This window comes from Mycobacterium sp. 852002-30065_SCH5024008 (genome assembly GCF_001665645.1).
GTDB classification, from domain to species: domain Bacteria; phylum Actinomycetota; class Actinomycetes; order Mycobacteriales; family Mycobacteriaceae; genus Mycobacterium; species Mycobacterium paraffinicum.
On the sequence record NZ_LZSZ01000148.1, the window covers coordinates 1 to 57,671 of the forward strand.

Consider the following 57,671-nt stretch of genomic DNA (forward strand, 5'->3'; position numbering starts at 1 on the left):
CCCCCTGGAACCTGGATGGCCGCCCCGCCCGCCGCGCCGTGGGCGCCGCCCACACCACCCAAGCGCAGGCTGGGGCTGGTCATCGGCGCTCTCGCGCTCGTCGTCGCGGTCATCGCCGGCACCGGGGTGTGGCTGGCGGTCGATAAGTCTGGGGCCACGCAGCCCGACGCCTCCCCAACGACGACCACCGCCGCTCCCTCCACCACTAGCACAGTGACCAGCAGCGCCGCCCCGACAATGGCTCCCGCACAACTGGATTCGCTCCTGCTCCCGGTCGACCAGATCAACACGCTGGTCGGCACCACCGGGATCATCGTCGACCACAACACGACCGAGATGACCGACCCCGGCCCGGGCAACACGCTGTCGGACGACAAGTGCCTGGGAGCGCTGATCGGTTTCCAAACCCGGACGTACAAAAGCAGCGGCTACACCGCGATGCTCGCCCAGCTGATGAAGAAGCCGCAAAGCAATCCGGCCTACGTCGTGGCCCAGGGTGCGGTGATCTTCGCGTCCGCCGATCAGGCCCGGGGATTCGTGAACAACCAATGGGCGCACTGGCGGGACTGCGGCGGGAAAACCGTGACCCAGCCCAGCGACAAGGCCCCGTTTGAATGGACCTTCGGGCAGATCAGCGGAAATCCGCCGAATATCGCCCTACAGCACACGTTGGCCAACAGCCCGGTGGTGTGCCAGCACGTCCTGGAGGCGGTGTCCAATGTGGTCCTCGACGTCAACCTCTGCGCACCCGGAACCATCAACGAAGCCAGGCTGATCGCCAACCAGATGGCGACCAAGATCCCCGGCTGACGGCCGCTCAGGCGGTGGCTTTGCGCCGCCGGTTCGACCGCCGCGGCGGGGCCGCGCGGCCGATGACCTCGGCGAGGAACTTGCCGGTGTAGCTTTCGGGCACCGCGGCGATGTCCTCCGGAGTGCCTTCCGCGACAACGGTTCCGCCCTCGGCGCCACCCTCGGGCCCCATGTCGACGATCCAGTCCGACGTCTTGATGACGTCCAGGTTGTGCTCGATGACAATGACGGTGTTGCCCTTGTCCACCAGCCCGTTGATGACGGTGAGCAGCTTGCGGATGTCGTCGAAATGCAGCCCGGTGGTGGGCTCGTCGAGGATGTAGACGGTCCGCCCCGTCGAGCGCTTCTGCAGTTCGGCGGCCAGCTTGACGCGCTGAGCCTCGCCACCGGACAACGTCGGGGCGGGCTGGCCCAGCCGGACGTAGCCCAGGCCGACGTCGACGAGCGTGCGCAGGTAGCGGTGGATGCCGGTGATCGGCTCGAAGAACTCCGCCGCCTCCTCGATCGACATGTCCAGCACCTCGGAGATGGTCTTGCCCTTGTAGTGCACTTCCAGGGTTTCGCGGTTGTAGCGCGCACCGTGGCAGACCTCGCAGGGGACGTACACGTCGGGCAGGAAGTTCATCTCGATCTTGATGGTGCCGTCGCCGGTGCACGCCTCGCAGCGGCCGCCCTTGACGTTGAACGAGAACCGGCCCGGTTGGTAGCCACGAACTTTGGCCTCCGTGGTGGCCGCGAACAGGGTCCGGATCTTGTCGAACACGCCGGTGTAGGTGGCCGGGTTGGACCGCGGCGTGCGACCGATCGGCGACTGGTCGACCCGCACCAGCTTGTCCAGGTGGTCCAGGCCCGTCACCCGGGTGTGCCGGCCCGGGACCAGCCGGGCACCGTTGAGCCGGTTGGCCAGCACCGTGGCCAGGATGTCGTTGACCAGCGTCGACTTCCCGGAGCCGGACACGCCGGTCACCGAGGTGAGCACGCCGAGCGGGAACGAGACGTCGATGCCGCGCAGGTTGTGCTCGCGCGCGCCCACGACGGTGAGCTGACGCTTGCGCTCGACGGGACGCCGGATCGCCGGCATCTCGATGGCTTCCTTGCCCGACAGGAAGGCGCCGGTGATCGAGTCCTTGTTCGCCAGCAGCTCGGCGTATGTCCCGCTGTGCACGATCTCGCCGCCGTGCTCACCGGCCCGGGGACCGATGTCGACGATCCAGTCGGCGTGCGCGATGGTGTCCTCGTCGTGCTCGACGACGATCAGCGTGTTGCCCAAATCCCTTAGCCGCGTGAGGGTTTCGATGAGGCGACGATTGTCACGCTGATGCAGCCCGATCGACGGCTCGTCGAGCACGTAGAGCACGCCCACCAGGCCGGACCCGATCTGGGTGGCCAGCCGGATGCGTTGCGCCTCACCGCCGGACAGCGTGGCCGCCGCGCGCGACAGCGACAGGTAGTCCAGTCCCACGTCGAGCAGAAAGCCGAGCCGCGACTGGATTTCCTTGAGCACCTGCCCGGCGATCGCCTGCTCGCGGTGACCCAGGGTGAGCGCGTTGAGGAAGTCCGCGCAGTCCGAGATCGACAGCTCGGAGACCTCGGCGATGGACTTGGCGCCCCGGTCTCCCGCGGCGGCCAGCGTGACCGCCAGGATCTCCGGCTTGAGCCGGGTGCCCTCGCACTCCGGGCAGGGCACGTCACGCATGAAGCCCTCGTAGCGTTCCTTCATTTGCTCGGATTCGGTCTGGGCCATCTTGCGCTGCAGGAACGCCAGCACACCCTCGAAATCGGCGTAGTACGAACGGGTTCGGCCGTACCGGTTGCGGTAGCGCACGTGCACCTGATGGTCGGAGCCCTCGAGAATGGCCTTGCGCGCCTTGGCCGGCAGCTTGCGCCACGGCGTGTCGACGTCGAAGCCCATCTCGTCGCCGAGGCCGGCCATCATCCGGGTGAAGTACTCCGCGGTGTGGCCCGTCGACCACGGGGCGACCGCACCCTCGGCCAGCGTGCGTTCGGGATCGGGCACCACCAGGTCGGGGTCGACCTCCTTGCGGATCCCCAGGCCGGTGCACTCGGGGCAGGCGCCGTAGGGCGAGTTGAACGAGAACGATCGCGGCTCCAGATCGTCGACCGCCAGCGCGTGCCCGTTGGGACACGCCAGCTTCTCGGAGAAGCGCTGCTCGCGGTTGTGGGCGTCGTGTTCGTGGTCGACGAACTCCAGCACCACGATGCCGTCGGCCAGGTTCAGCGCGGTCTCCACGGAATCGGTTAGCCGCTGCTTGGCGCTGGCCTTGACGGTGAGGCGGTCCACCACCACCTCGATGTCGTGCTTTTCCTGCTTCTTCAGCTTGGGCGGATCGGTCAGCGAGTGCACCACACCGTCGACCCGGACCCGGCTGTAACCCTGGGCGTTCAGCTTCTCGAACAGGTCGGCGAACTCGCCCTTGCGCGTGCGCACCACCGGGGCCAGCACCAGGAAGCGGGTGCCTTCCGGCATCACCAGCACCTGGTCGACGATTTGCTGGGGCGTCTGGCGGGCGATCCGCGCGCCGCAGACCGGGCAGTGCGGCGTGCCGGCGCGCGCGTAGAGCAGCCGCAGGTAGTCGTAGACCTCGGTGATCGTCCCGACGGTCGATCTCGGGTTGCGGTTGGTCGACTTCTGGTCGATGGACACCGCCGGGGACAGGCCCTCGATGAAGTCGACGTCCGGTTTGTCCATCTGGCCCAGGAACTGGCGGGCATAGGCGGACAGCGACTCGACGTACCGGCGCTGGCCCTCGGCGAAAATCGTGTCGAACGCGAGCGACGATTTGCCGGAGCCCGACAGCCCGGTGAAGACGATCAGCGCGTCGCGCGGTAGGTCGAGGTCGACGCCCCGCAGGTTGTGTTCGCGGGCGCCCTTGACGATCAGGCGGTCAGCCACGCTGTCCTCTCTCAGTGGATCTTTTACGTACTGCAGCCGGTAATGCGCACGGCGCATTCCATGCTATGTGCCCGTACCGACAAGAAACGTTTGACCAGTAACGTGGCCGCTATGACTGCCCCCGACGAGGTGAGCGACAACTACATCGGACACGTCGACCCTGGTACTGCGGCCCGCCGGACCCTACCCGGCGCCACGATCCTAAAGGCGTCGGTGGGTCCTATGGACAACAATGCGTATCTGGTGACGTGTTCCGCGACCGGGGAGACGTTGCTGATCGACGCCGCCAACGACGCGGACGTCCTGATCGGTCTGATCCGGCAGAACGCACCGAAGGTGTCGCTGATCGTGACCAGCCATCAGCACTTCGACCACTGGCAGGCGCTGGAGGCCGTAGCCGCCGCCACCGGGGCGCCGACCGCCGCCAACGAGATCGACGCCGAGGCGTTGCCGGTCAAACCGGACCGTTTGCTGGCAGGCGGCGACACCGTGCAGATCGGCGAGCTGCAATTCAAGGTCATCCACCTGCGCGGGCACACGCCCGGCTCGATCGCGCTCGCCCTCGACGGGCCCGCCACGGGCGGGGTCACCCAGCTGTTCACCGGCGACTGCCTGTTCCCGGGCGGCGTCGGCAAGACATGGCAGCCGGGCGATTTCGCGCAGCTACTGGACGACGTCACCACCCGGGTGTTCGACGTGTACGACGACGCCACCGTCATCTACCCCGGCCACGGCGACGACACGGTGCTCGGCGCCGAACGCCCTCACCTGGGCGAATGGCGCGAACGAGGCTGGTGAGGCCCTGCGCTAGGACGTGGTGTGGACGATCAGCACGTCCACCTTGGCGCGTCGCGACACGTTGGCCGGCACGGATCCGAGCAGCCGGCCCGCGATCGTGCTCAGGCCGACGTTTCCGACGACCAGCAGGTCGGCCTTCTCGTCCTCGGCCAGCTTGACCAGCGCGTCGACCGGGGCGCCTTCGATCGGACGCTCCTCGACGTTCTTGGCCCCGGCCTTGTGCGCCCGCTCCTTGGCGTCCTGCAGGATCGCGTAGATCGGCGCGGTGCCGGACACCTTGTAGCTCTCGTTGCGCAGCGCGTCGGCGGCCCGGCTGTCCTCATGCTGGGGCAGGTACGCCGAAGCGACGATCAGCCTGGCGTCCGGCCCGGCGATCTGCGCCGCCTTGTCCACCGCACGCATTGACGAGTCCGAGCCGTCGGTTCCCACCACCACAGTCTGATAGGCGCCCATTAACCCTCCCAGTTTCGGTTGGTCAGCCAACCCAAGACACTATCGCGTTTGCCCGTTGCAGAGGGAACAGATTAGCGACACCGCGTGGCGCGGCGTGTCGACAATTTGCGGGGCTACGCTGCGCCAGCGGACAATATCGCCGATGGCAAAACAATCAAATGCACGGGCCCGAGGCGGAAAGTGTTGCATAACGCAGCTTTTCGCCGAATGAGAGCGCCCGGGGCGAATGGGCGGGACGCGATTTGTGAGCCGGTCCCGCGATTGCGCTTTACAGTGACAAGCATCATGTCCATGCCCACCGTCGAGCAGCGCGTCGCGGACGGAGTCGAGGAGCCCGCGCCCGCACGTTCGCCCGGGCGGTTGCTCGATCCGTGGGCGATCGCCGTGTTCGCGGCCGTGGTCAGCGGCGCGTGGGCCTGCAGGCCCTCCCTGTGGTTCGACGAAGGGGCGACCATCTCGGCCGCCGGGAGCCGGACGCTGGCGGAGCTGTGGCGGCTGCTGGGCCACATCGACGCCGTGCACGGGCTGTATTACCTGCTGATGCATGGTTGGTTCGCGCTGTTCCCGCCGACGGAGTTCTGGTCGCGAGCGCCCAGCGCCCTGGCGGTGGGCGCCGCCGCCGCGGGCGTCACGGTATTCACCAGGCAGTTCTCGACACGGCCGGCCGCTGTCTGCGCGGGTGTCATGTTCGCCATCCTGCCGCGCACCACCTGGGCGGGCATGGAAGCACGGCCCTACGCCTTCGCGGCCGCCGCGGCGGCCTGGCTGACCGTATTGCTCGTCGTCGCCGCCCGGCGGAACAGACCGCGATTGTGGGTTTGCTACGCGCTGGCCTTGATGCTCTCGATTCTGCTCAATCTGAACATGGTGCTGTTGGTGCCGGTTTACGCCGTAATGGTGTCGCTGTTGGCGCCCGAGAAGGCGCGCAAATCCGCGGTTATCCGGTGGGCCATCAGCTCGGCCGTCGCGGTCGCGGCCATGACGCCGTTCATCGTGTTCGCCCACGCGCAGGTATGGCAGGTCAACTGGATTTACCCGGTCAGCTGGCATTACGCGTTCGACATCATTCTGCGCCAGTATTTCGACCACAGCGTCCCGTTCGCCATCCTGTCCGCCGTTCTCATCGTGGCGGCGGTCGCGGCCCGGCTGGCCGGCGTCCGGCCCCCGGCCGGCGACACGCGTCGGCTCTTGATCGTCTGCTCGGCGTGGCTGGTCATCCCCACCGCGCTCGTGGTCATCTATTCGGCCGTCAGCGAGCCGATCTACTACCCGCGCTACCTGATCTTCACCGCGCCCGCGATGGCCGTCGTCCTGGCCGTTTGCATCGTGACGATCGCCCGCAAACCCTGGCCCATCGCCGGAGTGGTGCTGGCCTGCGCGGTCGCCGCGGTGCCGAACTACCTGTTCGTCCAGCGCTGGCCGTACGCCAAAGAGGGCTGGGACTACAGCCAGGTGGCCGATCTGATCAGCTCCCATGCCGCCCCGGGTGACTGCCTGCTGGTGGACAACACCGTGCCGTGGCGGCCCGGGCCGATCCGCGCCCTGCTGGCCACCCGGCCCGCGGCGTTCCGGTCACTCATCGATGTCGAACGCGGCGCCTACGGGCCGAAGGTGGGGTCGCTGTGGGACGGCCACGTCGCCGTGTGGCTCACGACGGCCAAAATCAACAAATGTCCCGCAATCTGGACAATTACCAATAAAGAACCATCGCTGCCCGACCATCAATCCGGACCGTCATTGCCGCCGGGACCCGCATTCGGGCGCGCCCCGGCTTATCGGTTTCCGAGTTATCTCGGCTTCCGCATTGTCGAACGTTGGCAGTTCCATTACTCGCAGGTGGTGAAGTCCACGCGGTGATTGCCGCTTTGCCGACGGCGTGAACCGCCAATTGTTGGGTGGGTATGCGGAGCTGGCTGGCCGCGCCGCTCCTGGGCGGCAACGTCCAAGGTGTCCGGCACCTCGTCGAACTGGTCGTCGCGGACTAGACCGGCAGCGCCTCGCGCACGCCGCGGGTCGCGCGGTAGGAAACCGCCACACCGGCGGCGCTCAGCGCGGTGAACACCGTGAACAGCCAGTGCGCCGCCATCCCGTCGCCGCCCTTGGCGGTGTTGACCACCACCCCCGCCAAACCGGCGGCGATCGCCGCGGAGATCAGCTGGACGGTGTTGATGGCCGCCGAGGCGGCGCTGCCCTCGGCGGGGTCGTCCACCGAGGCCATCGCGCGCGCCGACAAGTGCGGCCAGGCCATGCCGATCCCGGTCCCGGCCACCAGCAGCGCCACCGCCCACAGCGCGGCCGTCCAGGGGGTCGTGTCGCCGCGTCGTGCGACCGCGGCCAGCGCCAGGCCGGAAGCGGCGACGATAGGCGCCGCCACAATCACCCGCCCGATCATTCGCGGGCTCTCCAACGACGCGCTGACGATCTCGCTGACCGTCCAACCTAGCGCCAGCGCGGCTCCCAGGAAGCCGGCCGCGATCGGGGTCAGATGCGCCAACCGCTGGCCGAACAGCGGTACGTAGGTGTTCACCATCGCGGCGCCCATCAACGCGCCCATGGTCAGGTAGATCCACTTCAACGGCCCGGGACCGAACACGCTGGGCGGCAATATCGCCGCGTGCGTCCGCCAGTCGACGACCACGAACACCCCCACCAGCGCGATGCCGACGGCGAGCAACGCGAACGTCGCCAGCGTGTTGCGCGGAATCTGGGCGACGCTGACCGCCAGCGCGGCAGCACCGATCAGCAGCAGCGACCGCACCGGCACCTTCTTCGACGGCATGGCGGTGCTGGGCTCGACACGGGCCAGCGCGACCGGCACCAACATGGCCATCAGGCCGGTCAGCACCGCCATCGCCACGAAGGCCCAGCGCCACAAGCCGAGCTGCGCGAACAAACCACCCGTCGTGGGGCCGACCACCGTCGCCACACCCCACATCGCCGACACCAGTGCCGAACCACGCGTCCATAGCGCGCGCGGCAGGGCGGAATTGATCACGGCGTATCCGAGGCCGGCCAGCAGCCCACCGGCCACGCCCTGCAGCGCGCGCCCAGCTATCAAAACCTGCATGTTCGGCGCCGCCGCGCAAACCAGGCTGGAGAGACCGAACACGGCGAGTCCGGTCAGGTAGGACGAGCGCGCCCCTGCGCGCAGCAGCATCGGATTGACCATCGCCGCCGCGACCACCGAGCCGACCAGGTACAAGGTCGTCACCCAGGCGTAGAGCCGGCTGCCGCCGATTTCGGCGATGGTGTTGGGCAACAAGCTGGTGGTCAGGAACTCGTTGGTGGCGTAAAGGGCCACTCCGCCGGCCAGCAGGATGGAAGTCCTCAGATACCTGGCTCCCAGCAGCTGATCCCAGCCGCCGGTGACGGTCGCGGTGTCGGTCACCCTTCTACCGTATGGGGTGTCGCGAGAGGGACGATCTGAGATCCACTGCCAGCAAACTCATTTCAGGCCGGCGGCGTCCATCCCCCGCAGTTCCTTCTTCAGGTCGGCGATCTCGTCGCGGAAGCGCGCGGCCAGCTCGAACTGCAAGTCACGCGCGGCGGCCATCATCTGCGCGGTGAGGTCCTTGATCAGGTCGGCCAGTTCGGCACGCGGCATGCTGGTCGTGTCGCGGCCCTCGAACACGCCGGCGCTGACGGCGCGGCCCGGCTCGCCCTGTGCGCGCCGGCCGCGGGAGGAGTTGCGTCCGGAGCCGCCGATCCCCACCGTTTCGGTGTCGTCGGCCTCGCGATAGACCTGGTCGAGGATGTCGGCGATCTTCTTGCGCAGCGGCTGCGGGTCGATGCCATGAGCCTCGTTGTAGGCGACCTGCTTGGCCCGACGGCGTTCGGTCTCGTCGATCGCCTCCTTCATCGAATCCGTGATGGAGTCCGCGTACATGTGCACTTCGCCGGAGACGTTGCGGGCGGCGCGGCCGATCGTCTGGATCAGGCTGCGCGATGACCGCAGGAAGCCCTCCTTGTCGGCGTCCAGGATCGCCACCAACGACACCTCGGGAAGGTCCAGACCCTCCCGGAGCAGGTTGATGCCGACGAGCACGTCGTAGTCGCCCAGCCGCAGCTGGCGCAGCAGTTCCACCCGGCGCAGGGTGTCGACCTCGGAGTGCAGATAGCGCACCCGGATGCCCATTTCCAGGAGGTAATCGGTCAGGTCTTCCGCCATCTTCTTGGTCAGCGTCGTGACCAGCACCCGCTCGTCGGCCTCGGTGCGCTTGCGGATCTCCGCGATCAGGTCGTCGATCTGCCCCTTGGTCGGCTTGACCACCACCTTCGGGTCCACCAGTCCGGTCGGCCGGATCACCTGCTCGACGAACTCGCCGCCTGCCTGGCTGAGTTCGTACGGGCCGGGGGTGGCCGACAGGTACACCGTCTGCCCGATCCGGTCGGCGAACTCCTCCCACGTCAGCGGGCGGTTATCGCACGCCGACGGCAGCCGGAAGCCGTATTCGACCAGGTTGCGCTTGCGGGACATGTCGCCCTCGTACATGCCGCCGATCTGCGGCACCGTGACGTGCGACTCGTCGATGACGAGCAGAAAGTCGTCCGGGAAGTAGTCGAGCAGGGTCGCCGGCGGCGAGCCCGGGCCGCGACCGTCGATGTGCCGCGAGTAGTTCTCGATGCCCGAGCAGAAGCCGACCTGACGCATCATCTCGATGTCGTAGTTGGTGCGCATCCGCAGCCGCTGGGCCTCCAGCAGCTTGCCCTGGCCCTCCAGCTCGGCCAGCCGCGCCGCCAGCTCCTCCTCGATCGTCGAGATCGCGTGGGCCATCCGCTCCGGGCCCGCGACGTAGTGGGTCGCCGGGAAGATCCGCAGCGAGTCGACCTGGCGGATCACGTCGCCGGTCAAAGGGTGCAGGTAGTACAGCGCCTCCACCTCGTCGCCGAAGAACTCGATGCGCACCGCGAGCTCCTCGTAGGACGGGATGATCTCGACGGTGTCGCCGCGCACCCGGAACGAGCCGCGAGTGAAGGACAGGTCGTTGCGGGTGTACTGCACGTCGACCAGCAGCCGCAGCAGCGCGTCGCGGGGCACCTCGGTGCCCACGCTCAGTTCCACGGAGCGGTCCAGATACGACTGCGGTGTGCCCAGGCCGTAGATGCACGACACCGAGGCCACCACGACGACGTCACGCCGCGACAGCAGTGACGACGTCGCGGAATGCCTCAGCCGCTCCACGTCGTCGTTGATCGAGCTGTCCTTCTCGATGTAGGTGTCGGTCTGCGCGATGTACGCCTCTGGCTGGTAATAGTCGTAGTACGACACGAAGTACTCAACGGCGTTGTGCGGCAACATCTCTCGCAGTTCATTGGCCAGCTGGGCGGCCAACGTCTTGTTCGGCGCCATGACCAGCGTGGGCCGCTGCAGCCGCTCGATGAGCCAGGCGGTGGTGGCCGACTTCCCCGTGCCGGTGGCGCCGAGCAGCACCACGTCGCGCTCCCCCGCCCTGATGCGGCGTTCCAGCTCGTCGATGGCGGCCGGCTGATCGCCGGCGGGCGCGTGCGGGCTGACCACCTCGAAGTGGCCGCCGACGCGCACGACCTCGTCGACCGCGCGGTATTCCGAATGGGCGAGTACCGGATGTTCCGTGGCGAAAGCCATGCCACCAGGGTAGAACCGTCCACCGACAAGAGCAGATCGCTTATAGCGGATTTCCGTAGCGGCGGGGCACACGCCGCGCGCCGCTACCCCGCCGGACGGGTCCAGGTCCGGGTGACGGGGTCGCACTGCAGCAGGTAGCCGTCGTTCGAGGTGCTCATGGCGAACACCGAAGTGCCCGGTCGGTCGCAGGAGCTGCCGGAAGCATGCACGCCCATCGTGATCGGGGCCTTGGCCCAGCTGTTGCCCTCGCAGACGATCTGCTCGCTGTTGGTGGGGTCGTAGGCCAGCTTGCCGATGTCGCTGCACAGCCCGCCGAGCACGGGCGGTGCCGGGGCCGATGCCGCCGTCGAGGTGCTGACCGCCTGGGCGGGGTCGCTCAGGTTCACGCCGGCCGGCACGTCGCCGACCCGGGTCGCTACCACGGGCACCCGCACCACCGCGCCCTGCGCGCCGCATTCGTTGCTGAGCACGGTCTCGGTCACCGTGCCGCGCAGGGTGCCGTCGGCCTGGGGCGCCAGCGACCAGGCGAGGGTCTCCTGCTGAGTGGCCCTGACCTGGCTGTTCGGTTGGGTGCAGCCCAGCCGGTCCTGTTGGGGGGCGCCCTGCCAATAGCCGCCGACAAAGTGCAGCGTGTCCGTCTTGCCCCCGTCGGCGGTTTGGTGGGTGGCGTTGTCCAGCCGGGTCCCGGTGGCCGCACATCCGTTGGTGGTGCACGCCGAACGGAAAGCCCACCAGCCGGTGGCGGGGCCGTCGTGGCGGATCGCGACGCCGTTGGTGGTCCGCTTGCTCTGGTCGTAGTTCAGCTTGTAGCTCCCGTTGAGCACCGGTCCGCCGGACCTGCCCGGCGCGGCGCTTGGCGCGGGGACGGACGGCTTCGACGCGAGGGCCGGGTTGCCCGGCGGGGTGTCCGGCTCGAACGAGTACAGCACCGACCAGGTGGCCGCCACGGCGATCAGCATTGCGCACACCAACCCGACCGCCCACCGCGTCCGCGAGGAGAGCCGGTGGTTCATCGCCGCGGCGACGGCGCGCGGGCCGCGCTGAGGAGCCGTCAACGCCGCGGTTCGGGGCTGGGCTCCCGGGCCGGCGTGGGCGACACCGTCGGATCCCTCACTGACGGCGGCGGCAAACGCGCGGCACCGCTCGAACCTGTCCCCGGGTTGCTTGGCCAAGGCCTGGTGGAACACCTCATCGAGATGCGCCAGCTCCGGACGGTAATCGCTGAGCCGGGGCGGATCCTCGTGCAGGTGCTGGCTGATCACCGCGATCGGATTCGAGTGCTGAAACGGCGGGGTGCCGGTTAGCAGATGGAAAGCCGTTGCAGCCAAAGCATATTGGTCCGACCGCCCGTCGATGTTGGCTCCTGTCAACTGTTCCGGCGCGGCGTAGGCCACCGTCCCCACGGCGACGTTGGTCTCGGTGATTCCGCTGATGTCGCCCAGGTGACGTGCGACACCGAAGTCCGCCAACAGAATTCGGCGTTCGCCGTCTTCCGGATGGGTGAGCAGGATGTTGGCCGGTTTGACGTCGCGGTGCAGCAGCCCGCGGTCGTGGGCGTAGTCGAGGGCGCCCGCGACGGCTTGGACAATGGCGCACACCACTTGGATCGGCATCCCGTCCTGGTAGCGCTCTTTCACCAGCCGGGAGGCGTCGGTGCCCTCGACGTAGTCCATGGAAATCCAAAGGTGGCCGTTGAATTCGCCGCGGTCATGCACGCCGACGATGTGGGGATGCCACAGCGTCGCGGCGAGATCGGCCTCGCGGTTGAACCTTTCGCGGAATTCGGGATCGGCCGTGACCGCCTCCGCCAGCACCTTGATCACGTCGCGGCGCGGCAACCGGGGGTGCAGGGCCAGATACACCTCGGCCATGCCCCCGGCGCCCAGCTGCCGCAGAATCGTGTAGCCCGCGAACGGCGCCCCGCCGGTTATCGACGGGCGGGACCCGTCGATCTGCCGCGCGGCCTCGGGCTCGGCGCCCGGGCTCGAGCTGACCGGGGGAACACGGCGGAACAGATGGGCGATCGTCACCGCGGGCAGCGAGTGAAAGCCCGCGCGCACCGCCGCACCGGCCTGACGTGGGTTGCTCAGCAGCCGGCGCCCGGCGCCGATGCGCCGGGTAGTCCCCTTGTGTTCATCCATCTATCCCCTCGTCCCTCTCCGCTGCCCCGGCCTCTGACGCGGCGCACCTCCCTGGGCACCTGCATCACGATTCGGGCTGGCGTCGCCTCGGCGCTGCGGGCCTGCACCACGGTGTGCCCGGCGCGCCCCGAAACTCCCCCTACGTTCAGATCATGCCGGATCCCGGTGGGGGGTTCGCCTCGGCAAGCTATGAAACGGTTATGAGTGGCCGAACCGAAACATAGCGAAATCACAGGCGATCCCAATAGAGACCACTCACCGGACGCACCGATACTTGAGTAGTGACTCGACCCGCCCCGCCCATCCTGACGATTCGGCACGACGGGTCCCAACGATCCTTCGCGGCCGGCCACGAGGTCGTCATCGGCCGCGACACCCAGGCCGACGTGCGCATCGCCGATCCACGGATCTCGCGGGCCCACCTGATCCTGCGTTTCGACCAAGGCCGCTGGCTGGCAATAGACAACGGGTCGCTGAACGGCACCTATCTCAACGGCTACCGGATGCCGGTCATCGACATCCACGACGGCCAGAGCATTCACGTCGGCAATCCGCGGGGACCGCGGCTGACCTTCGCCATCGGACCGCAGCAGGGCTACACCGACCGGCCGGGCAGGTCGCGGCCGAGCCCGGAGGCCGGGCCGCCGACGCTGGCCTGGTCGGCGCTTCCCGAGCAAACGAATCCGGTCAGGAATCCGGGGCGGGGCGAAGCCAACGCGGCGCCGGCGCGGCCGGTGCCGCCCAGGCCGTCGGTGGGGCCGCCGAATTCGCCGCCCCGCCAGCCGGTTTCGCCACCCCGTCAGGTGCCGAACAGGCCAGTGCCCGCGCCCGGCGTCCGCGGTACACCGCTCGACGAGCGCACCGTCGTGCACGCCGCGGCACCCCAGCCGGTCGCGACGCCGCCCGCCGAACTCACCGTGGTCGACGCCAAGACGGCCGACGTGTCGAACCTCGCAACGCGGTTTGTGAAGCTGCTCTCACCGCGCTCGTCGGCCGCCGCGGGCACCCCGGGCGCCATGACGATCGGCCGGGCCCCGGAGAACGACATCGTGGTCTCCGACGTGCTGGCCTCACGCCAGCATGCGACGTTGGTGCAGACGCCGCTCGGCACCGAAATCCGGGACAACAGCATCAACGGAACCTTCGTCAACGGCACCCGGGTCGGGTCGGCGATCCTGTCCGATGACGACGTCGTCACCATCGGCAACGTCGACCTCGTTTTCCGCGACGGCAGCACCCTGACCCCACGCAGCGAGGCCGCGACGCGCACCGGCGGTCTCGAGGTGCGCAACGTCAAGTACGTCGTCGACAACGGCAAACAACTGCTGGACGACATCTCGCTGATCGCGCGCCCCGGCACGCTGACCGCCGTCATCGGCGGATCGGGCGCCGGCAAGAGCACCCTGGCCAGGCTCATCGCCGGCTACACCACCCCCAGCTCCGGCTCGGTTACGTTCGAGGGCCACGACATTCACACCGAGTACGCATCGTTGCGCAGCCGCATCGGCATGGTCCCGCAGGACGACGTGGTGCACCGGCAGCTGACGATCAACCAGGCGCTCGGCTACGCCGCCGAACTGCGCCTACCGCCCGACACCAGCAAATCCGACCGGGCGAAGATCGTCGCTCAGGTCCTCGAAGAGCTCGACCTGACCAAACACGCCGACACCCGGGTGGACAAGCTGTCCGGCGGTCAGCGTAAGCGCGCCTCGGTGGCGCTCGAGTTGCTCACCGGCCCGTCGCTGTTGATCCTCGACGAGCCGACTTCCGGCCTCGACCCGGCGCTCGATCACCAGGTCATGATGATGCTGCGGCAGCTGGCCGACGCCGGTCGGGTGGTGATCGTGGTGACGCACATGCTGTCCTACCTGGAGACCTGCGACCAGCTGCTGTTGGTGGCCCCCGGCGGCAAGACGGCCTATTGCGGCCCGCCGGACCAGATCGGCGAGGCCATGGGAACCACCAACTGGGCGAAGATCTTCACGAAGGTGGGCGCCGACCCCGAAGAGGCCAACCGGCGCTTCGTGGAGCAACGTGACGCCGAGAAGCGGCCGCAGAAACTGTTGCCGGACAAGGCCGATGAGCTTGGGGCCCTGGGCGAACCGGTGCATACCAGTGTGCGGCGCCAGATTTCGACGGTCGCCCGCCGACAGATCCGCCTGGTGGTCGCCGACCGGGCGTACTTCATCTTCCTGGCGCTGTTGCCGTTCATCCTGGGCTCGCTGTCCCTGACCGTTCCCGGCAGCAACGGATTCCATCTGCCCGGCGCGAACGCCGGGACGCCCGACGAAGCGGCGCAGATCCTGGCCCTGCTGATGCCGGCCGCGGCGTTCATGGGCACCGCGCTGACCATCCGCGACCTGGTCGGCGAACGCCCGATCTTCCAGCGGGAGCAAGCGGTCGGGCTGTCGACCACGGCCTATCTGCTCGCGAAGACCGCCGTGTACTGCGGGTTCGCGGTCCTGCAGTCGGCGATCACCACCGCGATCGTGGTGATCGGCAAGAGCGCTCCGACGCGCGGCGGCGTCCTGCTCGGCCATTCGACCATCGGGGCGACGGTCGAACTGTTCGCCACCGTCGCCGCGACCTGTGTGGCCTCGGCGATTCTCGGCCTGGCGATTTCGTCGCTGGTCCGCTCCAGCGAGCAGATCATGCCGCTGTTCGTGGTGACGGTGATGGCCCAACTGGTGCTGTGCGGCGGCATGGTCCCCGTGACCGGCCGGCTCGGGCTGGACCAGCTGTCCTTCGGGATGCCCGCGCGGTGGGGCTACGCCGCGGCGGCGTCGACGGTCGACCTGCGGCACCTGGTGCCCGATTCGCTGCTCTCCCAGGACCGGTTCTGGCAGCACACGTCGAAGGTCTGGCTGCTCGACATGGGCATGCTCGCGGCGTTGTCGCTGTTCTATGCCGGTTTCGTGCGGTGGAGAATCCGGCTTCGACGTTAGAGTTGCATCATCCATCCGCCGAAGCACGAGACGTTCGACCTCATCGCCCGCACCAACACCGATCCCAAGGGAATCGTGCGGGCCGTGGATGACTATGCGGTGCATCCGTGGGGCCTCTACGTGGCCCGGCCCACCCCCGGCCGCGCCCAGTTCCACTACCTCGAGTCGTGGCTGCTGCCGTCGCTCGGCTTGCGCGCCACGGTCTTTCACTTCAACCCGGGCCATGAACGCGACCACGACTATTACCTCGATGTCGGTGAGTACACGCCCGGCCCCGACGTCTGGCGTTCCGAAGATCACTACCTAGACATCGAGGTCCGCACCGGCGACGGCGCTGACCTGACCGACGTCGACGAGTTGCTGGATGCCGTCCGGCACGGCTTGCTGACCCCGGACGACGCCGAGCGGGCGGTGCAGCGCGCCGTGAACGCCGTGGCGGGGTTGGCCCGCAACGGTTATGACCTGTCCCGCTGGCTGGCCGGCCACGGGATGGAACTCACCTGGCGCGAGAGGTAGGGGCGGGCCGTCCAACCGAACCAAGGCCTAACGGCCCTAGCGTGGGCGCGCCGACGGCCCTAATTTCGGCAGTGCCAGCCGACAAACGCCGACGTCCGGCGAACGGATCTGAGGAAGCCGTGGCGTTTTTCCAAGTGATAGCAGTCGATCTCGACGGCACATTGACATTGGACGGCCAGCTGTCACCCCAAACGCTGGACGCCATCTCCGGTGCTCGGCGCAAAGGATTGACCGTCGTCCTGGTCACCGGCCGCATCCGAACTGAACTGCAGGCGGAATTCCCTCACATCGCGGACCACTTCGACGCGCTGGTGCTGGAAAACGGTGCCGTGATGGTGATCAAGGGACGCACGTCGAGGTTGGCCGAGCCGGTGGACAGCAGCCTCGACGACGCGCTCGGCGAACGACGGGTGCCGTCCCGCCGGGGCGAGGTCATGGTCGCCACCGACGGTGAGCATGCCTCGACCGTCGTGGAGGTGATCGGCGAACTGGAACTGGACTGCCAGGTCATCCGGAACCGGTCCGCACTGATGGTGCTGCCGGCGGGTGTCACCAAAGGCACCGGGCTACGCGCGGTCCTGACCGGACTGAACATGTCACCGCACAACACTGTCGCTATCGGCGATGCGGAGAACGACTTGTCGCTATTCGGCATCGCGGAAATCGGCGCCGCGGTGGCCAACGCCATTTCGTCCGTGCGCCGGCGGGCCGATCTCGTGCTTGCCGAACCGGACGGCGCCGGCGTCGGCGAGCTGCTGACCGGGCCGTACATCAGTGGGGCGCAACGCTGGTGCCCGCCGCGACGATGGGTCGACATCGGCACCTTCGACGACCACACCCCCACCCGGGTGCCGGGGAGCCAGGGCCGCATCCTCGTGACCGGCTCTACCGGCTCGGGGAAAAGCTACCTCGTCGGCCTGCTGGCGGAGCGATGGATTTCGGCCGGCTACTGCGTCCTGGTCATCGATCCCGAAGGCGACCACGCGCAACTACGGGAACTCAACGGGGTCGAGGTGATCGATGGCCGCAACCACCTTCCCGAACCCACCGAATTGGTCAACAGCCTCAACCCGCATTCCAGTGTGGTGGTGGACATGTCCGGGATCGCCGAGCCCGCCAAGGCCGAGTACTTGCACCTACTGCGATCAACCGCGGAGGCGCACCGTGAAGAACACGGATTCCCGCACTGGGTGATCTACGACGAGGCACAACTCCTCGGCACCAACGAGGAAGCACGCTGGGCACGACGCGGCGGCTATGTGTTGTCGTCGTTCGCCCCCGCCGCACTCCCCGCCCAGGAGATCGACAACAGCGACGTTGTGCTGACCCTCACCGCCAGTGGCGACGCCCCTGCCCTGACCGCGGTGCGACGGGCCACGGTCAGCTTCGGCGGCGGGCCGCCTCGCGCATTCACCATCGCTGACCGCCAGACCGGCCACGTGCGGCACCGCCACAAATATGCCGATGTCCGGCTTCCGGATGAACGCCGGTTCTACTTCCACACCATCAATGACCGATCCGTCCGGCCGGCCGCGACGATGCATGAATTTCGTTCCGCGATAAGCCATATCGATTACGAGGCGCTGCAGTACCATCTCGAACGCGGGGATTTCTCGCGGTGGCTGGCCTCGACCATTACCGACAGGGACTTGGCAAAGCAGGTCGCAGCCTGGGAGGACCAGGTCCTGGCCCGCCGCGCCGCCGACGTGGAACACATCCGACACGAACTGATCCGCGCGGTGGAAGAACGTTATCTGCTGCACGACGCCGCCGAGGGTCACCAGCCGCCCCCTCAAGGGAGCGGCTAATCCGGCGGGACCGGGAGGCCGGGGCAGACCGCGATGTAGGGGACATCCGGTGAGACCCAGTCGTTCCACTGCCGGTGGCTCATGTTCCCCCGCTGCGCTACACGCCGCACCGGGTTACCGACGGCCTGGCCGCCTACCGTGCGGCCTGTGAGCGCGGCGACGAAGGGGTGATCGCAAAGCTGGCCGAGTCGACCTACGAGGGCGGGCGGTCGAAGAATTGGTTGAAGTTCAAGTGCGTGCGCGACCAGGAATTCGTGGTGGGCGGCTACACCAGCCCCAAGGGCAGTCGGATCGAGCTGGGCGCGCTACTGCTGGGCTATTACGAGGGCCGCGACCTGGTATACGCGGGCAAGGTGGGGACGGGCTTCGACGAGGCCACGCTGCACCGGCTGCACGAGCGGCTGTCGGCGATCACCCGGGAGACGCCGCCCTTCACCCGCGGCCTGGTGCGCGAAGCCGGCGCCCATTGGGCGCGCCCCGAACTGGTGGTGCAGATCGGTTTCACCGAGTGGACCCGTGACGGAAAGCTGCGCCACCCGCGTTACCTCGGTGTCCGCACCGACAAGGACGCCGGCGAAGTGGTACGGGAGACCGGGGACTGACCGCTTGGCCCATGGATAACGTTGACGTAATGTCGGCAACTATGAGCTGCACCGGCCGCAGGCTGCTGCCCATCACCGCGGTGACCATCATCGCCGTTGGCTCCCAACTGAGTCCGGCGACCGCGCGGGCGGACCTGCACAACATCACCTACCGCGCCCGCATCGACGCGCTCACAACCGGCAGTCAGGCCACCTTCATCATCAACGGCGGCCAGACGAACACCACCAACCTTCCGTCCATGCCCGGCAACGCATTCGAGGCCAACACGGTGCTGCCCGACCCGCAGCAGGCCGGCATGCGGATAGTGCTTCGTTTCCCGTATTCGGCGAACGTGCACTGCGAGATCGACGTCGACGACAACGTTTTCACCCAGGCCGACCAAATGGTCAAACCGGCGCCCGGAAATGCCGACCCCAACAACGGCGCGCTGCAGTGCGGCGCACCCCTGCCCGGCTGATCCGGGCTAGGGCCGCCAGCCCGTCGAATCTGCCCACTCCCAGGCGCGCCGGTAGGCGTCGAGAAACCACGGCTCCTTGGCGTCGACGTAGCACGCGGTGTCGCCGCCGGCCTGAGCTTCGGCCGACTGCTTGACGGACAGGTAGTCGGCCCGCGCCTCGGGGCTGGCCGACAGCCAGGCGACGAACAGCAGCGCGAACTGCTGGTTGGGCCAGCCATCGACGCGGATATGCACGTTGGTCGGGCGACCCGGGTCGGCCGAGGCGTGAATCCGCTTGTCCCACAGCGCCGCATCGTCACTGTGGTTGTAGCGTTCGACGGCGCTGCGCGCATCGGGCTTTGCGACGTCGGAGGTGATGCGCTCGATGCGGGGGTAGCCGGCGGCCAGCAGGGGCTCGACGAGTTCGTCGGCGGCCGCCAAGGATTCGACGGTGATCTGCACGTCGATCACGTCCTTGGCGGGAAAGTCCGGCACGGCGGTCGAACCGATGTGGTCCACGCGAATCGCCCGGTGACCGCAGGCGGTCTGCAACCGGTTGACGATCCGCCGCGCCTGATCCGGCCAGGTCGGGTCGGGCGGCACCAACCGCGCCGGCGCCCGGGCGACCTGATGCTGAGTCAGGTTGTGCGCGAAGGGCAGTATCCGGTGGTCCCACACGTCATGGGCCCGCTGCACCAACTCCTCCGGGCTGCCGGAGTTGTCCACCCAGATGTCGGCGACGGCACGGCGCTGCTCGTCGCTGGCCTGCGCGGCGATCCGGGCGCGGGCGTCGGATTCGGGCATGCCGCGCTGATCGACCAGCCGTCGCAGCCGCACCTCGACGTCTGCGTACACGATGACGACGAGCGGGAACAGCGGCGCCATCCCCGACTCCACGAGCAGCGGGATGTCCTCGACGACAACCGAATCCTCGGACACCGAGGCGATGATCTCGGCGCGGCGCTTGCCGACCAGCGGGTGGACGATGCCGTTAAGCCGTTGACGCGCCTCGTCGTCCCGGAAGGCCTTGGCGGCCAAAGCGGGACGATCCAGCGATCCGTCGGGAAGCAGTATGTCGTCACCGAACGCCTCCACCAGCGCCGCCAATCCCTCGGTGCCCGGCTGGACCACCTCGCGCGCGATGACATCACCGTCGACGATGACCGCACCGCATTTCGCGAAGGTGGCCGACAGCGCCGACTTGCCGGCGCCGATGCCACCGGTCAACCCGATACGCAGCATGGCGTGAGAGCGATCAGAAGCAGGTCACGCGTTGCCGGCGAGCTTCTCCCGCAGGGCAGCCAATTGGGCGTCGCTGGCCAGCGACCCGCCGGCCGCCTTCTCCTGCGGCGCGCCGTTGCCCGGCGACTGCTCGGCGTGCCCGGCCGCCTCGGCCGCGGCGAACTTCTCCATCTGCGCGGTGTGCATCTTGTGCCGGCGCTCGGCCTCGGCGTAGCGGGCCTCCCACTCGGTGCGCTGCTTGTCGAATCCCTCGAGCCATTCGTTGGTCTCGGCGTCGAAGCCTTCGGGGAAGATGTAGTTGCCCTGCTCGTCGTAGCTGTCGGCCATGCCGTACTTCGCCGGGTCGAACTCGTCGGTGTAGTCCTCGTTGGCTTGCTTGAGCGACAACGAGATCCGGCGGCGCTCCAGGTCGATGTCGATGACCTTGACCATGGCGTCGTCGCCGACGGCCACCACCTGGTCGGGCACCTCGACGTGGCGCTCGGCCAGCTCGGAGATGTGCACCAGGCCCTCGATGCCCTCCTCGACGCGGACGAACGCACCGAACGGCACCAGCTTGGTGACCTTGCCGGGCACGATCTGGCCGATGGCGTGCGTGCGGGCGAAGTGGCGCCACGGGTCTTCCTGGGTTGCCTTGAGCGACAACGAAACCCGCTCGCGGTCCATGTCGACGTCGAGCACCTCGACGGTGACCTCGTCGCCGACCTGGACCACCTCGGACGGGTGGTCGATGTGCTTCCAGGACAACTCGGAGACGTGCACCAGGCCGTCCACACCACCAAGGTCGACGAAAGCGCCGAAGTTGACGATGGATGAGACGACACCCTTGCGAATGGCGCCCTTCTGCAGCTGGTTGAGGAACTCGCTGCGCACCTCGGACTGGGTCTGCTCCAGCCAGGCCCGCCGCGACAGCACGACGTTGTTGCGGTTCTTGTCCAGCTCGATGATCTTGGCCTCGATCTCCTTGCCGATGTACGGCTGCAGATCGCGGACCCGACGCATCTCGACCAGCGACGCGGGCAGGAAGCCACGCAGGCCGATGTCGAGGATCAGGCCACCCTTGACCACCTCGATGACGGTGCCCTTGACGGCCTCGTCCTTCTCCTTGAGCGCCTCGATGGTGCCCCAGGCGCGCTCGTACTGCGCGCGCTTCTTGGACAGGATCAGGCGGCCCTCTTTGTCCTCCTTGGTGAGAACAAGGGCTTCGACCTCATCACCGACGGAAACGACCTCGCTGGGGTCGACATCGTGCTTGATGGAGAGCTCGCGGGCGGGGATGACGCCCTCGGTCTTGTAGCCGATGTCGAGGAGCACCTCGTCCCGGTCCACTTTGACGATCGTCCCCTCGACGATGTCGCCATCGTTGAAGTACTTGATCGTTTTGTCTATTGCGGCAAGAAAGTCCTCGCTGGAACCAATGTCGTTGACGGCTACTTGGGGCGAGGTGACGGTGGGACTCGGCATGTGGTGGGTTGCTCCGGACAGGTTGGGTCGTAGGGACAAAACTGGGATTTATCTGTTGAGGTTACTCGACTGCGTACACGCTGGCCAAACCCGGGCGGCGCGCCACTTGCGCGACACCGGGCATTTGCCCACGGCGAAAGTGACGGCAGCGCGAATTTCGCGCCAATTTTCTCTCCGCCAGATCATCCTCGGCGGCTAATGCCCCCGTCAATGCGCTGCCGCGTCCCATGAGCGGCCGTACCCCACCGAAACCTCCAGCGGGACATCGAGCGGATAGGCGCCGCCCATCTTCTCGCGGGCCAGCGCCTCGAGCTGGTCCCGCTCTCCCGGAGCGATTTCGAACAGGAGTTCGTCATGCACCTGCAGCAGCATCCGGGACTTCAGTCCGGCTTCGTTGACCGCCTTGTCGACCTCGATCATCGCGACCTTGATGATGTCGGCGGCGCTGCCCTGGATGGGCGCGTTGAGCGCCGCCCGCTCGGCCGCCTCCCGCACCTGGCGGTTGCTGCTGTCCAGCTCGGGAAGGTAGCGGCGGCGGCCCAGCACCGTCGAGGTGTAGCCGTCCTTGCGGGCCTGCTCCACGATGTTCATCAGGTAGTCGCGCACCCCGCCGAACCGGGCGAAGTAGGCGTCCATCTGTTCCTTCGCCTCTTCGGTGGAGATCTTGAGCTGCTGCGACAGGCCGTAGGCGCTCAACCCGTAGGCCAGCCCGTACGACATCGCCTTGACCCGGCGGCGCAGCTCGGCGGTGACCTCCTCGATCGGCACGCCGAATGCCCGGGACGCGACGAACGAGTGCAGGTCCTCCCCCGTGTTGAACGCCTCGATCAGACCCTCATCCCGGGACAGGTGCGCCATGATCCGCATCTCGATCTGGCTGTAGTCGGCGGTCATCAACTCGCTGTAGCCCTCGCCGACCACGAAGGCGTCGCGGATCCGCCGGCCGGCCTCGGTGCGGATCGGAATGTTCTGCAGGTTCGGCTCGGTCGACGACAGCCGGCCCGTCGCCGCGATGGTCTGGTTGAACGTGGTGTGGATACGCCCGTCCGAGCCCACCGCATTCAGCAAGCCGTCGACGGTCACCTTGAGACGGGTGGCGTCGCGGTGGGTCAGCAGGTGTTGCAGGAACGGATGACCCGTCTTGTCGAACAGTGACTGCAGGGCGTCGGCGTCGGTGGTGTAGCCGGTCTTGGTGCGCTTGGTCTTCGGCATCTCCAGCTCGTCGAAGAGCACCGTCTGCAGCTGTTTCGGCGAGCCCAGGTTGATCTGCTTGCCGATCACCGCGTAGGCCGCTTCGGCCGCGTCGCGGATCTGGTGGGCGAAATCGCTCTGCAGCTCGCCGAGCAAATCCAAATCGACTGCGATACCGGTGTGTTCCATCCCCGCCAGCACCCGCTGCACCGGCAGCTCCATGCCGCCAAGCAGCGACGTGGAGTTGATGCGGGCGAGCTCCTCGTCGAGCGCGTCGGCCAGATCCAGCACGGCCACGGCCCGCAGGATCAGCGTCTGCACCGCCTGGTCGTCCGTTCCATCGGAATCGTCGAGCAGCGAAAGCTGTTGCTGCTCGGGGGTTTCCGCGCGCAGCTCCCTGCGCAGGTAGCGCAGCGACAGGTCCTCGAGGGAGAAGCTGCGCTGCCCCGGCCGCACCAGGTAGGCGGCCAGCGCGGTGTCGGAGGTGACCCCGGCCAGCGTCCAGCCCCGGCCGGCGAGGTCGTGCATCGCCAGCTTGGCCTCGTGCAGCGCCTTGGGCGGACCCGGGTCGGCCAGCCAGGACGCCAGCGCCGCCTCGTCGTCGGGCTCCAGCATCGAGGTGTCGATGTAGCGGCCCTCACCGTCGGCGGAGACGATGGCCACTGCGGTGGCGTCGGCGTCGTAGGCCAAATGCGTGCCGACGACGGCCAGGCCGAACCGCTTGCCCGAGCTGTGCTCCGCCAGCCACACCGCCAACTCGCCGGGCTGCAGCGCGCCACCGCGGACGTCGAAGCCGGCGTCGACCTCGGGCTCTGCCGCCACCAGGGTGTCGAACAACCGGTCGCGCAACACCCGGAACTCCAGGTCGTCGAAGAGCCGGTGGATGTGGTCGCGGTCCCAGGGCTGCATGCGCAGCGTGTCCGGGGTCTGTGCCAGCGGCACGTCCTTGACGAGATCGGTCAGCTCGCGGTTGCGGATCACGCTGGCCAGGTTGGCCCGCAGCGCGTCGCCGACCTTGCCGCGCACCGAGTCGACGTTGTCCACCAGGCCTTGCAGCGAGCCGTATTCGGCGATCCACTTGGACGCGGTCTTCTCCCCGACGCCGGGGATGCCGGGCAGGTTGTCGCTGGGATCGCCACGCAGGGCGGCGAAGTCGGGGTATTGCGTGGGGGTCAACCCATACTTTTCGACGACGGCCTCGGGCGTGAACCGGGTGAGTTCGCTTACGCCCTTGCGCGGGTAGAGCACCGTGACGTCGTCGCTGACCAACTGCAGGGAATCCCGGTCCCCGGTGACCACCAGCACGCGGTAGCCCTGGTTTTCGGCCTGGGTGGCCAGCGTCGCGATGAGGTCGTCGGCTTCGAAGCCCTGCTCGGCGAGCACCGTGATGCCCAGCGCGTTCAGCACTTCCTTGGTGATGTCGATCTGGCCGTGAAACTCGTCCGGCGTCGCCGAGCGGTTGGCCTTGTACTCGGGGTACCGCTCGGAGCGGAAGGTCTGCCGGGACACGTCGAACGCCGCGGCGACGTGCGTCGGGGCCTCGTCGCGCAACAGGTTGATCAGCATGGCGGTGAAGCCGTACACCGCGTTGGTGGTCAGGCCGCCGCGGGTCTTGAAGTTCTCGGCCGGCAGCGCGTAGAACGCGCGGAAGGCCAGCGAATTGCCGTCCAGCAGCATCAGCGTCGGCTTGGTCTGCTCCTCGCTGGCGATACTCACGGCTCACACTCTAGGCATCCGGTACGACGAGGCACGCGCCCCAACCACCCGGACCAGAACTGCAACACGTTTCAGTTTTGTATTGGGCCTGGGTAGTCTGGCCGAGTGCCAGAGGTCACCAGCCAAGAACCCGCGATCGACGGATGGTTCGCCACCGACGACACCGGAAGCGCCCACTTGATCGGCAGTAAGTGCCCCGAGTGCGGCACTTATGTCTTTCCGCCGCGCGAGAACAACTGCCCCAACCCGGGCTGCGCCAGCGACACACTAGAGCCCGTCGCGTTGTCGACCCGGGGAACGCTGTGGAGCTACACCGAAAACCGGTATCCGCCGCCGCCGCCCTACCCGGCCCCGGATCCCTTCGAGCCGTTCGCCATCGCCGCGGTCGAGCTGGCCGACGAGGGAATCATCGTGCTGGGCAAGGTGGTCGAGGGGACCCTGGCCGCCGACTTGAAGGTCGGCATGGAGATGGAGCTGACCACCATGCCGCTGTTCACCGACGACGACGGCGTGGAGCGCCTCGTCTATGCGTGGAGGATCGCCTGATGCCCGAACCGCTGTACATTCTCGGCGCCGGAATGCACCCCTGGGGCAAGTGGGGCCGCGACTTCACCGAATATGGGGTCGTCGCCGCACGCGCCGCGCTGGCCGAGGCGGGCCTGGACTGGACACAGATCCAGTTGGTCGCCGGCGCGGACACCATCCGCAACGGCTACCCGGGCTTCATCGCCGGGTCGACGTTCGCCCAGAAGCTGGGTTGGAACGGCGTCCCGGTCAGCTCGAGCTACGCCGCGTGTGCGAGCGGTTCCCAGGCGCTGCAGAGCGCGCGGGCCCAAATCCTGGCCGGTTTTTGCGACGTCGCGCTGGTGATCGGCGCTGACACCACCCCGAAGGGCGCGTTCGCTCCCGTCGGCGGAGAACGCAAGAACGACCCGGACTGGCAGCGGTTCCACCTGATCGGCGCGATGAACCCGGTCTACTTCGCGCTGCTGGCGCGTCGCCGGATGGACCTCTACGGCGCGACGGCCGAGGACTTCGCGCAGGTGAAGGTGAAGAACTCGCGCCACGGCCTGCAGAACCCAAATGCCCGCTACCGCAAGGAAGCTTCGGCCGACGACGTGTTCGCCAGCCCGGTGGTGGCCGACCCGTTGCGACAGCTCGACATCTGCGCCACCTCCGACGGTGCGGCGGCCCTGATCGTCGCCAGCGCCGAGTTCGCCCGCAAGCACCTCGGCTCGCTCGACGGCGTTCCGTCGGTGCGCGCGGTCAGCACGGTCACCCCCCGCTATCCGCAGCACCTGCCCGAATTACCGGACATCGCAACGGATTCCACCGCCGCGGTGCCCGCACCGGACCGGGTGTTCAAGGATCAGATCCTGGATGCGGCCTACGCCGAGGCGGGCATCGGGCCCGAGGATGTCAGCCTGGCCGAGGTCTACGACCTGTCGACCGCGCTGGAGCTCGACTGGTACGAGCACCTCGGGCTGTGCCCCAAGGGCGAGGCCGAGGCGCTGCTGCGCAGCGGCGCGACCACCATCGGCGGCAAGGTCCCGGTCAACCCGTCGGGCGGTCTGGCCTGCTTCGGGGAGGCGATCCCCGCCCAGGCCATCGCGCAGGTCTGCGAGCTGACCTGGCAGCTGCGCGGTCAGGCGACCGGCCGGCAGGTGGAGAACGCCACCGTCGGCGTCACCGCCAACCAGGGCCTGTTCGGACACGGCTCGTCGGTGATCGTGGCGCGCTGAACGACGCGCCGGGCTACTCGTCGGGGGTGTCGAGGGTTTCCAGGACGACTTCGGCGACCCGCTTCATCGTGGTGCGCCGGTCCATGGCGGCGCGCTGAATCCACTTGAACGCCTCGGGCTCGGTCATGCCCTGCTTGGTCTGCAACAGGCCCTTGGCGCGTTCGACGAGCTTGCGGGTCTCCAGCCGTTCGGACAACGTCGCCACTTCGCGTTCCAGCTCGGTGATCTCGCTGAAGCGGCTGACCGCCAATTCGATCGCCGGAATCAGGTCGCTGATCGTGAAGGGCTTCACCAGGTAGGCCATCGCCCCGGCATCGCGGGCGCGCTCGACCAAGTCGCGCTGGCTGAACGCGGTCAGCACCACGATCGGTGCGATGCGCTTGCTGGCGATCTCGGACGCCGCGTCGATCCCGTCGCGGCGAGGCATCTTCACGTCCATGATCACGAGGTCGGGCTGATGTCGTTCGGCCAACTCGACGGCCTCCTGACCGTCGCCGGCCTCCCCGACGATGTCGTAACCCTCCTCCCGCAGCATCTCGGCGAGGTCCATTCGGATCAGCGCTTCGTCTTCCGCGATCAGGACCCGGCGCGGCACAGCGGCGTCGGTGGTGTCGGTCGTGGGGCCTGTCATGACGGACATTCTCTCGTGAACGTCCGAGGCCAGCGACCTCGGGGCGGTGAGAAGGGTGTCTACGCCGAATCCTCTATGGTGGGAGGCTGCCTCTAAGGTAGGAGGCCGAGTAAGCCCTCGTATCCCAACTGGCAGAGGAAACGGACTCAAAACCCGTCCAGTGTGGGTTCGAATCCCACCGAGGGCACCAAGAAACGCCAGTTCAGAAGCATTTCTAGCGATACCGCGGGGCGGCTATACCCCCGATTCGTACGCGTTTCGTACGCACTTACCCCCGAGCATCCTCCACAACCGGCCATAACGGCCGTTAGGCGGCGGCCCTCCGAGCCGCCCTATCGAGGCTCCGGGCCACCCTGGTCAAATCGTCTGACAGAAGGTGCCCGTAGAGGTCCAGGGTCATGACGGCCGAAGCGTGCCCAAGAAGCGTCTGCACGGCCTTCACGTTGGCCCCGGCTGAGATGGCTAGCGACGCACACGTGTGCCGTAGCTCGTGCGGCACAAGGCCACCCAGGGCTATATCCGACGCCGCGCTATCGAATACCCAGCGGTATTCCCCGATGGTCAGGTGACCACCCTTGCGGGACGGAAACACCAGCGCGTCAGGATCGTCGGGTAGCTCCCCCTTTAGCCGCTCCCATACAAACGCCGGCACAGGCACCTCGCGACCCCGATGCGTCTTGGTGTCGCCTTCAACCTGTCCTTGCCCGGTTACGCTGGTTACCGACGTCCGCACAGTGATAGTCCGATTCCCGATGTCCCTACGTCGCAGTGCGATGGCTTCCCCGATGCGCAATCCGCAATAGCCCAGTACCAACGTCAGCGCTTCGAAGCGATCGGCCTTGGCGGCAAGCTGCTGTAGCTGCTTATGCGTCAGATAGCGGCGGGGCGCGGACTGCTTGACAGGTAGGTCAATGTCCGTTGCGACGTTCTTCACTAGGCGCTCGGTGCGGATGGCGTACCGCAGCACCGCGCTGATTACCTGATGGGCCTGCCGCACACGCGAGGCCGAAAGGCCCGTGCCGCCCTTGCGTGTACCGCCCGTGGTGGACAGGTCGGTTATCCACTGCTGTAGCTCCCCATGCTTCATGTCTTTCAGCGGGACGCTGCGCCACCTACCCAGGATCACGGTGTCCAGCAGGGACTCGTATCCGGCCACAGTCTTGGGACTCCGTGACGTCTTTTTGGACGCCAACCACTCGGCCGCCACGGTGCCGAAGCTTTCACCTGAGCGCTCCGGTGATATCCACGTTCCTTTAGTCAGGTCCGCGGTCTGCGCTGATAGCCAGTCCTCCGCGGGTTGCTTCGTGGCAAAGCGCTTCGTGCGTTCCTTGCCGTCTGTGTCGATATACCAGGCCCGCCAGCGCGAGCCCTCACCGCGCGGGCGCCTGGGCGATGAGTCCGGTTCTGCCAGCTTGGTAGGACTGCCATCGGGGCGGTACCACATATCAGCGATGCCATGCTTACCGGGCGTTTGCGCTGCCATGCGTCGCATCGTACGCGCGTACGGTCCATCTCAGTTTGCGCAGACACTTCCCCGATACCTCAAGTTGCTGAGACTGGACAAGCCTGTTTTTGGTGGCAGTATCTTCGGCATCCGCTGTTGGCACGTAACGACAGTGAGAGCGACGCACCCTCAGACGAATGTGGAAACGATGGCACGATCAGTGAAAATCAAAGGCGCAAGCGAATATACGGGTATTCCCCTCCCGACGCTGCGCTGGTACCGAGCAACCAATCAGGGACCGAAGAGTTACGTAGTCGGGGGGCGCGTGGTCTACGACATCGCGGACCTGGACGCGTGGCTGGATGAGCAGAAAGCGCAGACGCTGCGCGGCGGCGCGGCATGAAACCGCTATTGTCAGCCACCGCAGGCACACTGGGGTCATGAGCATCAACACCGCAGGCAAAGTCTGCACCCTCGATGATTCCACCGTTGACTCCATCGTTGTGGGCGCGGACGGAGTGAACGTCCAAGTAGACCTCGACCTCTGGGATGGAGGTCAGGCGCGACTGGTGCTTGCCTACCGCCTGGCGCGACAGCTGGCGCAAGAGGTCGGACGAGAGTCGGTCGCGATCGAGCGGTCGCAGTTCCCCGATACCGGCAGAGAAGCATAAGGTTCATTGTCGGCCGTCGGGGATAAGTGCAGTTCAAAGGGCATTTTGAGTAGCTAAGGTGCACTATGTAGGCATAATAGGTATAGAGGGGTACTGCATCTTTTTTAAGATGGAAGGTAGGTCGGCGAGGCCAACCTCATAGTGAACATCATCGTCTACTATCCCCACTCCGAGGTCCTTACTGGGCCGCAATGAGATGCACTTTCCGCATCAAAAACGAACGAAAGACACGCGAACGAAAAAGACGAGACATCCGCGCCGGGATCTTCCCGCACCCGGTCACCAGATCAACGCCAACGGGGAAGTGTTCCACAACCGGCGCAAAGTAGAACCCGAGCATCTGCTCTTAGCGACGCGCGACCCGGAGAGCGTCAGAATGTTACGCCCGGTAGTTGTCATCGGAAACTACTGCGGAACCGTGCAGCCCATCTACAACACTGTCTATCGGCGCATGCGCATCGACTGGATCGAGTACGGCCTCAGCGCGGGCGAGCTGCGAGCACGCGGCCTGACGCGCTACACGTACGGCGATCCGCAATGGCACCAAGTAGTCGAGAGCCCCATGTTCCTGGCGGACGAGCTCGTATTGACCGCATTCGTCGGTCCCGCTCCGCCCCTGCACTACGCCGAGCACATCGACGGCGATCAAGGCAACTGCTGCCTGGACAATCTCCGCTGGACCTTCAGCGCGGAATGGGAAGAGTCGATACGACTTCGCCGCCGCAGCATAGAGGAGCGCGAGTCCGCATTACTGAACCCGCGGCAGGGACACTGCCGAGCGTCATAAAAAGTAGAAGGCTTAGAAATTGAAGAATAAAGAAACTGAATTACCGGTTATGCGCGTAGAGCACTTCAAAGTGTTGGTGTCGACAGATCCGGGAATGGAAAGCGTGCTTGGGCTATTGGCCCAGACGAAAACTCAAGAAGTCTTAATACCCCTCACTTACAAGGCGGCTAAAGAAATGTCGGATCTTGTCGCAAGGGTTCTGATTCTTGAGGCTCCGGAAATGTATTTCCCTGCCGATGTCGCCACTAAGCTGAAGGATGGCGAACTTACGCTTGAACAAGTGAAAAAGCTGATCTAAATGGACTCGATAATCGTCACCGACCGCTACCGCACCCCCATCACGGCCGAGAAGCGGGACCGGGGCGGGGTGGTCCTACGCGGGCCGCGCTCATGGATAGCATTAAGCGCAGTCGAATTTGAGCGCCTGGTTGAATTCGTCCGCTCCTGCGGCATGGCCGCTTCGACCGGCAGCGGTGGTCGGCGCCTTGGCCGCATAGAGCGCTTCCCGGCCCCCATAGCGCCGCAGAGTGATGAATTCCCGCCGGCCAATGAACTAGGCCTTATCGCGGACGAATGACCGCAGCGCGGCCTCTGTGGCGCGACTTTAAGCAAGAGCCAGTAGACGGCTACAGCGAGTGGTTTCCTGACTTCGCCGAGTTCGCCGCGTGCTTCGACACTTCCGGCCCGCCCGGCATCACGCAGGAGTGGCGCGAATGGCACGGTTACCAAACGGCCTGCCTGCTTTACCGCGACAATGACGGACTCCTGGCCGGTGTGCACCTGTACTACGCGGCGACGAAAGTAGGCGAAGCGCCAGAACACTACTTTCCTGGCCACACGGAAACAATCGTGCGGCCGGATCAGCGGGGAAAGGGGGTTGGGACGGCATTGCTACTCGAAAGTGTGCGCCGCTTCCATACAGACTTGGACGTGCAGTATTACACCAGGGGTGGGTACGCAATAGCGCGACGCGTGCGGGCTATCTTGAACCGCCATCCGTCATGGCGCGCGTATAACACGCTCAAAGCGCAAACGTGGGGGATGGTCCGCCTATGCGGGGGGCAATGCCAGGCGCCAATGCCACCCTCCGCAATGTCACAGGCAATGCGTCCGGCAATGCATGGACCCGCACGACCATCCCCGCCGACGCCCCCGGGCTGCTGCCCGTGAGGGCAAGCACCAAGGGTGTCCCCCGAATGGCTGCCCGGTTGCCGATGTGCCCGCGCTCCCGTTACGCACCGAGCTGGCGGCATCATGGACCGAAGCCCTACAACGGATGGTGCACTGTTCACACGAGCGCGCCCGACCACCCCGAGCCAATCGAGGGGGATCAAGGACGTTAGCAAACGGATTGGTGACCGGTCATCCCACAAGATTGACTGAACCGCAAAAGATCTCCGCCAATGGGGGGTGGAGGTGGGCAAACACCCCTGGGCCGCGCGCCTCTCTGCGACCGTTCCGTGCCGTTTTTTAGCGGTCACCGCCGCGGCATTGATTTTTGGAACACTCTTGCGCCACAACGACTTTCGGCACTTCGATTCGCTCGAATTCTGTTGTCGCGTAACGCATTTCGTACATAGCAAAGAGGATAGGTCATTACCGAGACAGACTTCAAGCCGCCCCGGCCATTGAGCATCGCCGCACGTCAACTGTGGGATCGGCACGCCGACCGCATCCATGCGGAAGGCCGCTGGCAGCAAATCGACCATGACACCCTTTGCCTCTACTGCGAAACTGTCGAACTCTATCTTCGGTTCAAAAAAGACATTGACGACTACGGCACCCTCGTACAAGGCCGGCTCAAGCATGAGAAGGTGCGCAACCCCAGTCTAATGGGGTTATCGCAGGCCAGGGCGGATCTCATTCGCCTAGCGAAGGCAGTCCCGTTGGTTCACCCGAAGCCCGATATGGACGGGATAGAGGTAGACGCTTTTCTTGAGGAGATGATGGCATGAGGCAGTCGATTAGAAACCGTGCCGCCGCTATCCGCCAATACCTAAACAACCAGGACGACCTATCCGTCACCGCCGCTGACGCCTACCGCTACTCGATCACAGCCGCGCAGTGGGAGGCCATGAGGCTACTGATCGACAAGGGCAACGGCACGGCAGCCGATGACAGGCGATTTGCCGAGCTGGGCCACGTCCTGAGAAAACTCAGCGCACAGATCGGCTTGGTTAATGAACTGCCCACCGACTTCCTCCCCCGCGACCCGAGTCGACTCATTGACAAGAGCTGGCAGGAAGCGGCCGAGGGGTGGTAACGGAACGAGAGCCCCGCCGCTGTGGCTGGATCACCGTCAGCACGGGGGTAGACGACCCGCAAGTCGACGACTTCGTCCACATCACCGCCGCTGGCGGCCCTGAGCGCCCCGCAGACGAGGCAGAGTCGCCTCCCGAGACAGATACCGCCGCCAGGCCCCGCCCGGGCCGCAGGCGCGAAATAAAAGACTTGGTGTGATCACACCAGAACGAGCTGAGTTTTTTGCCGCTTGTTTCGATAACCCGCATCTCTATGCCGCTTATCGCAATAACCCGCTATTACGAACGATGCTTATGAGTGTCCGCGAGGGCACGACCACCCGATGCGCTTTGCCGCTTTACCCTCCAAGGTAAACCCGCGATAAAAGGGCGTGTCCGCTGGTTAGAAGTGCTGCATTGCAGCGCCGTAAAACTAACCACGAAAGAAACACAAAATTGAATAAAGCACAGCACGAGCTTCGCCAAAAGGCGAACAACGAGCTAGGCATTTGGGTCGCCAACAAGGTTGCCGACCTAAAAACCAAAGGATACTCATCCGATGACGCATACGAGAAGTATCGCCACAAGGCCGAAGAATGGCAGACGGAACAGGATGAGCTTGACCGCGCCAAAAAGGGCTTTGTCGCCGATGAGGTGTTCTCCAAGAAAATCGGAGGTCACAATCCGGCTAATATGGCAAGTGTTGGAAAACAGCCGAATGTCGGTGTGGAAAGCGCGAAAAGTGGCGTTACCCCCAGCCCGCTCACTTTCAGTGAGGTAGACTATAAGGGCCTGTTCGACGCCGTAAAGCACAAGCAGCCGTTCCGGCTAGAAGTTGGCACTAAAGCGCCTTTTGGCGAAGGTAGTTTCAGCAGCGGCACGCTACCGCCCATTCTGCTCCCGCAGAACACGCTGGAATTGCCGTATGAGCCAGACCGGCTACTCGATCATTTCATCCAACAGGCCGCCCCGATCGGCCCTGGCGTCGAATGGGTTGCCCATACCGGGAACACTAACCCAGCCGCCGTCGTTAATGAGCTAGGCGCCAAGCCCGATCTCGGAATGCAGCTCACAACGCACACGGCAAGCTGGGCTAAGATCGCCGCAACTGCGACCATATCCATGGAGATCGCTCAAGACTTCGACGTATTTATGAAATTCGTTCCCTCCGAGCTGTTTAGAGCTATTGTAGACGAAGAGACCAATTTCTTTACGAATGACGTTACCTATGGCCTTTTGAACGCTTCCGGCGTTCTGACTCGTGCGGTCGGCGCCGATACGAATATTGACGCTATCGCTAAGGCAGCGAACGATATCCGCGTCGGGTCGGCATATGGCGAGGCTGATCTCGTGGCAATGCATCCGACTAGCTGGGATGCGGTGAAGCTGTCGAAGTCGACCACCGGCCAGTATCTCCTTAGTCCGGATGACCCGGCGAATATAAACAGCATCAAACGCGTGTTCAACATGGACGTTGTCACCAACACGAAAATTCCAGCTGGTACCGCAATTGTTATTGACCGTAAAAAGGCTGTCATTAGGTGGACCCGCATGGGATACACGCTTGAGACAAATGCCTACGGCACTGACGCATCGGGCACGAACCTGTGGACACAGAACGCCATTTCGTTCCGAGGTGAGATTCGCGAACAGATCGGGGTTCAATACCCGACAGCAATCAATATCCTTACCGGCCTTCCGACGTCCTAAAGGAGAGTTTGAATTGTATACAGATTCTCTCGGTAACCGCATCGACGTTTACAGCCTGGGCATTGCTCCGGTGGTTTCTCTGAGCGCTAAATCCGCGACCACGTCGACACCGACCGTATTGGACGGCCTGACGACGCGGACTACTGCCGTTATGGTAGTGAATTCCAGCGCTGGCGTCTCGGCCGGCTCCGTGCAATTGTACGGATCGCTGGACGGAACCGTGTTCTACACTCTAGGTTCGCCCGTTTCGACAACGTCGGCCAGCACGGTATCGACTCCTGTGGTTTCGACCAGCGTGCCATTCCGATACCTCAAGGCAGTGATCGCCACGACCATTACGGGCGGGACGATTACCGCTTCTGTCGGGGCTTCGGGCTAGATCCGAAAAAGCTTCCCGACCTTTTCCGTGCTAGGCGGGCGGGGAGACAACCGCGATGGTTTACTTGCATTTCCCATCGCAATAACCCGCAATGGGCTTACTCCTATTAGCCTCTTTTCGATTGCGGTAGGGACCGGGGGGTGATTCGCTTCATTCTCCGGTCCCTCTCAAACTTCAAACAAACTTCACCTTCGCCGCGTCCGATGGTCCCCTCCCTTGGGGGAGATTGCGGTTACGTCGGTCTGCGCAGGTGAAAATGGCGCGGGGACTTCTCCCCGTCTCCCGCGTCCGGCCGGGGCGGGTGGCCAACCACCTCCGCGCCGCCCCGGCCCTCGAATGTCCCTTGTAGGCCGCCAGATCAACCGGGGCCACGGCGCCCTACTCAACCTCAACGAAGGCCCCGCCCCGGTCCAAACGACACGGCCCGCGCGTCACTTGGTTCACTCGACCCCAGGAACGGGTATAAATGCCCGATGAACTGGCCATGGAGGCGGAAGCCCGAGTGGTGGGAGCCGGTCCCAAGGCGAGGTGCCAATTTTGATCCGGTTACATGCTTGACGCAGTGTGGCACCAAGAGCGGCTTTCCCAAGCAGCCGAGGTTCGACCATGCCGTGAACCCAGAGCTAACGCTCTCGGTTCTACAGGGCCGCTATGGGACAACAGACGCTATCCGCGCTACCTTCCGGCGCCCCGCCACGCGTCGTGATCGCGCGCGCCACCTGGTAGTCCGGGACTTGATGCAGCACAAATACTGGGCATATAGCAGCCCACTGCCAGAGGTCCCGACGCACGGCAGCATTTCGGCCCCGATCCGGAAACGAGACCTAGGAAAACACCGCGCATGGTGGGAAGATCCCGCGCGTGTCACACTTGACAATATTGCCGAGCCGGTACTCACGGATTAGGAGGTGGGTCTACGTTGATCGGTTTGCGGCAGCGAGAGGCCGATCCCTTCTCATGGCTTGACTCTGTTAAGTCCTGGTCCGCCCCGAAGGCGCTAGTGCCGCTGGGCGGCGCGTCTTGCTTGATCAAGCTAAATCATGGGGCACTCCTCTACTGGAGGTTTGATGAGCCTGACGACGATACGGTATGCGTGTTGCTTGTTCGGCTCACAGATAAAGAGGCTCGTGCAGTGCACAAAGCGAGCTACTTAGAAGGCATGCTTGAACCCGTTCGCGCCAAGCTAAAGTTTCCCGGCGCGCTTTTGGCAGTGGGCCATGGAGATAAGGTTCATGTTCGTCGTTTCGTTATCCCGCGCCACGGCATAGAACACGAGTTCGTCGATGACCTAATGAATCTGGCCGAGCGCGTTGCAGACCACAGGTCCGAAGTGCGTTTCGGCCTACAGGCTGATTCTGCGAACCTTAAGGCCCAGGTTGCCCGATACCAAGAAGAGGCACAGCAGTACCGCGGCGAGATCGAAAGACTCAACGCGGAAAGGCGCGAACTTGAGGGACGACTCGCCCACGGTGAGCGCTTACTAGTTGAAGAACTAGCCTCGGAACCTGAGGTTCAGTTTGCTACCTCAATTCTTGCGGGGAAACTGGTCTCTAGCTAAGACCAGCGGGAGCAAGGTCAAAACCACCCCAGAAATCTGGACCTCGGCGGACGACTTAGAGCAGCTTCGCCATATCCCCCTCCCTTCAGACATAGACCCCTTCTCAGCCTTTCGGGGGATACGGGTCGTTCCCCGGGGCGATGGTGTCTTTCGCGCGGATTTGACCATCCCGGCCGTGGACGGTTAGTTCGCCGCCGCCGCTGTTCTCCAAAATCTGCCGGCCACGGTCGATTGCCTCTTTTTGGGTGTCGTAGTGCGCGCTGGCGCGGCTGGCGCCGGGCTTGTTGACGTTCCACCCGCCCTCCTTGGCTGGCACGACGTTGCGTGTGTTCGGGTTGTTCTTTGCCATCTTTGTTCCTGATTCGCCGTGCCCGCTTACATCGGGGGGTGTCCGATGTGGACTCCCGCTACAAATGTACGACTGAGGACCGACAGCTTCGGGCTGCGACACGCCCAAGAAACGGTAATGCTGCGCCTTGTTATCAACGTTCGGAATCATTAGCCCGTGAAGTCTGACCGCCCCCAGGAAGTGATCCGAGAGTCGCCCCCGACCCGAGCGGGGCGCGAGCCCAGAACCTTTACAAGGCCGATTTGTCGAGCCCTGGGCAAAAGGCGTCGATGCCGTCATACACGCTCTTGGCCGCCAGCTCGTAACCAAGGTTCGGGTAGCGTTGATTGATCTCGTCTATTGCGGCCCGCACGCTGATTACTCCGCGTGTCAGGCGCCCGCATATCGAGTGGACGTTACCCAGGATTTCGCCCCTATTGGTGACCTCGATGCCGTCCGCGGCGAGTGTCCGCCACAGCTGTTGTTCCGCATCGGGCCGTGGCGATACGGACGCGAGGGGTTGCTGCACCGGTGTTGGCTTAACTGAGGCGTCCCGCGCTGGCGTCGATACCATCACAAGCACGCCCGCCGCTACGGCGGCGGCTAGGGCCATGGCCGCAGGCGCGAGCCATTGATGCACCGCGCTCCATCTGCTCCATTGCAGCGTCTCGGGTTCGTCGCTCCATGCGTGCATTACCTCCCCGGCCGAGGGGGAGCTAGGGGCCATCTGTGTGCGCGTGTCGTCGGTCATGGCGCGCCCGCGGAGTCCGACAGGGTGTCCATTTCGTCGGCCGCGGCTAATACGTCGGCCGAAAGCTTGCGCAGGGCGTCGGCGTCAAGGTCGGCCCCGTACGGCCCGGCGTCCACGTGGGCAACGCGTTGCACGACGCGACCTGAGTAGTCTTGCTCGCCCTCTATTTCGATCCGGACCCGATCTCCCCGCGTAGTGCCTCGAAACATCCTCGTCACCCTCTCCCCTTCGTCAATAACCCACTCCCCGACTGTCTCGGCGCCGGGCGGAAGCGGAATACGGGTTGCTGTGGTGGTGGTCATGGATCTCCTTCGTATCCGCCTTAGACATGTGTCGAACAGGCTAACCCCGCGGGGGCATACAGATCTAGTACGCCCGAGTCGGGGCGTACGCGGAACGTACGCGCTATACCAGACACTCCCCCATAACCCCCACCACCTATACATCACTTGATCAGGTATTTTCTAGATCGCTGTTTGGTCTCCGCAGCTACGAAACACGAGACAAACGGACTCAAAACCCGTCCAGTGTGGGTTCGAATCCCACCGAGGGCACCACAGGTAGGACAGACAAGCACCGGCCCGTCAGGGCGTACCGGTGGCCCCGGGTCGATTCGCCTCGCATACGGATGCCAACTGCCGATGACCCTGGCCCGGCATCCCACCCCTCCCGGCGAACCGGCGGCTCCAAGCCTCAGGTTTGTTAAATACGGCAAATCCGTGCCAAAGGTATGAACTCGCCCGAATTTAAATACCGCGCGCAATAAAGGGCACAGTTGCATTCAAATAGAATCGCGCCGGTTACACGATGAATTCATGCCATTCGGGGCCTCGCCGAGGCGCCAATCACCGACCTATGGCGAGCCAAGCTCGGCCGGGTTGTGACTGCCGCGTTAGCGACTGATGCACACTTGTTCTTCCGAGTGCACCACGTTGACCTGCATCGGATCGTTCTGCATCGAGTCTGTGGCCACCCGCAACAATGAACCCGCCCCACCGCATCCCACCCCACAGGCGGGGGTTGCCGCCGCGGTGCACGCCAGCATCAGCGCTATCCCAATCCTGCTGCTGAGACTTGCCACCCCGCACCCCCGATTTAGAGGAACACATGACCCACATCACAGCCCAACATATGTTTAATAACACGTCGGAAAATTTTGTAAACCCCCTTCAGCCGAAAATCTTTTTAATTTTTCCGGCGCCCCGAAGCGCCAGGCGTCGACGGGCATCCGGCGCGTCGTCGGGACCCCGTTGACTGGCCCACAAACCCGAGCTCAGCGGTTACGCTTTTGAATGTGGCGGCTAAGAAGTGCGGCGCCCCACCAGTGTCAGCCGGCTCGTCGAGACGCCCGGACTGCGTAGCCGCGGTGCGGGCGCAGACGCGCGACCGCAATCAGCACTACGCCGCCAGCGCCGCGCGCCGGGCCCGGATCCTGACCATCACTGCATGGCTGGCCGTCATGGTGAGCGTGAGCTTCGTGCTCGTGCAGATCCTCAGCGGCACATGGCTGTGGCAGGTCAGCTCGATCAACATCCTCGGCGCGATGGTTTTTGCGATGGTCCCGTGGCTGCAGCGATTCGGCGAACTGGTTGCCCCGCTTACCTTTATGGGCGCGGCCTACGTGTCCGTCGTTGCCAGCTGCGTGGACGTCGGCACCGGGTCGGGCGCCCAGTTCTTCTTCCTGGTGGGCGCCTGCATCGTCGTGTTGTTGCTAGGGATCGAACACATCGTTCTGGCATCCGCGCTGGCCGCCGTCGCCGCCGGCCTCATCGTTGCCGTCGAGTTCCTGGTTCCCCGCGACACCGGGCTACAACCGGCCTGGGCCCAATCGACCGGTTTCATCGTCACGGCGATCTCCAGCGTCGTGATGGTGGTCGTGACGGTGTGGTTCGCCCTGCGTGACACCGCGCGCGCCGAGGCCATGATGGAGACGCAGTACGAACGTTCGGAGGCGTTGCTGGCCAACATGTTGCCGGCCAGCATCGCCGAGCGGCTCAAGGAGCCAGACCGCAGCGTCATCGCCGACAAGTTCGACGACGCCTCCGTCCTGTTCGCCGATATCGTCGGATTCACCGAGCGGGCCAGCGGCACGCCCCCGGCCGACCTGGTGCGCTTCCTCGACCGGTTGTACAGCGCCTTCGACGCACTGGTGGACAGGCACGGACTCGAGAAGATCAAAGTCAGCGGCGACTCTTACATGGTGGCCAGCGGCGTTCCGCGCGCCCGGTCCGACCACGCGCATGCCCTCGCGGACTTCGCGCTCGACATGGCCAATGTTGCGGCCGGACTACAGGATCCGCACGGCAATGCGGTTCCACTGCGGGTGGGCATGGCATGCGGACCGGTGGTCGCCGGCGTGGTGGGTTCCCGGCGCTTCTTCTATGACGTGTGGGGTGACGCGGTCAATGTCGCGTCCCGGATGGAATCCACCGACTCGGTGGGCCGAATTCAGGTGCCCGAGGCCATGTACGAGCGCCTCAAGGACGAATTCGTGCTGCAGGAGCGCGGCCACATCGACGTCAAGGGCAAAGGCCTCATGCGCACCTGGTATCTGATCGGGCGCAAGGCGGCCGGCGAAACCACCGAGGACACCACCGATCTGCTGGCAGGGGATTCACGCAAGGCCCACGTGTAGCCCAAAGTGCCCTATACCCAAGGCGGCGTTTGTGTCAGACTGCGGCCATGCAAACCACACCTGGATCTCCCCCTGCTCCAAGTTTGTTGCCGCATCTGTGGAAATCGACCCTGCTGTCGGGACTTCTGTCGCTGGCTCTCGGCATTGTGGTGCTGGCGTGGCCCGGAATATCCATCGTGGTCGCCGCAACCGCTTTCGGCGTCTATCTGCTGATCACCGGCGCCGCACAGGTGTTCTTCGCTTTCAGCCTGCACGTCTCGGCGGGAAGCCGGATCCTGCTCTTCATCAGCGGTGCCGCGTCACTCATCCTGGCGTTGTTGGCGTTTCGCCATTTCGGTCAGGGATACGCAATCCTGTTGTTAGCCATTTGGATTGGCATCGGATTCATCTTCCGCGGCGTCGGCACGACGGTCTCGGCCATCCAGGACCCGCACCTGCCGGGGCGGGGATGGGCGATCTTCATCGGCCTGATCAGTCTGCTCGCCGGCATCGTCGTCCTGGCGTCACCGCTCGAATCGATTGTCACGCTGGCGCTCGTGGTCGGGGTCTGGTTCGTGGTCCTCGGCATCTTCGAGATCCTGTCGTCCTTCGGCATCCGCAAGGCGTCGAAGACCCTGGCCCCCTGAGGCGGCTCTAGGTAGCGCCGGCCCCAGCCCTTCTACTACACTTTGTAGTAGCCGTGTCGTACGGCTCCGCAGTTTCGGGAGATGACAGATGAATGTCGTCGATATTTCGCGGTGGCAGTTCGGTATCACTACCGTCTACCACTTCATCTTCGTGCCGCTCACCATCGGTTTGGCGCCCCTGCTGGCGGTCATGCAGACGGTTTGGGTGGTCACGGATAACGCCGCGTGGTACCGGCTCACCAAGTTCTTCGGCAAGTTGTTCCTGATCAACTTCGCCATCGGCGTGGCGACGGGGATCGTCCAGGAATTCCAGTTCGGCATGAACTGGAGCGAGTATTCGCGGTTCGTCGGCGACATCTTCGGCGCGCCGCTGGCCATGGAGGGCTTGTTCGCCTTCTTCTTCGAGTCCACCTTCATCGGGTTGTGGATTTTCGGTTGGGGCCGGCTGCCGAAGCTGATCCACCTGGCCTGTATCTGGATCGTCGCGATCGGTGTGAACGTGTCCGCGTTCTTCATTATCGTCGCGAACTCGTTCATGCAGCATCCAGTTGGCGCGCACTACAACCCGGCGACACATCGTGCCGAGCTGGACAGCATCACCGCGCTGCTGGGCAATAACACTGCGCGGTGGGCGTTTACCCACACGGTCGCCGGCGCATTGCTGACCGCTGCGACGTTCGTCGCGGCCATCAGCGCCTGGTTCCTGGTCCGTTCGCGCCGCCCGGCGACCGCCACCCCCGCCGCGGAATCGGACGCGCGCTCCATGTTTCGTCCGGCGGCCATCCTGGGGTGCTGGGTGGTGCTGCTCGCGGCCGTCGGCCTGTTCTTCACCGGTGACCGCCAGGGCAAGCTGATGTTCGTTCAGCAACCGATGAAGATGGCGTCGGCGGAATCGTTGTGTGGCACCGAAACCGACCCCGACTTCTCGATTCTCACCGTGGGCACGCACAACAACTGCGACAGCATCACCCGCGTCATCGAGGTCCCCTACGTGCTGCCGTTCCTCGCGGAGGGGCGGACCAGCGACGTGACTTTGCAGGGCGTCCGCAATATCCAGCAGGACTTCGAGCAACGATTCGGCCCAAACGACTACCGGCCCAACCTGTTTGTCACGTACTGGTCGTTCCGCGCGATGATCGGGTTCCTGGCCGTTCCGATATTGTTCGCGCTTGCCGCGCTGTGGCTCACCCGCGGCGGCCGAGTGCCCAACCAGCGGTGGTTCTCCTGGCTGGCGCTGCTGACCATTCCCACGCCGTTCCTGGCGAACATCTCCGGGTGGGTGTTCACCGAAATGGGGCGACAACCCTGGATCGTCGCACCGAATCCGACCGGCGACCAACAGGTTCGGTTCACTGTCCACGAGGCCGTCTCGCACCATGCCCCCGGCATGGTCGTCACCTCCCTGGTGACGTTCACTCTCGTCTACGCGGTGCTCGCGGTCGTCTGGTTCTGGCTGCTCAAGCGTTACGTCACCGAAGGGCCGCGGGAACACGACGCCGAACCGGCTCCCCCGCCGGCACCCCACGACGACGAGGTGGCGCCGCTCTCGTTCGCCTACTAGGCCGAGACTCACGAACTCAGAAAGGGGCTGACCGATGGGACTCCAGCAGTTGTGGTTCGGCATCATCGGGTTGCTGTTCCTCGGTTTCTTCGTACTGGAGGGCTTCGATTTCGGCGTAGGCATGCTGATGGAACCGCTCGCCCGCGTGGGGATCGGCGAGGCCGAACCCATCCGGCGCACGGCGCTCAACACCATCGGCCCGGTCTGGGACGGCAACGAAGTGTGGCTGATCGTGGGCGGCGCGGGCATGTTCGCCGCGTTTCCGGGCTGGTATGCAACCGTGTTCTCCACGCTGTACCTGCCGCTGCTGGCCATTCTGTTCGGCATGATCCTGCGCGCCGTGGCGATCGAGTGGCGCGGCAAGGTCGACGACACAAAGTGGCGCGGCTGGGCCGATTTCGGCATCGCCGCCGGTTCCTGGCTGCCCGCCGTTTTGTGGGGCGTTGCCTTCGCCGTCCTCGTCCGCGGCCTGCCGGTGGACGCCGACGGGCAGGTCAACCTGTCGATCACCGACGTGCTCAACGCCTACACCCTGCTGGGCGGCTTGGCCACCGCCGGACTGTTTCTGCTCTACGGCGCGGTGTTCATCTCGCTGAAGACCTCCGGGGCGATCCGCGACGACGCCCACCGGCTGGCGGTGTGGCTGTCGCTGCCGGTGACCGGACTGGTTGCGGGCTTTGGGATCTGGACACAACTGGCCTACGGCAAGGGCTGGACCTGGCTGGTACTCGCCGTCGCCGTGGTGGCGCAGCTGGCGGCGGTGCTGCTGGTATGGCGGCGCATCTCCGATGGCTGGGCGTTCGCCTGCACCGCGACCGTCGTTCTTGCGGTGGTGATCCTGTTGTTCGGCGCGCTGTACCCGAACCTGGTGCCGTCCACGCTGAACAAGCAGTGGAGCCTGACGATCTACAACGCCTCGTCGACGCCATACACCCTCAAGGTCATGACGTGGGTTACCGCGTTCATGGCTCCGCTGACGGTGGTATACCAGGCGTGGTCGTACTGGGTTTTCCGGCAACGGATCTCGGCGGACCGGATACCGCCGTCCATCGGCCTGGCGAGGCGGGTGTCCTGAGCGCGACCGATTCGCCGCCCGGCTCAAGAGCGCGGGGCCCACTGGACCCGCGACTGTGGCAGGCATCGAGCGCCCTGCGCCGCTACCTGACCGCGACGGTGTGCTGCGGAGCGGTGATCTCCGGCTGCGCGATCGGCTCGGCGATCGTGCTGGCGGGCGTGGTTGCCCGCGCCGTCAGCGATCGCTCGGCGCACAGCCCGCGCGTCTGGCTCGGGCCGCTGTCGGTCCTGTTGCTGCTGTGGACCATTCGCACGTTGGCGCACTGGTTGCAGGCCCGGTTGGGTCAACGCGGCGCCAGCGCGGTCATCGCCGATCTGTCCGGTCAGGTGCTCACGGCGGTGACCGCCCGCCAGCCCGGTGAGCTCGCCGAACAGCGGGATGCCGCCGCGGTGGTGGTCACGCGAGGCCTCGACGGCCTACGCCCCTACTTCACCGGGTACCTGCCCACGTTGCTGCTCGCCGGGATCCTCACCCCGGCGACCGTCGCCGTCATCGCTCTCTACGACCTGAAATCGGCGGCGATCGTGGCGATCACCTTGCCCCTCATACCGATTTTCATGGTCCTGATCGGCCTGGCAACCGCGGACCGGTCGGCGGCGGCCCTGGCCGCCATGACGACACTGCAGGGACGGTTGCTCGATCTCATCGCCGGCATCCCCACCCTGCGGGCACTGGGACGCGGTCGGGGCCCGGAACGCCGGATCGCCGAACTGGCTGCCGCGCACCGCCGCTCGGCCATGGCGACCCTCCGGATCGCGTTCCTGTCGGCACTGGTGCTGGAACTGCTGGCGACGCTGGGCGTGGCGCTGATCGCGGTGGGGATCGGTTTCCGCCTGGTGTTCGGAGAGATGACGCTGGCGACCGGCCTCACTGTGCTGTTGCTGGCACCCGATGTCTACTGGCCGCTGCGCCGCATCGGCGTGGAATTCCACGCCGCACAGGACGGAAGAACCGCCGCCGACAAGGCCTTCGCCCTCATCGGCCAGCCGACCCCACCAAAAGCCCGAGGTGAGACGGTCACCGCCCGCGGCGCGGAGATCCGCCTCGACGGGCTCAGCGTCGCCGGTCGCGACGGCCACGCGCCGCGCGACCTCACCGCACTCATCGAACCGGGCGCCGTGACGGTACTGACCGGACGCAACGGTGCAGGCAAAAGCACGACGCTGCAGGCAATCACCGGGGTCACCGTGCCGTCCTCGGGCCGGGTCACCGTGGCCGGCATCGACGTCGCCGATCTGCAGCCTGGCGCCTGGTGGCGGCAGTTGTCGTGGCTTCCGCAGCGCCCGGCGCTCGTCCCGGGAACGGTTCGGGACAACCTGGTCCTGTTCGGCGACCTGGACGACCTCGAAACAGCCTGTGCGGCCTCCGATTTCGATACGGTGCTGGCCGACCTGCCCGATGGGCTGGACACGGTGCTCGGCCGTGGCGGCGTCGGCCTGTCACTGGGGCAGCGGCAACGGCTCGGCCTCGCCCGGGCGCTCGGATCGTCCGCACCCGTGCTGCTGCTCGACGAGCCCACCGCGCACCTCGATGCGCATGCCGAGGAACGCGTGTTACGGGCCATCGTGGAGCGCGCCCGTTCGGGTGCGACCGTCGTCGTCGTCGGGCACCGCGCACCGGTTCTGGCGATCGGTGACCGGGTGGTCGAAGTGGTCGCCGACAGTGGGGTGCGTTATGTCCCGGTCTGATCCGCTGTTGGCGGCCGCGCCGCTGCTGCGGCCCCGACTCCCCCGGCTATTTGCGGCCATCGCGCTGGGCGTGCTGTCCCTGGGCAGCGCGCTGGCGCTGGCCGGTGTCTCGGCCTGGCTCATCACGCGGGCCTGGCAGATGCCGCCCGTGCTGGACCTGTCGGTCGCGGCCGTCGCGGTGCGCGCTTTCGCGATTTCGCGGGGGGTATTGCACTACTGCGAGCGGCTGGTCACCCACGACACCGCGCTACGCGCGGCCGGCACCGCCCGGGCGGGGATCTATCACCGGCTGGCCCACGGGCCGGCGGCGGCCGCCGTCCGTCTGCACAGCGGCGAACTCGTCACCCGCGTGGGCTCCGATGTCGAAGAACTGGCCAACGTGCTGGTGCGTGCCGTGGTGCCGATCGGGGTCGCGGTGGTGCTGGGTCTGGCGGCGACCGTGGTGGTCGCGGCCATCTCGCTGCCGGCCGCGGCGGTGCTGGCGATCTGCCTGCTGGTCGCGGGCCTCGTCGCACCGCGGTTAGCGGCCAGGGCCGCGGCCAGCCAGGAAAGCCTTGCCCGGCAGCATCATTCCGACCGCGATACGTCGGCGATGATCGCTCTGGAACACGCGCCCGAGCTTCGCGTCGCCGGCCTGCTCCCCCGCGTCATCGCCGAATCGCAACGCCGCCAACGCGCGTGGGGCAGCGCGCTCGACGCGGCCGCCCGACCGGCCGCCATCGCCGAGTCCGCGCCGACCGCCGCAATCGGGGCCAGCGTGCTCGGCGCGGTGGTGGCCGGTATCTGGCTGGCCCCTTCGGTCGCGCCCACCACCCTCGCCGTCCTGATGTTGTTGCCGCTGTCCGCGTTCGAGGCGATGACACCGTTGCCGGCCGCCGCGGTCCAGTTGACCCGATCGCGCATCGCCGCCCGCCGTCTGCTCGACCTGACGACGAGCGACCGCCCGCCTCAGCCCGAATCGCCCGCGGCCCCGCCGCAGCCCGACGCCGTGGTGTCCGCCGACATTCGGGCCGGGCACGCCGGAGCGGCCCGCTCGAACCGCATCACGCTGGAGCTGCCCCCGGGTGCCCGGCTGGCCGTCACCGGCGCCAGCGGGTGCGGCAAGACCACGCTGCTGATGACGCTCGCCGGGCTACTTCCTCCGCTCGAGGGACAGGTGATCCTCGGCGGCACCGATCTGACCGCCTTCCACGAAGACGACTTGCGCGGCGCCGTCTGTTTTTTCGCCGAGGACGCGCACGTCTTCGCCACCACGGTTCGAGACAACCTGCTGGTGGCCCGCGGCGACTGCCGGGACGCCGAACTGGAGGTCGCGCTGGACGCGGTCGGGCTGGGCGCCTGGCTCGCCGGTCTGCCCGAGAACCTGTCGACGGTGTTGACCGGTGGCGCGCAGGCGCTTTCGGGCGGTCAGCGCAGGAGGCTGCTACTGGCGCGGGCGATGCTCTCGGCCGCCCGGATCGTGCTGCTCGACGAGCCGACCGAGCACCTGGACGCCGCCGACGCCGAACCGATACTCCGCGACCTGCTGGGGCCGAATTCCGCGCTGATGTCGGCAGATCGGACCGTGGTGGTGGCTACCCACCACCTGCCCGAGGGCATTGGGTGTCGCGAACTGCACCTCGATGCGCTCAGAGGTGTCGCCGGCGCGGCATGAACTCCAGCGACAGCAGCACGATCAACAACTGAACGATCTGAGTCATGGAGACCAGCGCGTAGCGCTGGGTGTCCAGCGCGTGGAACTTGCGCACGTAGCGGTACAGCGACTCGAGGGCGATCAGCGGGTCGAGAACATGGATCAACCGATAGAAGACGCGCTGGACGCGGCTGCGATTCTTCTCGTCGAAGATTTCCGGGAACGCCGCGAACGCGAGGGAAAGCCGTTGGGCGCCATTCTCTTTGCCGGCCATGATCATGTCCACGCTGAGGCGTTCGTCGATGCCGTTGGGGGCTCCGCGCCGACGCCACGGCACGTCGAGCGTGATGTCGCTGCCGCCACCGGCGGTCGCGTACCGGTGGAATCCCTGCACCTTGCCCGAGGCGTCCCGGGCCAGGATCAGCTGTATGCCGGGGAACCGGCCCTCCAGCACGCCGTCGAGGTTCATGTGGAATCCGCGCTCCGTGTGGGCCGCCTTGCTCGACGCGCGGACCACCTCGGTCAGCTCGGCCAGTTGCTCATCGCTGAGTTCCTGCTCCCCGACGATCTCGGTCGTGATGCCGCAGTTGTGGGAGCGCTGCACCGCCTGGCGCAGGTTGCGGAACTTGCGCCCCACCATGTCGAAACCGGTGACGTCGACGACGACGTCACGCCCGATCGGGACGGCGCGCAACGACTGTCCGAGCACCGCGGCGTCGTTCCACAATTCGAGCCGTCGCGCGCCGCAACCGACCACCGCGATTCGCCAGCCGTGGGTGTGGCACATGGCGGCGAAGTCGGCGACCAGCTCGGGGAATCGGGTCTCGTCACCGATCGGGTCACCGCCGACCACGGCGATACCCAGGCGCGTCCGGTAGGCCAGCGCGGCGCTGCCGTCCGCGGTGAAGTGGTAGCTCTTGCCCGTCTGCATCGCGAAGGGCGCGAGCGGATCATCCCGGGTGGCCTGGATCAGTTTCCACACCCGGGGCAGATCCTCCGGACGCGGATGCGACGAAGTCGGCCACATCAGCACCATGCCGGAGCTGGCGATCACCAGGTCGCCGAGCAGATCGAAGGACAGCACATGCAGGCCAAGCCCGGCCAGCACGAAGAAGAACGCCGCGACGGCGTGCATGGCCGTCACGGGACGCCCCAGGAAGATGCCGCGTGCGATCCACGCCACCGCGACCAGTACGGTCAGCGACCAGGCCAACCGATCGGTGTAGTGCCACGCCGGATGGTGATGGTGGCGAACCAGGATTTCGGCCAGCCAGCAGGTGGCGCTCAACAGCGCCAGCGCACCAATCAGCCGGGCCGCCCGCGAATCGACCGAGACGACCACGCGTTCGCGCGCGCGGGCCTTCGCTGAGACGTCCACCACGGGCCCGCTCACACTCACCTCCCGATGCGCTGAAATTCCAGCTGGGCGGCTGTTTGCCGCCTCTGCACCGAATACCCGGCAGCTAAAAACCTACGCTCGATACCGGCCCCGACGGGCCGATTTCGCCGCGATGTCCTGCGGGTACTCCACCCTGTCTATCGGCGGGCGGGCGGAAAGTATTTCAGCACCCCTTCTTGGACCACCGTCGCGAGGAGCTGCCCGGAGCGATCGAAGAAGTGGCCGGTGCCGAGCCCGCGCGAATCCGCGGCCACCGGCGACGACGTCGAATACAAGACCCAGTCGTCGAAGTCGACCTGCCGGTGAAACCACACGGAATGGTTGGCGGAGGCGGCGAAGATGCGGTCGAAACCCCACGACAGTCCGTGGGTGGTGATCACCGAGTCCAGCACCGTGGTGTCCGAGGAGTACACCATGGTCGCGGTGTGCAGCACCGGGTCGTCGGGCATGGTGCCGCCGGCCTTCATCCACACCCGGTTGTGCGGCAACCGGTCGCCCTTCTCGCGCATCACCCAGGCCGGGTCGTTGGTGTAGCGCCACTCGATCGGCTGCAGCGCGTTGACGAAGTGCGGAACGGTCTCCTCGTAGCCGCGAAGCAGCTCGCTGATCGGCGGCTGCGTTTCGGGCTCGCCCACCTGCGGCGGGTCGACGGCGTGTTCGAGGCCGCGGCCGCCGGACATGTAGGAGATCATCGCCGAGGACAACAGGACGCCGTCCTGCACCGCGTCCACGCGCCGGTTGGCGAAGCGCCGCTCGTCACGCAGCCGGGTGACGTGGAATTCGATGTCCTTGGCGGTGTCACCGCCGTTGATGAAGTGCACCGACAGCGCGCTGGGCGGCAGGTCGCCCCGGATCAGCGTGCGGCTGCTCGCCACGAACGACTGGGCCATGAGCTGGCCGCCGAATGTCCGCATCGGGTTCTTGCTGGGATGAGACCCGATGAAACGGTCGTCGGCGACCCGATTGAGGTCGAGGGTCGCAAGCAGTTCCTTGAAGTCGGAATCGGTGCTGATCGCGGCCTCTCCTTGGCTCATTCGCTTATTGCCCGGCGCTTAGACGTCGTCCTCACCGATCCGGTGCACGTGGATAAGGTTGGTCGACCCTACTGTGCCAGGTGGCGCACCGGCCACGATCACCACCAGGTCACCGCGCTTGTAGCGACCGAGTTCCAGCAGCGACTTGTCGACCTGCCGGATCATGCCGTCGGTGGAGGTCATCATCGGGACGATGAACGTCTCGGTGCCCCACGTCATGGCGAGCTGGCTGCGGACCTCGGGCCACGCGGTGAAGGCCAGCAGCGGCAGCGGGGTGTGCAGGCGCGCCAGCCGCTTGACGGTGTCGCCGGACTGGGTGAAGGCGACCAGCGCCTTGGCGTCCAGGCGCTCGCCGATGTCGCGGGCGGCGTAGGAGATCACCCCGCGCTTGGTGCGCGGCACGTGCGTCAGCGGTGGAGCGGCGGTGGAATTGTCCTCGACGGCGCAGATGATCCGCGACATGGTCCGCACGGCCGCCAGCGGGTACTTTCCGACCGACGTCTCGCCGGACAGCATCACCGCGTCGGCGCCGTCGAGCACGGCGTTGGCGACGTCGGAAGCCTCGGCGCGCGTCGGCCGGGAGTTCTCGATCATGGAGTCGAGCATCTGGGTCGCCACGATGACGGGTTTGGCGTTCTCCCGGGCCATCTGGATGGCCCGCTTCTGCACCAGTGGCACCTCTTCCAGCGGCAGCTCGACGCCGAGGTCGCCGCGGGCCACCATGATCGCATCGAAGGCCAGCACGATCGCTTCCAGATTGTCCACGGCTTCCGGCTTTTCCAGCTTGGCGATCACCGGCACCCGCCGCCCGACCCGGTCCATCACCTCGTGCACCAGCTCGACGTCGGACGGCGAGCGCACGAAGGACAGCGCGACCAGGTCGACACCGAGGTCCAGCGCGAACGTGAGGTCCTCGATGTCCTTCTCCGACAGGGCCGGAGCGGTCACATTCATCCCCGGCAGCGACATGCCCTTGTTGTTGCTGACCGGACCGCCTTCGGTCACGGTGCAGATCACGTCGTCGCCCTCGATGCCTGAAACGACCAGTCCGATGTTGCCGTCGTCGATCAGCACCCGGTCGCCGACCGTCGCGTCCGCGGCCAGCCTCTTGTAGGTGGTCGACACGCGGTCGTGGCTGCCCTCGCAGTCGGCGACGGTGATGCACACGGTTTCGCCGTCGGCCCAGTAGGTGGCCCCGGTGGCGAACCGGCCCAGCCTGATCTTCGGGCCCTGCAGGTCGGCGAGGACACCGACCGCGCGGCCGGTGGTGTCAGAAGCGGCCCGTACCCGCTCATAGGCGGCCTTGTGGTCGGAGTAGTCGCCGTGACTGAAGTTCAACCGGGCGACGTCCATTCCCGCCTCGACCAGCGCCAGGATCAGCTCGTCCGAATTTGTCGCAGGGCCAAGGGTGCAGACGATCTTCCCGCGTCTACTCACGCCGACCCAGCATAGTCGCGTGGGTCCGCCACGGTCCGACCGAACGGGGTGTCGCGCTGTGCGTGGTTAACCACTATTGATCGCCGGAAACAGGGGGAAGCCGGGCAGGTTACGCAGCACCGTCCAGGCGATGATGGCCACCACCATCGTCAGCCACGCCGGCGTCGAGAGCGCCGGTCTGCCACGGCCGCGGCGAATCAGCAGCCAGCCCGCCAGCATCGGGATGCCGACCAACAGGAAAACATTGTCATTGACGGCGGCGAACAGGCCACCGTGCAGCAGATCATGCGTCATCCGCAGGCCACCGCAGAACGGACAATTCCAGCCGGTGAGCAATCTGAAGGGGCACTGGGGATACAACGAATTGGTGTTGTGCGGGTCGACCAGGCCGACGTAGCCGAGCGCACCGCCGAGCACGACGACGGTGCCGGCTGCGACGTACCGGCGCGGGCGGTGACACTGCTCCGCCACGGGCCCGGCGGAATTGGGTTGCGTCACATGTTCAGCATGCCAGACGGCGCGGCCACTAGGGGTTCGACGACCGATTCCTTCGCAGCCGCCACCGGCTGCGTGGTGTCTCGTACGGCTCGGCGGCCGAAGCCGGTTCGGCCGAGTCCTGTGACGGCTTTGGCTCGGGTTCGTCCGCCTCGGCTTTGGGCTTTTCGGGTTCTTCGGCTTCGGCCTCTTCGGGCTCTTCCGTTTCGGCTTCGGGCTCTTCGGCTTCGGCCTCTTCCGCGTCGGCTTCTTCGGGTTCTTCCGTTTCGGCGTCGGGCTCTTCGGCTGCGGGCTGTTCGGCGTCGGCTTCTTCGGGTTCTTCCTCGTCGACCTCTTCGGCTTCGGGCTCTTCGGCTGCGGGCTGTTCGGCTTCCGCTGTTTCTGCTTCGGCTTCGGCCTCTTCCGCCTCGGCCTCCTCGGCCGTGGCTTCGTCGGGCTCCGCCGCCTCCGCGCTGACCGGCTCGGCCTCCGCGGTTTCCGGCTCGTCGGCTTCGTCGGCGTTATCCGTTTCGGCTGCGTCGGCGGATTCGGTGCCGGCCGCGCCCGCCGCGGTCGATGCCCCAGCTGCGGCGACGGTCGCGAGCTCTTCCGCCGGCTCCGCTTCCGCGGATTCCTCGGCCTCGTTGCCGCGCAGGCTTTCGGGGGCCTCGCGTCCCTTCGGCGCCACCATGAGGTACACCACGGCCCCGATGAACACGAAAGTCGATGTGAACGAATTGATCCGGATGCCCGCGATGTGAGTGGCGGTGTCGTCGCGCAGCAACTCGACACCGAAGCGCCCGACGCAGTAGCTGGCCACGTACAAGGCAAAGAGTCGCCCGTGGCCCAACGCGAATCGTCGGTCCGCGTAGATCAATACGGCGAAAACCAGGACGTTCCAGATCAATTCGTACAGGAACGTCGGCTGCACGACGAGTGCCACCTGGCCCGTCGACACACCGTCCAGCGAATGGGGGTCGATGTATCCCGACGGGTCACGGCGGTAGAAGATCTGCAGACCCCACGGCAGGGTGGTCTCCCGGCCGTAGAGCTCCTGGTTGAAATAGTTGCCGAGCCGGCCGATGGCCTGCGCCAAGATGATTCCCGGCGCAATCGCGTCGGCGAATGCCGGCAGCGGAATCCCGTGACGCCGGCAGGCGATCCACGCACCGACGCCGCCCAGGGCTACCGCGCCCCAGATGCCCAGGCCGCCGTCCCAAATGCGTACGGCCCCGGCCAACCCGGCGCCCCCCGGCCCCCAATAGGTCCGCCAGTCGGTGGCCAGGTGATAAAGCCGGCCGCCCACCAACCCGAACGGCACCACCCACAACGCGATGTCATAGATCACCCCGCGCTGCCCGCCGCGGGCTTCCCAGCGGCGGTCACCGATCAGCAGCGCCGCCACGATGCCGGTGATGATGAACAGCGCGTAGGCGCGAATGGGCAGCGGCCCGAGGTGCCAAACACCCTGTGGCGGGCTGGGAAAATACGTCGGCAACATCGTCATCAGGCGGATGCCTTCTGCCGAACGCCTGCCGCCAACTCCTCGGTCAGCGCCCGCAGCGCGGGCAACCCGCCCTCACCGAGCGCCGATACCAGCGCGGAGCCGACGATGACGCCGTCGGCGTAGCTGCCGATCTGCGCCGCCTGCTCTCGCGACCGCACCCCCAGGCCGACACCGACGGGTATGTCCGACACCGCCTTCACCCGTTGCACCAGTTCGGGCGCGGCGTTCGACACCGCGTCACGCGCCCCGGTGACCCCCATCGTGGAAGCAGCGTAGACGAACCCGCGCGACGCCTCGACCGTCATCGCCAGCCGTTGCGGCGTCGACGAGGGCGCCACCAGAAAAATGCGATCCAACCGATGCTCCTCAGCTGCGGCCAGCCACTGGCCGGCTTCGTCGGGGATGAGATCTGGAGTGATCATGCCCTGCCCACCGGCCGACGCGAGATCCCGCGCGAACGCGTCGACCCCATACCGCAGCACCGGATTCCAATAGGTCATCACCACCGCGCGGCCGCCGGCCGCCCTGATCGCCTCGACCGCGGCCAGGGTGTCCCGCACCCGCACCCCCCCGTGCAGCGCGACCTCGGTGGCCCGGGCGATGGTCGGCCCGTCCATGCCGGGATCCGAATACGGCACACCGACTTCGATGATGTCGCAGCCGGATTCGACCAGGGCGAGCATTCCGTCGACCGAACCCGCCACGTCGGGGTAGCCGGTGGGCAGATAACCGATCAGCGCCGCGCGATTGTCTTTGCGGCACATGTCGAAAACCGGCCCTAGCCGGCTGGCTTGCTTTTGTTCCACGGTCATCGCTCGCTGGGCCCCATCAAGCCGAACCATTTCGCGGCCGTCTCGACGTCCTTGTCACCCCGGCCCGACAGGTTCACCACGATGATGGCGCCCTGCCCCAATTCGAGGCCGAGCTTGACCGCACCGGCGATCGCGTGCGCAGATTCGATGGCCGGAATGATTCCCTCGGTGCGGCACAGCAGCGCGAACGCATCCATCGCCTCGGAGTCGGTGATCGGCCGGTATTCGGCACGCCCGATCTCCTTGAGATATGCGTGTTCGGGGCCCACCCCCGGATAATCGAGACCCGCTGAGATCGAATGGGATTCGATGGTCTGCCCGTCCTCGTCCTGCAGCAGGTAAGAGAACGACCCCTGGAAAGCCCCCGGCGAACCGCCGGCGAATGTTGCTGCGTGCCTTCCCGTTTCGACGCCGTCGCCGGCCGCCTCGAAGCCGACCAGGCGCACCCCCGGGTCGTCGATGAACGGGTGGAAGATCCCGATCGCGTTGGATCCGCCCCCGACACAGGCCACCACCGCGTCAGGCAACCGGCCGGCCTGGGCCTGGATCTGCACGCGCGCCTCCAACCCGATGATTCGCTGAAAATCGCGCACCATCGCCGGAAAGGGATGCGGCCCCGCCGCGGTGCCGAAGCAGTAGTAGGTGGTGTCGGAGTTGGTCACCCAGTCCCGAAACGCCTCGTTGATGGCATCTTTGAGCGTTTTCGAGCCGCTCTGGACCGACACCACCTCCGCGCCCAGCAACCGCATCCGCGCCACGTTGAGCGCCTGGCGGGCGGTGTCCACGGCACCCATGTAGATGACGCATTCCAGGCCGAGCAGCGCGCACGCGGTGGCCGTGGCGACGCCGTGCTGGCCGGCGCCGGTCTCGGCGATGACCCGGTTCTTGCCCATTCTCTTGGCCAGCAGGGCCTGACCGAGGACGTTGTTGATCTTGTGAGAACCGGTGTGGTTCAGGTCTTCTCGCTTGAGGAAGATGCGCGCCGAGCCGGCATGTTCGGACAGCCGGGCGGCCTCGTACAGCGGTGACGGCCGGCCGGCGTAGTTGACCTGCAGGTCGTCCAAGGTGTCCAGGAAATCGGGGTTGATGCGTTCCTTCTCGTAAGCGGCGGTGACCTCTTCGATCACAGCCATCAACGCCTCCGCGACGTAGCGTCCGCCGTAGAGACCGAAATGACCACCGGCGTCCGGTTCGTGACGGGTGGGTTCGGCGACGGCTGCACTCGGAAGGGGAAGGTCCGGGCGGGACAGGTTGACCATCACCAAGGCTCTACGCGGGGACGGCTCATCGGGTTCAACGTTTCAGCGCCGGGGCTCTTCAACTGACTTAACGACTAGCGGGACGGTTTCGGGCAGGACGGGTGGGTACCCGCGGTGACCAGGTCGGCGACCGCGGCGCGCGGGTCACCGCTTTTGACCAAACCCTCGCCGACCAAGACGGCGTCCGCGCCGGCACCGGCATAGGCCAACAGGTCCCCGGTGCCACGGACACCGGACTCGGCGATCCTGATCACGTTGCTGGGCAGCCCGGGCGCGATCCGCGCGAAGCAGTCCCGGTCGACCTCCAGCGTGGCGAGATCGCGCGCGTTGACACCGATTACGTTGGCCCCGGCCTTCAGCGCCCGGTCGGCCTCCTCCTCGGTGTGCACCTCGACAAGGGCTGTCATGCCCAGTGATTCGGTGCGGTCGAGCATCGATACCAGAGCCGACTGGTCCAGCGCGGCCACGATGAGCAGCAGCATGTCGGCCCCGTGGGCGCGGGCCTCGTGGATCTGATATGGCTGCACGACAAAGTCTTTGCGCAACACCGGTATCGAGACCGCGGCCCGAACGGCGTCGAGGTCGTCGAGGGAGCCGTGGAAACGGCGCTCCTCGGTCAGAACGCTGATGATCCGGGCTCCGCCGTCCTCGTAGGCCCGGGCCAGTTTCGCCGGATCGGCAATGGTCGCCAGGGATCCCGCCGACGGACTGGCGCGCTTCACTTCGGCGATGACGCCGATGCCGGGCTCGCGCAGGGCGGCCATCACGTCACGCGGCGGCGCGGCGGCGGCAGCGGCGGCCTTGATTTCGGACAGGCTGATGAGGGCTTCGCGCGCGGCAACGTCGGCCCGGACTCCCTCGAGGATGGAGTCAAGCACGGTAGCCGGACTCATGCCTGTTGCTTCCCTTCGCGCCGTTACCCATCGCCACCCGACGGCCTACCTGACGAACTCCGGTCGATCGCGACGACGTGAATGAAGGGTAGCGGCCCTCGGCTGGCGGCCCGTCACCGACCCTCGGTGTCCGAGCCGTGCGGCCGATCGGTCGGGTCACGCGTTGGGTCACAGCCCTCGTCAAGCGCGTCCCAGATCATCCGCTCCGACATTTCCGGCGTCTCCGGCTTCTCCAGCATCGCGCCATCGGTGCCCTCGCGTAGCGCATTTGAGCGGCGCGTCGCCGGCGCCGCATACTTTTCCGCGCTCAACTGGGCCGACCCGGAATCTCCGGCCGATCGCAGCAACAGGACGGCCGCGATCAGGGTGCACGCCGCCGCCGCCACCGCGATGCCCGCTCCCCAATACCGTCGCTCGCTGCCCACCAGCGACATCAGGGCGACGTGCGCCAGATCGGCCCCGCGCACGGCGACGTCCGGCAGCACCCACAGGCTGACCCCGAGATATCCGACCGCCAGGCTGGCCACCGCCAGCAGCCCCGCCAGCACGCGCAACGGCCAGCCGCGCACCGCGATCGCCGCCACGGCCGTCGCCAGCATGAGCACCGCCAACGGCAACAACGCCGTCGACCACGACGCGCCGGACAGCGTCACCTCGCGCGGCGGTCCCAGCCCGTCGAACGACCGGATCACCACCCACGGCAGCCGGGACGCCGCCCACAGCGCCGCCGCGGATCCCACCAGCAACACCTGGGCCACCCCGACGGTCAGCCGGGCCCGCCGACTCGGCCTGGCCTCAGTCATGGCGGCCGGTATCCGGGGCGGTCAGCGTCTCGGCGGCGGCGATCGCGTTGAGCACCGCGCGCGCCTTGTTGGCGGCCTCGGTGTACTCGTAGGGCCCGTTCGAGTCGGCCACCACACCCCCGCCGGCCTGCACATACGCGGTGCCGTCGCGCATCAGCGCGGTGCGGATGGCGATCGCGAAGTCGGCGTTGCCGGCGAAGTCGAGGTAGCCGACGACGCCGCCGTAGAGGCCGCGACGCGTCTTCTCCACCTCCTCGATCAGCTCCATCGCCCGCACCTTCGGTGCGCCAGACAGCGTGCCGGCCGGGAAGCAGGCGGTCACCGCATCCAGGGCGGTCCGGCCCTCGGCGAGCATCCCGGTCACCGTCGACACCAGGTGCATGACGTGGCTGTAGCGCTCGATGTGGCTGTAATCCTCGACGCGCACGGTGCCCGGCGCGCAGACCCGGCCGAGGTCGTTGCGGCCCAGGTCCACCAGCATCAGGTGCTCGGCGCGCTCCTTCTCGTCGGCCAGCAGTTCCTTCTCCAGCAGCTGATCCTCTTCCTCGGTCTGCCCGCGCCACCGCGTGCCGGCGATCGGGTGCGTCGTCGCCCAGCCCTCCGTGACGGTGACCAGCGCCTCCGGACTGGAACCGACGACCGAAAAGTCCGTCCCACCACTGCCATTCGGCACATGCAGCAGGTACATGTACGGGCTCGGGTTGGTGACCCGCAACATCCGGTACACGTCGATCGGGTCGACGGCGGTATCCATCTCGAAGCGCTGGGAGGGGACGACCTGGAACGCCTCGCCTGCGGCGATCTGCTCGACGAGGTAGTCGACGATCTTCCCGTACTCCTCGACGGTGCGCTGCGAGCGGTACCGCGGCTCGGGCCGGTCGAACGTGGCGACCGTCGACGGCAGCGGCTGGCCGAGCGCCGAGGTCATCACGTCCAGGCGCGCGAGCGCGTCGTCGTAGGCCTCGTCGACCCGCTCGTCGGTGCCGTTCCAGTTCACCGCGTTGGCGATCAGCGTGATGGTGCCCTCGTGGTGGTCGACCGCCGCCACGTCGGTGGCCAGCAGCAGCAACATGTCCGGCAACTGCAGGTCGTCGACGGCCAGCTCGGGCAGGCGTTCCAGGCGCCGCACCATGTCGTAGGCGAACAACCCGACCATGCCGCCGGACAGCGGCGGCAGTCCGGGCAGGGTGCCGGTGGCCAGCAGCTCGAGGGTGGCCCGCAGCACGCGCAGCGGGTCGCCGCCGGTGGGCGCGTCCTGCGGCACGGCGCCCAGCCAGACCGCTTCCCCGTCGCGGACGGTCAGCGCCGACGGCGCGCCGGCGCCGATGAACGACCACCGCGACCAGGATCGGCCGTGCTCGGCGGATTCCAGCAGGAACGTGCCCGGGCGATTGGCGGCCAGCTTGCGGTAGGCCGACAGCGGCGTCTCGCTGTCGGCCAGCACCTTGCGGGTCACGGGAACCACGCGGTGCTCGGCTGCGAGCTGGCGGAAGTCCTCTCGGGAGGTCGTCGCGGCGAGGTGGGCGTGCACCGAACCATCCTCGCAGATGGGCTGATCAGGCCATCGGGCGTAGCCTGACGCCCATGAATACTGGTGACACCGTCGAGGACTTCGAACTTCCCGATCAGACGGGGACGCCGCGCAAGCTCAGCGAGTTGCTCTCCGGCGGCCCGGTGGTGCTGTTCTTCTACCCCGCCGCGATGACGCCCGGCTGCACCAAGGAGGCCTGTCATTTCCGCGACCTGGCCGCGGAATTCGCCGCCGTGGGCGCCAATCGGGTCGGCATCAGCGCCGATCCCGTGCAGAAGCAGGCCAAGTTCGCCGACATGCAGAAGTTCGACTACCCGCTGCTGTCGGACACCGAGGGCACCGTCGCCGCGCAGTTCGGCGTCAAGCGTGGCCTGCTCGGCAAGCTGCTGCCGGTCAAGCGCACCACCTTTGTCATCGACAC

General features: G+C 66.3%; 46 protein-coding genes, 1 tRNA gene and 2 pseudogenes (1 of these 49 running past the window's edge). 26 read left to right on the top strand and 23 right to left on the bottom strand.

Annotated elements, in window-relative coordinates; genetic code table 11:
* On the top strand, positions 1 to 810 hold an 810-nt coding region (locus tag A5781_RS18385; RefSeq protein ID WP_197503906.1), incomplete at its 5' end, for a sensor domain-containing protein.
* A 7-nt stretch (positions 811 to 817) separates the two neighbouring features.
* On the opposite strand, the gene uvrA is transcribed toward A5781_RS18385, so the two are convergent.
* Entirely contained in the window at positions 818 to 3,724 is a 2,907-nt protein-coding gene (uvrA, locus tag A5781_RS18390) for an excinuclease ABC subunit UvrA (protein ID WP_067209651.1), read from the bottom strand.
* 111 nt (positions 3,725 to 3,835) lie between these two features.
* Here uvrA and A5781_RS18395 point away from each other — a divergent pair, with 111 nt between their 5' ends.
* Positions 3,836 to 4,522, top strand: a complete 687-nt coding sequence (locus A5781_RS18395) for an MBL fold metallo-hydrolase (protein ID WP_067209508.1) — start codon at positions 3,836 to 3,838, stop codon at positions 4,520 to 4,522.
* Between the two features lie 9 nt (positions 4,523 to 4,531).
* Here A5781_RS18395 and A5781_RS18400 read toward each other — a convergent pair whose 3' ends face one another.
* The gene (locus A5781_RS18400) at positions 4,532 to 4,975 is read right to left on the bottom strand and encodes a universal stress protein (protein WP_066953138.1); all 444 of its coding nucleotides are present in this window, start codon (positions 4,973 to 4,975) and stop codon (positions 4,532 to 4,534) included.
* Positions 4,976 to 5,260: 285 nt separating this feature from the next.
* On the opposite strand from A5781_RS18400, the gene A5781_RS18405 reads away from it, so the two are divergent.
* Positions 5,261 to 6,832 (top strand): glycosyltransferase family 39 protein, encoded by a 1,572-nt coding sequence (locus A5781_RS18405; protein ID WP_067209511.1) that lies wholly within the window; start codon positions 5,261 to 5,263, stop codon positions 6,830 to 6,832.
* A 124-nt stretch (positions 6,833 to 6,956) separates the two neighbouring features.
* Here the strand turns inward: A5781_RS18405 and A5781_RS18410 are convergent, their stop codons facing one another.
* From A5781_RS18410 to A5781_RS18420, 3 genes are all read right to left on the bottom strand, one after another.
* Entirely contained in the window at positions 6,957 to 8,363 is a 1,407-nt protein-coding gene (locus A5781_RS18410; RefSeq protein WP_067209515.1) for an MFS transporter, read from the bottom strand.
* Positions 8,364 to 8,420: 57 nt separating this feature from the next.
* Positions 8,421 to 10,580 (bottom strand): excinuclease ABC subunit UvrB, encoded by a 2,160-nt coding sequence (gene uvrB, locus A5781_RS18415; protein WP_067209518.1) that lies wholly within the window; start codon positions 10,578 to 10,580, stop codon positions 8,421 to 8,423.
* A gap of 83 nt (positions 10,581 to 10,663) precedes the next feature.
* A complete protein-coding gene (locus tag A5781_RS18420; protein ID WP_067209522.1) occupies positions 10,664 to 12,721 on the bottom strand; it encodes a serine/threonine-protein kinase in 2,058 nt (685 codons plus the stop codon).
* A 281-nt stretch (positions 12,722 to 13,002) separates the two neighbouring features.
* Here A5781_RS18420 and A5781_RS18425 point away from each other — a divergent pair, with 281 nt between their 5' ends.
* The 5 genes and pseudogenes from A5781_RS18425 (at position 13,003) to A5781_RS18445 (ending at position 19,050) form a co-directional block, all read left to right on the top strand.
* Positions 13,003 to 15,666 (top strand): FHA domain-containing protein, encoded by a 2,664-nt coding sequence (locus A5781_RS18425; protein ID WP_197503908.1) that lies wholly within the window; start codon positions 13,003 to 13,005, stop codon positions 15,664 to 15,666.
* A gap of 75 nt (positions 15,667 to 15,741) precedes the next feature.
* Positions 15,742 to 16,182, top strand: coding sequence for a DUF402 domain-containing protein (locus tag A5781_RS18430; RefSeq protein WP_067209526.1), 441 nt, complete (start codon positions 15,742 to 15,744; stop codon positions 16,180 to 16,182).
* Positions 16,183 to 16,301: 119 nt separating this feature from the next.
* Positions 16,302 to 17,990 (top strand): HAD hydrolase family protein, encoded by a 1,689-nt coding sequence (locus A5781_RS18435; RefSeq protein WP_067209528.1) that lies wholly within the window; start codon positions 16,302 to 16,304, stop codon positions 17,988 to 17,990.
* Positions 17,991 to 18,079: 89 nt separating this feature from the next.
* Positions 18,080 to 18,592, top strand: a pseudogene (locus A5781_RS18440) (ATP-dependent DNA ligase); the annotation flags it as partial.
* Positions 18,593 to 18,633: 41 nt separating this feature from the next.
* The gene (locus A5781_RS18445) at positions 18,634 to 19,050 is read left to right on the top strand and encodes a hypothetical protein (protein WP_067209531.1); all 417 of its coding nucleotides are present in this window, start codon (positions 18,634 to 18,636) and stop codon (positions 19,048 to 19,050) included.
* A gap of 6 nt (positions 19,051 to 19,056) precedes the next feature.
* Here the strand turns inward: A5781_RS18445 and coaE are convergent, their stop codons facing one another.
* From coaE to polA, 3 genes are all read right to left on the bottom strand, one after another.
* Entirely contained in the window at positions 19,057 to 20,271 is a 1,215-nt protein-coding gene (gene coaE, locus A5781_RS18450) for a dephospho-CoA kinase (RefSeq protein WP_067209534.1), read from the bottom strand.
* Between the two features lie 24 nt (positions 20,272 to 20,295).
* Complete coding sequence (gene rpsA / locus A5781_RS18455) at positions 20,296 to 21,735, bottom strand: 30S ribosomal protein S1 (RefSeq protein WP_067209537.1); 1,440 nt, start codon at positions 21,733 to 21,735, stop codon at positions 20,296 to 20,298.
* 207 nt (positions 21,736 to 21,942) lie between these two features.
* Positions 21,943 to 24,603 (bottom strand): DNA polymerase I, encoded by a 2,661-nt coding sequence (polA, locus tag A5781_RS18460; RefSeq protein ID WP_156624810.1) that lies wholly within the window; start codon positions 24,601 to 24,603, stop codon positions 21,943 to 21,945.
* Positions 24,604 to 24,747: 144 nt separating this feature from the next.
* On the opposite strand from polA, the gene A5781_RS18465 reads away from it, so the two are divergent.
* A complete protein-coding gene (locus A5781_RS18465) occupies positions 24,748 to 25,188 on the top strand; it encodes a Zn-ribbon domain-containing OB-fold protein (protein WP_067209542.1) in 441 nt (146 codons plus the stop codon).
* Complete coding sequence (locus A5781_RS18470) at positions 25,188 to 26,384, top strand: lipid-transfer protein (protein ID WP_067209657.1); 1,197 nt, start codon at positions 25,188 to 25,190, stop codon at positions 26,382 to 26,384. The genes A5781_RS18465 and A5781_RS18470 overlap by 1 nt, the downstream gene beginning before the upstream one ends.
* A 13-nt stretch (positions 26,385 to 26,397) precedes the next feature.
* Here A5781_RS18470 and A5781_RS18475 read toward each other — a convergent pair whose 3' ends face one another.
* Complete coding sequence (locus A5781_RS18475) at positions 26,398 to 27,015, bottom strand: ANTAR domain-containing response regulator (RefSeq protein ID WP_197503909.1); 618 nt, start codon at positions 27,013 to 27,015, stop codon at positions 26,398 to 26,400.
* A 113-nt stretch (positions 27,016 to 27,128) separates the two neighbouring features.
* Between A5781_RS18475 and A5781_RS18480 the strand changes: the two genes are divergently transcribed.
* Positions 27,129 to 27,205 (top strand) — tRNA-Leu (locus A5781_RS18480).
* Between the two features lie 117 nt (positions 27,206 to 27,322).
* Here the strand turns inward: A5781_RS18480 and A5781_RS18485 are convergent.
* On the bottom strand, positions 27,323 to 28,498 hold the full coding sequence (locus A5781_RS18485; RefSeq protein WP_082939419.1) for a site-specific integrase: 1,176 nt from the start codon (positions 28,496 to 28,498) through the stop codon (positions 27,323 to 27,325).
* Positions 28,499 to 28,667: 169 nt separating this feature from the next.
* Here A5781_RS18485 and A5781_RS18490 point away from each other — a divergent pair, with 169 nt between their 5' ends.
* The 8 genes from A5781_RS18490 to A5781_RS25680 all read left to right on the top strand — a co-directional run bounded on the left by A5781_RS18490 (position 28,668) and on the right by A5781_RS25680 (position 35,804).
* Positions 28,668 to 28,862 (top strand): AlpA family transcriptional regulator, encoded by a 195-nt coding sequence (locus tag A5781_RS18490; RefSeq protein ID WP_067209663.1) that lies wholly within the window; start codon positions 28,668 to 28,670, stop codon positions 28,860 to 28,862.
* A 37-nt stretch (positions 28,863 to 28,899) separates the two neighbouring features.
* The gene (locus A5781_RS18495) at positions 28,900 to 29,130 is read left to right on the top strand and encodes a hypothetical protein (RefSeq protein WP_067209549.1); all 231 of its coding nucleotides are present in this window, start codon (positions 28,900 to 28,902) and stop codon (positions 29,128 to 29,130) included.
* Positions 29,131 to 29,326: 196 nt separating this feature from the next.
* Positions 29,327 to 29,917, top strand: coding sequence for an HNH endonuclease (locus A5781_RS18500; protein WP_156624798.1), 591 nt, complete (start codon positions 29,327 to 29,329; stop codon positions 29,915 to 29,917).
* Positions 29,918 to 29,936: 19 nt separating this feature from the next.
* Positions 29,937 to 30,215 (top strand): hypothetical protein, encoded by a 279-nt coding sequence (locus A5781_RS18505; RefSeq protein ID WP_156624802.1) that lies wholly within the window; start codon positions 29,937 to 29,939, stop codon positions 30,213 to 30,215.
* A 1,330-nt stretch (positions 30,216 to 31,545) separates the two neighbouring features.
* Positions 31,546 to 31,872 (top strand): P27 family phage terminase small subunit, encoded by a 327-nt coding sequence (locus tag A5781_RS18515; protein WP_231990753.1) that lies wholly within the window; start codon positions 31,546 to 31,548, stop codon positions 31,870 to 31,872.
* The gene (locus A5781_RS18520) at positions 31,869 to 32,180 is read left to right on the top strand and encodes a hypothetical protein (protein ID WP_067209566.1); all 312 of its coding nucleotides are present in this window, start codon (positions 31,869 to 31,871) and stop codon (positions 32,178 to 32,180) included. Before A5781_RS18515 ends, A5781_RS18520 begins: the two co-directional genes overlap by 4 nt.
* A 433-nt stretch (positions 32,181 to 32,613) precedes the next feature.
* Entirely contained in the window at positions 32,614 to 33,867 is a 1,254-nt protein-coding gene (locus A5781_RS18525) for a phage major capsid protein (protein WP_082939420.1), read from the top strand.
* A 1,379-nt stretch (positions 33,868 to 35,246) separates the two neighbouring features.
* Entirely contained in the window at positions 35,247 to 35,804 is a 558-nt protein-coding gene (locus A5781_RS25680) for a hypothetical protein (RefSeq protein WP_156624805.1), read from the top strand.
* 103 nt (positions 35,805 to 35,907) lie between these two features.
* On the opposite strand, the gene A5781_RS18530 is transcribed toward A5781_RS25680, so the two are convergent.
* The 3 genes from A5781_RS18530 to A5781_RS25685 form a co-directional block, all read right to left on the bottom strand.
* On the bottom strand, positions 35,908 to 36,153 hold the full coding sequence (locus tag A5781_RS18530) for a DUF2188 domain-containing protein (RefSeq protein WP_067209572.1): 246 nt from the start codon (positions 36,151 to 36,153) through the stop codon (positions 35,908 to 35,910).
* Positions 36,154 to 36,382: 229 nt separating this feature from the next.
* A complete protein-coding gene (locus tag A5781_RS18535) occupies positions 36,383 to 36,883 on the bottom strand; it encodes a DUF732 domain-containing protein (RefSeq protein WP_067209576.1) in 501 nt (166 codons plus the stop codon).
* Positions 36,880 to 37,017: a hypothetical protein gene (locus A5781_RS25685; protein ID WP_156624807.1), complete on the bottom strand. Its 138-nt coding sequence runs from the start codon at positions 37,015 to 37,017 to the stop codon at positions 36,880 to 36,882. Before A5781_RS25685 ends, A5781_RS18535 begins: the two co-directional genes overlap by 4 nt.
* Positions 37,018 to 38,177: 1,160 nt before the next feature.
* On the opposite strand from A5781_RS25685, the gene A5781_RS18545 reads away from it, so the two are divergent.
* The 6 genes and pseudogenes from A5781_RS18545 (at position 38,178) to cydC (ending at position 46,154) form a co-directional block, all read left to right on the top strand.
* Positions 38,178 to 39,518: an adenylate/guanylate cyclase domain-containing protein gene (locus A5781_RS18545; protein WP_067209582.1), complete on the top strand. Its 1,341-nt coding sequence runs from the start codon at positions 38,178 to 38,180 to the stop codon at positions 39,516 to 39,518.
* A 29-nt stretch (positions 39,519 to 39,547) separates the two neighbouring features.
* Entirely contained in the window at positions 39,548 to 40,144 is a 597-nt protein-coding gene (locus A5781_RS18550) for an HdeD family acid-resistance protein (protein WP_156622759.1), read from the top strand.
* A gap of 88 nt (positions 40,145 to 40,232) precedes the next feature.
* The gene (locus A5781_RS18555; RefSeq protein ID WP_067209589.1) at positions 40,233 to 41,705 is read left to right on the top strand and encodes a cytochrome ubiquinol oxidase subunit I; all 1,473 of its coding nucleotides are present in this window, start codon (positions 40,233 to 40,235) and stop codon (positions 41,703 to 41,705) included.
* Positions 41,706 to 41,739: 34 nt separating this feature from the next.
* Positions 41,740 to 42,780, top strand: a complete 1,041-nt coding sequence (gene cydB / locus A5781_RS18560; RefSeq protein ID WP_067209594.1) for a cytochrome d ubiquinol oxidase subunit II — start codon at positions 41,740 to 41,742, stop codon at positions 42,778 to 42,780.
* Between the two features lie 74 nt (positions 42,781 to 42,854).
* Entirely contained in the window at positions 42,855 to 44,468 is a 1,614-nt protein-coding gene (gene cydD, locus A5781_RS18565; protein ID WP_067209670.1) for a thiol reductant ABC exporter subunit CydD, read from the top strand.
* A pseudogene (gene cydC / locus A5781_RS18570) lies at positions 44,455 to 46,154 on the top strand (thiol reductant ABC exporter subunit CydC). Before cydD ends, cydC begins: the two are co-directional and overlap by 14 nt.
* Here cydC and A5781_RS18575 read toward each other — a convergent pair.
* The 10 genes from A5781_RS18575 to A5781_RS18620 form a co-directional block, all read right to left on the bottom strand.
* Positions 46,097 to 47,494, bottom strand: a complete 1,398-nt coding sequence (locus A5781_RS18575) for a bifunctional lysylphosphatidylglycerol flippase/synthetase MprF (RefSeq protein WP_067209601.1) — start codon at positions 47,492 to 47,494, stop codon at positions 46,097 to 46,099. The pseudogene cydC and the gene A5781_RS18575 overlap by 58 nt on opposite strands.
* 143 nt (positions 47,495 to 47,637) lie before the next feature.
* Positions 47,638 to 48,534, bottom strand: coding sequence for an acyl-CoA thioesterase II (locus tag A5781_RS18580; RefSeq protein ID WP_067209605.1), 897 nt, complete (start codon positions 48,532 to 48,534; stop codon positions 47,638 to 47,640).
* 18 nt (positions 48,535 to 48,552) lie between these two features.
* Positions 48,553 to 49,971 (bottom strand): pyruvate kinase, encoded by a 1,419-nt coding sequence (pyk, locus tag A5781_RS18585; RefSeq protein ID WP_067209610.1) that lies wholly within the window; start codon positions 49,969 to 49,971, stop codon positions 48,553 to 48,555.
* A 66-nt stretch (positions 49,972 to 50,037) separates the two neighbouring features.
* The gene (locus A5781_RS18590; protein ID WP_082939421.1) at positions 50,038 to 50,469 is read right to left on the bottom strand and encodes a DUF2752 domain-containing protein; all 432 of its coding nucleotides are present in this window, start codon (positions 50,467 to 50,469) and stop codon (positions 50,038 to 50,040) included.
* Positions 50,470 to 50,497: 28 nt separating this feature from the next.
* Positions 50,498 to 51,952, bottom strand: coding sequence for a prolipoprotein diacylglyceryl transferase (locus tag A5781_RS18595; protein ID WP_067209615.1), 1,455 nt, complete (start codon positions 51,950 to 51,952; stop codon positions 50,498 to 50,500).
* Positions 51,952 to 52,764 carry a tryptophan synthase subunit alpha gene (gene trpA, locus A5781_RS18600; RefSeq protein WP_067209618.1) on the bottom strand — a complete coding sequence of 271 codons (813 nt, stop codon included), beginning with the start codon at positions 52,762 to 52,764 and terminating at the stop codon, positions 51,952 to 51,954. Before trpA ends, A5781_RS18595 begins: the two co-directional genes overlap by 1 nt.
* A complete protein-coding gene (gene trpB / locus A5781_RS18605; RefSeq protein WP_067209622.1) occupies positions 52,761 to 54,023 on the bottom strand; it encodes a tryptophan synthase subunit beta in 1,263 nt (420 codons plus the stop codon). Before trpB ends, trpA begins: the two co-directional genes overlap by 4 nt.
* A 74-nt stretch (positions 54,024 to 54,097) precedes the next feature.
* On the bottom strand, positions 54,098 to 54,916 hold the full coding sequence (gene trpC, locus A5781_RS18610) for an indole-3-glycerol phosphate synthase TrpC (protein WP_066953187.1): 819 nt from the start codon (positions 54,914 to 54,916) through the stop codon (positions 54,098 to 54,100).
* Between the two features lie 113 nt (positions 54,917 to 55,029).
* The gene (locus A5781_RS18615) at positions 55,030 to 55,719 is read right to left on the bottom strand and encodes a TIGR02234 family membrane protein (RefSeq protein WP_067209626.1); all 690 of its coding nucleotides are present in this window, start codon (positions 55,717 to 55,719) and stop codon (positions 55,030 to 55,032) included.
* A complete protein-coding gene (locus A5781_RS18620; protein ID WP_067209630.1) occupies positions 55,712 to 57,250 on the bottom strand; it encodes an anthranilate synthase component I in 1,539 nt (512 codons plus the stop codon). Before A5781_RS18620 ends, A5781_RS18615 begins: the two co-directional genes overlap by 8 nt.
* A gap of 53 nt (positions 57,251 to 57,303) precedes the next feature.
* Here A5781_RS18620 and A5781_RS18625 point away from each other — a divergent pair, with 53 nt between their 5' ends.
* Positions 57,304 to 57,671: the 5' portion of a peroxiredoxin gene (locus tag A5781_RS18625; RefSeq protein WP_067209633.1), read on the top strand. It continues 103 nt past the right edge of the window; only the first 368 of its 471 coding nucleotides appear in the window; the start codon lies at positions 57,304 to 57,306; its stop codon lies beyond the right edge, outside the window.

What these genes read in the sequence shown, in the direction of transcription:
- A5781_RS18490 (WP_067209663.1), top strand. Translation starts at nt 28,668, where the DNA reads ATGGCACGATCAGTGAAAATCAAAGGCGCAAGCGAATATACGGGTATT.
- A5781_RS18395 (WP_067209508.1), top strand. Translation starts at nt 3,836, where the DNA reads ATGACTGCCCCCGACGAGGTGAGCGACAACTACATCGGACACGTCGAC.
- A5781_RS18555 (WP_067209589.1), top strand. Translation starts at nt 40,233, where the DNA reads ATGAATGTCGTCGATATTTCGCGGTGGCAGTTCGGTATCACTACCGTC.
- A5781_RS18520 (WP_067209566.1), top strand. Translation starts at nt 31,869, where the DNA reads ATGAGGCAGTCGATTAGAAACCGTGCCGCCGCTATCCGCCAATACCTA.
- A5781_RS18475 (WP_197503909.1), bottom strand. Translation starts at nt 27,015, where the DNA reads ATGACAGGCCCCACGACCGACACCACCGACGCCGCTGTGCCGCGCCGG.
- cydB (WP_067209594.1), top strand. Translation starts at nt 41,740, where the DNA reads ATGGGACTCCAGCAGTTGTGGTTCGGCATCATCGGGTTGCTGTTCCTC.
- A5781_RS18615 (WP_067209626.1), bottom strand. Translation starts at nt 55,719, where the DNA reads ATGACTGAGGCCAGGCCGAGTCGGCGGGCCCGGCTGACCGTCGGGGTG.
- A5781_RS18580 (WP_067209605.1), bottom strand. Translation starts at nt 48,534, where the DNA reads ATGAGCCAAGGAGAGGCCGCGATCAGCACCGATTCCGACTTCAAGGAA.
- A5781_RS18500 (WP_156624798.1), top strand. Translation starts at nt 29,327, where the DNA reads ATGCACTTTCCGCATCAAAAACGAACGAAAGACACGCGAACGAAAAAG.
- A5781_RS18405 (WP_067209511.1), top strand. Translation starts at nt 5,261, where the DNA reads ATGTCCATGCCCACCGTCGAGCAGCGCGTCGCGGACGGAGTCGAGGAG.
- trpA (WP_067209618.1), bottom strand. Translation starts at nt 52,764, where the DNA reads ATGACCGTGGAACAAAAGCAAGCCAGCCGGCTAGGGCCGGTTTTCGAC.
- polA (WP_156624810.1), bottom strand. Translation starts at nt 24,603, where the DNA reads ATGCTGCTGGACGGCAATTCGCTGGCCTTCCGCGCGTTCTACGCGCTG.
- A5781_RS18495 (WP_067209549.1), top strand. Translation starts at nt 28,900, where the DNA reads ATGAGCATCAACACCGCAGGCAAAGTCTGCACCCTCGATGATTCCACC.
- A5781_RS18535 (WP_067209576.1), bottom strand. Translation starts at nt 36,883, where the DNA reads ATGACCGACGACACGCGCACACAGATGGCCCCTAGCTCCCCCTCGGCC.
- A5781_RS18445 (WP_067209531.1), top strand. Translation starts at nt 18,634, where the DNA reads ATGAGCTGCACCGGCCGCAGGCTGCTGCCCATCACCGCGGTGACCATC.
- A5781_RS18470 (WP_067209657.1), top strand. Translation starts at nt 25,188, where the DNA reads ATGCCCGAACCGCTGTACATTCTCGGCGCCGGAATGCACCCCTGGGGC.
- A5781_RS18530 (WP_067209572.1), bottom strand. Translation starts at nt 36,153, where the DNA reads ATGGCAAAGAACAACCCGAACACACGCAACGTCGTGCCAGCCAAGGAG.
- uvrB (WP_067209518.1), bottom strand. Translation starts at nt 10,580, where the DNA reads ATGGCTTTCGCCACGGAACATCCGGTACTCGCCCATTCGGAATACCGC.
- A5781_RS18595 (WP_067209615.1), bottom strand. Translation starts at nt 51,952, where the DNA reads ATGACGATGTTGCCGACGTATTTTCCCAGCCCGCCACAGGGTGTTTGG.
- A5781_RS18485 (WP_082939419.1), bottom strand. Translation starts at nt 28,498, where the DNA reads ATGGCAGCGCAAACGCCCGGTAAGCATGGCATCGCTGATATGTGGTAC.
- trpC (WP_066953187.1), bottom strand. Translation starts at nt 54,916, where the DNA reads ATGAGTCCGGCTACCGTGCTTGACTCCATCCTCGAGGGAGTCCGGGCC.
- trpB (WP_067209622.1), bottom strand. Translation starts at nt 54,023, where the DNA reads ATGGTCAACCTGTCCCGCCCGGACCTTCCCCTTCCGAGTGCAGCCGTC.
- coaE (WP_067209534.1), bottom strand. Translation starts at nt 20,271, where the DNA reads ATGCTGCGTATCGGGTTGACCGGTGGCATCGGCGCCGGCAAGTCGGCG.
- rpsA (WP_067209537.1), bottom strand. Translation starts at nt 21,735, where the DNA reads ATGCCGAGTCCCACCGTCACCTCGCCCCAAGTAGCCGTCAACGACATT.
- A5781_RS18420 (WP_067209522.1), bottom strand. Translation starts at nt 12,721, where the DNA reads ATGGATGAACACAAGGGGACTACCCGGCGCATCGGCGCCGGGCGCCGG.
- A5781_RS18400 (WP_066953138.1), bottom strand. Translation starts at nt 4,975, where the DNA reads ATGGGCGCCTATCAGACTGTGGTGGTGGGAACCGACGGCTCGGACTCG.